We start from the raw sequence: 56,199 nt of genomic DNA on the forward strand, positions 1-56,199 counted from the left end.
TTTTGACCGAACAGGCGTGCCTTCATCACTTTGGTATTGTTAAACACCAGCACATCGCCCGGAGCGACATAATCGGGTAAATCGCCGAAATGTTTGTCTTCAATCGGCAATGTAGGCAAGGCAACCAGAAGCCTGCTACTGCCGCGCACTTCCGGAGGATGCTGAGCAATCAGTTTTTCGGGCAATTCAAAATCAAAATCGGAAATATCCATTGTCGTGCATACTTTAAAAAAACAGGCGCCATTATACGCGCAAAGTTGGTTTTCAGACGGCATGTTTTGTCGAAAAACCAATAAATTAGAATAAACGCTCTTGAAAAAATCACTTTTTAACGAAAATCAGCGTTCCTTTCTTTTTTCGCCGAAAAACGCCTTTTTTCTATCTTTTACTGGACATTTACCGACAAGTTCGGGAAAATAACCAGATTCATTTCTCAGGCTCCGCCCTGTTCCGACATTATTTAAACGCCGGATGGCAAACCTACCTTCCGACGTCTCAGGAAATCATCTAAAACCACAGCGGCGCATACCCAATATGCACTTTATGCCGCGCTAAAAAGGAAAAGCAATGGATTTGCGTAAATTAAAAAAACTGATTGATTTGGTCGAAGAATCAGGCATTGCAGAAATTGAAGTTACCGAAGGCGAAGAAAAAGTCCGCATTACGCGTACCACTGCCGCCGCAGCGCCTATTTATGCTGCTCCGGCACCTGCCGCAGCCGCTCCGGTTGCCGCCCCTGCTGCTCCGGCCGCAGCCGCTCCGGCCGCCGCCCCTGCCGCTCGCGATTTGTCCAACGCGCAAAAATCGCCTATGGTAGGTACGTTCTATCGCGCTCCCGGCCCGAACGCCGCAGCTTTCGTTGAAGTAGGTAAACAAGTAAAAGCCGGCGATACTTTGTGCATTATCGAAGCCATGAAGCTGATGAATGAAATCGAAGCCGAGAAATCCGGTGTCGTTAAAGAAATTCTGGTTGAAAACGGTACCCCAGTCGAATACGGCGAGCCGCTCTTTATCATTGAATAATCCGCTTTTTCAGACGGCCTTTATCTTCAAGGCCGTCTGAAATTCCTTTTTCTGTTCATTAAGGACAAACCATGCGTCTGATTTTGGCTATTTTCTTGCCATGGCTTCAGTTTTTCACCATCGGCCGTCCGTTTGCAGGCATCATCTGTCTGATTCTGCAGTGTACGCTGGTTGGCTGGATACCGGCAGCCATGTGGTCGGTTTACGCCTTGAGCCAATACAAAACCGACCAGAAAATCCGCAACGCATTAGGCGGCCGCTGAGGCCGTCTGAACCATCCGGAAAGATTATCATGCTGAAAAAAGTATTGATCGCCAACCGGGGCGAAATCGCCCTGCGCGTCCTGCGTGCCTGCCGTGAAATGGGCATCGCCACCGTCGCCGTCCATTCCGAAGCCGACAAAGACAGCCTGCACGTCAAACTCGCCGACGAATCCGTGTGCATCGGCCCTGCCGCATCTGCACAAAGCTACCTCAACATTCCCGCCCTCATTGCTGCCGCCGAAGTAACCGAAGCCGACGGCATCCACCCAGGTTACGGCTTCCTCGCCGAAAACGCCAATTTTGCCGAACAAGTCGAACAATCCGGCTTTGTCTTCATCGGCCCTAAAGCCGACACCATCCGTCTGATGGGCGACAAAGTATCCGCCAAACACGCCATGATCGAAGCCGGCGTGCCTTGCGTTCCCGGTTCTGACGGCGCATTGCCGGACGATGGCGAAGAAATCCTCAAAATCGCCGATAAAGTCGGTTATCCCGTCATTATCAAAGCCTCCGGCGGCGGCGGCGGTCGCGGTATGCGCGTCGTCGAGAAAAAAGAAGACCTCCTCCAGTCTGTCGAAATGACCAAAGCCGAAGCAGGCGCGGCATTCGGCAACCCGATGGTTTACATGGAACGCTATCTGCAACGTCCGCGCCACGTCGAAATCCAAGTGATTGCCGACGAACACGGCAACGCCATCTACCTCGCCGAGCGCGACTGCTCCATGCAGCGCCGCCACCAAAAAGTCATCGAAGAAGCACCGGCCCCGTTCATCACTGAAGAAGAACGCGCCAAAATCGGCAAAGCCTGTGCCGACGCTTGCAAACGCATCGGCTATCGCGGCGCAGGTACGTTTGAATTCCTGTACGAAGACGGCGAATTCTTCTTTATCGAGATGAACACACGCGTTCAGGTTGAGCATCCGGTTACCGAGCTCATTACCGGCGTTGACATCGTCCAAGAGCAATTACGCATCGCATCCGGCCTACCTTTGCAATACAAACAGGAAGACATTCAAGTCGAAGGCCACGCGTTTGAGTGCCGTATCAATGCCGAAGACCCGTACAACTTCATTCCAAGCCCGGGCCTGATTGAAAGCTGCCACCTGCCCGGCGGCTTCGGCATCCGCGTCGACAGCCACATCTACCAAGGCTACCGCATCCCTCCTTACTACGACAGCCTGATCGGCAAAATCTGCGTCGTCGGTAAAGACCGCGACCAAGCCATAGCAAAAATGCGCGTAGCCCTTGCCGAGCTGGCGATTACCGGCATCAAAACCAATACGCCGCTGCACCGCGACTTGTTCAGCGATCCGGGTTTCCAAAAAGGTGGTGTCAGCATCCACTACTTGGAACATTGGTTGGAAGAACGCAAAGCCAAACTGGATAAATAATCCCTTGTTTTGACTAAAAATAAGGCCGTCTGAAACACAAAATAAAGTTTCAGACGGCCTTTTTTCACAATCAAATTATTTATTAAAACTAATGATATTTAATAATTGATTTATTATATCTACTCTAAATCGGTTTCATAGTTCCAATAGTTAAAACCTTTCTGTATAGTTGTTTTAATAGTTAACAGCAAAAGGAAATAAAATGTCGATACAAGAAATTTATGAATGCCAAGAAACCGGCTACGAATATGCCTTCCGGCAAATCGTTTTATAAACCACTGACCATTTTGCAAAGGAAACCATCATGACTACCTCCAAATGCCCTGTTACCCACCTGACCATGAACAACGGCGCGCCTGTTGCCGACAATCAAAACAGTCTGACCGCAGGTCCACGCGGCCCACTGCTGGCGCAGGACTTATGGCTGAATGAAAAACTCGCCGACTTCGTGCGCGAAGTCATCCCCGAACGCCGTATGCACGCCAAAGGTTCAGGTGCGTTCGGTACGTTTACCGTAACACACGACATCACAAAATACACCCGCGCCAAAATCTTCAGCGAAGTCGGCAAAAAAACCGAGATGTTTGCCCGTTTCACCACCGTGGCAGGCGAACGCGGCTCAGCCGATGCGGAACGCGACATCCGCGGCTTTGCGTTGAAGTTCTATACCGAAGAAGGCAACTGGGATATGGTCGGCAACAACACGCCCGTATTCTTCCTGCGCGACCCGCGTAAATTCCCCGACCTGAACAAAGCCGTCAAACGCGACCCGCGCACCAATATGCGCTCCGCCACGAACAACTGGGATTTCTGGACGCTGCTGCCCGAAGCCCTACACCAAGTCACCATCGTCATGAGCGACCGCGGCATCCCCGCCAGCTACCGCCATATGCACGGCTTCGGTTCGCATACATACAGCTTCTGGAACGAAGCGGGCGAGCGTTTTTGGGTGAAATTCCACTTCCACAGCCAGCAAGGCATTAAAAACCTAACCAACGAAGAAGCCGCAAAAATCATCGCCGACGACCGCGAAAGCCACCAGCGCGACTTGTACGAAGCCATCGAACGCGGCGAGTTTCCGAAATGGACGATGTACATCCAAGTCATGCCTGAAGCAGATGCGGAAAAAGTGCCGTATCATCCCTTCGACCTGACCAAAGTTTGGCCGAAAAAAGACTATCCGCTGATTGAAGTGGGCGAATTTGAGTTGAACCGCAATCCCGAAAACTTCTTCGCCGATGTGGAACAATCCGCCTTTGCACCGAGCAACCTGGTACCCGGTATCGGCGCCAGCCCCGACAAAATGCTGCAAGCGCGTTTGTTCAATTACGCCGACGCGCAACGCTACCGTTTGGGCGTAAACTTCCGCCAAATCCCCGTCAACCGTCCACGTTGCCCCGTTCACAGCAACCAGCGCGACGGGCAAGGCCGCGCCGACGGCAACTACGGCAGCCTGCCGCACTACGAACCCAACAGCTTCGGCCAATGGCAGCAACAACCCGACTTTGCCGAACCTCCTTTGAAAATCAACGGCGACGCAGCGCACTGGGACTACCGCCAAGACGATGACGACTACTTCAGCCAACCGCGTGCTTTGTTCAATCTGATGAGCGACGCACAGAAACAGGCTTTGTTCGACAACACCGCCGCAGCCATGGGCGATGCACCAGACTTCATCAAATACCGCCACATCCGCAACTGCTACCGTTGCGATCCGGCATACGGTGAAGGCGTAGCCAAAGCCCTTGGACTGACTGTCGAAGATGCTCAAGCGGCACGAGCTAACGACCCGGCTTTAGGTCAACCTGGTTTACTGTAAGGAGGCATTATGTGGATAGAAATTGAAGAAATCTTGTCTCAAGCTGTCCGATACAGCCGTTCGGGCAAAAAGTAACGGTTTAAATCATTAAGCAGGCCGTCTGAAACATAAAATAAAGTTTCAGACGGCCTTTTTTGATGATGAAGTTTATTTGATTACTTCTAATTAAATTGAACTGGCTACCCTTATTTCTCTGCAAATCATGGCATACCCCCTCACCATCTCACGCTTCTACTGGCAAATAAAAAACCGCACGGCTGCTTGCCGTGCGGTTTTGCTTTTTATCTGAAGGTTTCAGACGGCCTTACATCATGCCGCCCATACCACCCATGCCGCCCATATCAGGCATAGCAGGTTTTTCTTCAGGAATTTCAGCGATCATGCAGTCTGTGGTCAGCATCAGGCCGGCGATAGACGCGGCGTGTTGCAACGCAGAACGGGTTACTTTGGCAGGGTCGAGTACGCCCATTTCGATCATATCGCCGTATTCACCGGAGCCTGCGTTGTAACCGTAGTTGCCTTTGCCTTCCAACACTTTGTTCACAACCACGCTAGGTTCGCCGCCTGCGTTGGCAACGATTTGGCGCAACGGAGACTCAACGGCGCGCAATACGATTTGTACGCCTGCGTCTTGGTCGGCATTGCCGGTGTGCAGGTTTTCCAAAGCAGCACGGGCACGCAACAGGGCTACGCCGCCGCCTGCAACCACGCCTTCTTCAACAGCTGCGCGGGTAGCGTGCAGCGCGTCTTCCACGCGGTCTTTTTTCTCTTTCATTTCGACTTCGGTAGCAGCACCGACTTTGATCACTGCCACACCGCCTGCCAGTTTGGCAACGCGCTCTTGCAGTTTTTCTTTGTCGTATTCGCTGGTTGCGGTTTCGATTTGTTGGCGGATTTCAGCAACACGCGCTTCGATTTGGGCTGCGTCGCCGAAGCCGTCGATGATGGTGGTGTTTTCTTTACCGATTTCGATGCGTTTGGCTTGACCCAAGTCGTCCAAAGTCGCTTTTTCCAGAGACAGGCCGACTTCTTCGGAAATCACCACGCCGCCGGTCAGGATGGCGATGTCTTGCAACATGGCTTTGCGGCGGTCGCCGAAGCCAGGGGCTTTAACGGCAACAGTTTTCAGGATGCCGCGGATATTGTTCACGACTAAAGTCGCTAAGGCTTCGCCTTCTACGTCTTCAGCGATAATCAAGAGCGGACGGCTGGCTTTGGCCACTTGTTCCAAAACAGGCAACAAGTCGCGGATGTTGCTGATTTTTTTGTCGAACAACAATACAAACGGATTGTCCAAAGCAGCGATTTGTTTTTCGGCGTCGTTGATGAAGTAAGGAGACAGGTAGCCGCGATCGAACTGCATACCTTCAACCACGTCCAGCTCGTTTTCCAAAGATTTGCCGTCTTCAACGGTAATCACGCCTTCTTTGCCGACTTTTTCCATCGCTTCGGCAATAATCGCGCCGACTTGTTCGTCAGAGTTGGCAGAAATAGAGCCGACTTGGGCGATTTCTTTAGAAGTGTCGCAAGGTTTGGCGATATTTTTCAGCTCGTCAACCAAAGCGGCAACGGCTTTGTCGATACCGCGTTTCAGGTCGGTCGGATTCATGCCGGCGGTCACATATTTCATGCCTTCGGCAACGATGGATTGTGCCAATACGGTGGCGGTAGTGGTACCGTCACCTGCTACGTCGTTGGTTTTAGACGCAACTTCTTTCACCATTTGCGCGCCCATGTTTTCAAATTTGTCTTTCAATTCGATTTCTTTTGCAACAGACACACCGTCTTTAGTGATGTGCGGGCCGCCGAAAGCGCGGTCGAGTACCACGTTGCGGCCTTTAGGGCCCAAAGTTACGCGTACGGCGTTTGCCAATACATTGACGCCGTTTACCATTTTTTGGCGAACTTCATTGCCGAATTGTACGTCTTTTGCTGCCATTTAAATTCTCCAAATCAATATTAAAAATCTGTTCGAGGCCGTCTGAAAACTTCATGTTTGATTCAGACGGCCTTTGGTTCTGAAACTTAATTCAACAATTATTCAACGATACCGAAGATGTCTTCTTCACGCATTACCAACAGCTCTTCGCCGTCGGCTTTAACGGTTTGACCGCTGTATTTGCCGAAAATGACTTTGTCGCCGACTTTGACATCCAGCGGACGGCGCGCGCCGTCTTTACCGATTTTGCCCGCACCCACGGCGATTACTTCGCCCATGTCGGGTTTTTCAGCAGCCGCACCCGGCAAAACGATGCCGGAGGCGGTTTTTTCTTCAGCTTCTAAGCGTTTGACGACTACGCGGTCGTGTAAAGGGCGGATGGTCATGTCTTAATGCTCCGATAAATAAATAGATTGAAAACAATTGTCTGTCGGACATGACAGACACGGTTTGCTTGGAAATAGCGACACGCTTAGTAGAAAGCCTGCCGTAATGGCGATTAGATTTGGGTTGTTTGCGACAAATTCAAGGGAAAAAGTAAAAAATTCTATGCAGTCTTTCCAAATATTTTCATACGCAAAAATGCCCGATCACTTATTTTTCAGACGGCCTGACATACAAACTGCAAAATTCATTTAAAAACAACCTACTTCCTTTACAAATTCAACACAACTCTTTACAACTATTTCTTTTTAATGCATTATTATAAATGATGATTATTCTTAATTGCATATTTTAAAGATAATTTCTCTTTATTTGCTTTTATTTTTTATTACTGTCATTTTATTAAGGACATTTCTCAATGAATACGCCCCTGTTTCGACTGAGCCTGCTGTCACTGACACTGGCAGCCGGTTTTGCACACGCAGAAAATGAAGCCAAAGACAATGTTGTGCTTGATACCGTTACCGTTAAAGGTGACCGCCAAGGTAGCAAAATCAAAACCAATATCGTCACTCTTCGTCAAAAAGACGAAAGCACGGCAACCGATTTGCGTGAATTATTAAAAGAAGAACCTGCCATCGATTTCGGCGGCGGTAACGGCACATCCCAACACATGACCTTGCGCGGCATGGGTCAGAACTCTGTCGACATCAAGGTGGACAACGCCTATTCCGACAGCCAAATACTGTATCACCAAGGCCGTTTCATCATCGACCCTGCACTGGTTAAAATCGTCTCTGTACAAAAAGGCGCAGGTTCGGCATCTGCCGGTATCGGCGCAACCAACGGTGCGATTATTACCAAAACAGTCGATGCCCAAGACTTGCTCAAAGGTTTGGACAAAAACTGGGGTGTGCGCCTCAACAGCGGCTATGCCAGCAATGACGGCGTAAGCTACGGTGCAAGCGTATTCGGCAAAGCGGGCAACTTTGATGGCTTGTTCTCTTACAGCCGCAACGATGAAAAAGATTATGAACCCGGCAAAGGCTATACACACAGCAACGGCGGCAAAACCGTACCATTCAGCGCGCTGGACAAGCGTAGCTATCTTGCCAAAATCGGCGCAAACTTCGGCGACCACCGCTTAGTGTTAAGCCACATGAATGATCAACACCGAGGCATCCGTACCGTCCGTGAAGAGTTTACCGCCACTAACAACCCGCGTCTGACCTTGGAACGCCAAGCCCCGACCTACCGTGAAACCAGCCTCTCCAACACCAACTTGGCATGGACAGCGAACAACTTGGGCTTTGTCGAAAAACTGGACGCCAACGCCTACCTCATGAAAAATGAACGCTATTCGGCCGATGACAGTAAAAACGGTTATGCAGGCAACCTGCCCGGCCCGAGTACGACCGTTATCGAAACCAAAGGCGCGAATTTCAATCTGGACAGCCGCATTGGCGAAAACACATTGATTAAATACGGCGTCAACTACCGTCATCAAGAAATCAAACCGCCGGTATTCTTCAGCTCAGCCTTGAGCAATCCGAAGAAAAGCGATGCCGGTATTTACGCTGAAGCCATCCACGACATCGGCGACTTTACCCTTACAGGCGGCTTGCGCTACGACCATTTCGATATCAAAACCCATGACGGCAAATCCGTTTCCGACGGCACAGTCAACCCGAGCTTCGGCGTGATTTGGCAGCCACATGAATACTGGAGTTTCAGTGCCAGCCACAACTACGCATCCCGCAGCCCGCGTCTTTACGATGCACTGCGTCAACATGGACGCAAAAATGCCATCACATCGATTGCAGACGGCACTAAAGCCGAACGCGCCCGCAATACTGAAATCGGCTTCAACTACAACAACGGCAGCTTTGCCGCCAACGGTAGCTACTTCTGGCAAAAAATTAAAGATGCCGTCGCAGGTCCGCAGCAACGCCATGATGCTGCTGGCAACCCGATTGCAGGCGTACGCGAAATCGTCAATGCAGGCTACATCAAAAACCAAGGCTACGAACTGGGTGCGTCCTACCGTACAGGCGGCCTGATGGCGAAAGTCGGCGTCAGCCACAGCAAACCGCGCATCTACGACACCCATCCTGAAAACCTGTTAAGTGCCAACCCTGAGTTTGCCGTACAGACCGGCCGTACTTGGACGACTTCCCTCTCCTACCGCTTCCAAAATCCGAATTTGGAAATCGGCTGGCGCGGACGCTACCTGCAAAAAGCCTCCGGCTCTGTGTTGGTACGCGACAAGGGTGAAGTCAAACGCAAAGGCTACGGCGTGAACGATGTATTCGCCAACTGGAAACCTCTGGGCAAAGACACGCTCAATGTCAACTTTGCCGTCAACAACGTGTTTAACAAGTTCTACTATCCGCACAGCCAACGCGGTGAAACCTTGCCGGGTATCGGCCGCGATGTCCGCTTGAGCGTAAACTACCGCTTCTAAGCAATCAGCTTGAAAAAGCCGTCTGAAAACAAAAGTTTTCAGACGGCATCTAGCTTTATAATCCGATACAAGTTATCATTTCGATTTACTTTATTTCCGACTACGGAGAAACCCTATGTTACGTTTGACCGCTTTAGCCGTATGCTGCGCCCTCGCTTTGGGTGCGTGTTCACCAAAAGATTCTGCTTCCAATCAGACACAAACTGCTTCCGCTTCTGCCGCCCAAACCGAAGGCGTAAGCCTGACGGTGAAAACCACGCGCGGCGATGCGAAAGTGCCGCAAAATCCGGAGCGTATCGCCGTTTACGATTTGGGCATGCTCGACACTTTAAACAAACTGGGCGTGAAAACCGGTTTGTCCGTCGATAAAAACCGGCTGCCTTATTTAGACGAATATTTCAAAACCACGAAACCTGCCGGCACGCTGTTTGAGCCTGACTACGAAGCCTTAAACGCTTACAAACCGCAGCTCATCATCATCGGCAGCCGTGCAGCCAAGGCGTTTGACAAGTTGAACGAGATTGCGCCGACCATCGAGATGACTGCGGAAACCGCCAATCTGAAAGAAAGCTCAAAAGAGCGCATCAACGCACTGGGGCAAATCTTCGGCAAACAGGCCGAAGCGGACAAGCTGAAAGCGGAAATCGATGCTTCGTTTGAAGCGGCGAAAACTGCGGCTCAAGGCAAAGGCAAGGGTTTGGTGATTTTGGTCAACGGCGGCAAGATGTCGGCTTTCGGCCCTTCTTCCCGTTTGGGCGGTTGGTTGCATAAAGACATCGGCGTTCCCGCTGTCGATGAATCGATTAAAGAAGGCAGCCACGGCCAGCCTATCAGCTTTGAATACCTGAAAGAGAAAAACCCTGATTGGCTGTTTGTTTTGGACCGCGGCGCGGCCATCGGTGAAGAAGGTCAGGCAGCGAAAGATGTTTTGGACAATCCTTTGGTTGCCGAAACAACTGCATGGAAAAAAGGCCAAGTCGTGTACCTCGTGCCGGAAACCTATCTGGCGGCCGGCGGCGCACAAGAATTGCTGAACGCTTCCAAACAGGTAAGCGATGCGTTTAATGCGGCCAAGTAATTCTTCACAGGCATAGCCGCCTGCTTCTTTCAGACGGCCTGAAGGGTTTGATAATTCACAGGGTCAAGCTGCTTGATCTGAAGTCGTTGGATTTGGGCCGTCTGAAAATACATGGTGCAAATGGACAATGTTTGCCTGTTTGCATCTGTTTTTATGATGGGCGAACCTGCCTTTTTCGCAAAATACCTTAACCCTTCTTTCAGACGGCCTTATTTTTTCCGAACCATTTTATGTTTCACAAACCTTCATTTTTAAATGCGGTCAACGGCGTGGCGCTGCTGATATTGTTTGCCGTCAGCCTGTCGGTCGGCGTGGCCGACTTCAAATGGTCCGCCCTGTTTTCGCTATCTGACAGCCAGCAGGTCATGTTCATCAGCCGCCTGCCGCGCACGTTTGCGATTGTGCTGACGGGTGCGTCGATGGCGGTGGCCGGTATGATTATGCAGATTTTGATGCGCAACCGTTTTGTCGAACCGTCGATGGTGGGCGCAAGTCAAAGCGCGGCTTTGGGTTTGCTGTTGATGACCCTGCTACTACCGGCCGCACCACTGCTGGCAAAAATGTCGGTTGCCGCCATTGCTGCACTGATCGGGATGTTGGTCTTTATGCTGCTGATCCGCCGCCTGCCGCCGACCGCGCAATTGATGGTGCCTCTGGTCGGGATTATTTTCGGCGGTGTAATTGAAGCGGTGGCCACCTTTATCGCGTATGAAAACGAAATGTTGCAAATGCTCGGCGTGTGGCAACAGGGCGATTTTTCCGGCGTGTTGCTCGGGCGGTATGAGCTGTTGTGGGCAACGGGGATTTTGGCTTTGTTTGCCTATTTGATTGCCGACCAGCTGACGATTTTGGGTTTGGGCGAAACGGTAAGCGTGAATTTGGGGCTGAACCGGACGGCGATTCTGTGGTCGGGGCTGATTATTGTGGCACTGATTACGTCTTTGGTGGTCGTGACGGTCGGCAATATTCCGTTTATCGGCTTGGTCGTGCCGAACATCATCAGCCGCCTGATGGGCGACAAACTGCGTCAAAGCCTGCCTGCGGTGGCCTTGCTGGGCGCGTCTTTGGTGTTGCTGTGCGATATTGTCGGACGCGTGATTGTGTTTCCGTTTGAAATTCCGGTCTCTACGGTTTTTGGCGTAATGGGGACGGCTTTGTTTTTGTGGCTTTTATTAAGGAAACCTGCTCATGCCGTCTGAAAAAAATATCGGTTTTATTGCAGGAAGCAGCCGTCCGTTGTGGGTCGCCTTTGCGCTGTTGCTGGTTTCCTGCGTCCTGTTTATGACACTCAACGTCAAAGGCGATTGGGACTTTGTCCTGCATCTGCGTCTGACCAAACTTGCCGCGCTGCTGATGGTCGCCTATGCGGTCGGTGTATCCACACAACTCTTCCAAACGCTGACCAACAATCCGATTCTGACCCCTTCGATTTTGGGTTTCGATTCGCTGTATGTGTTTTTGCAGACCTTGCTGGTGTTTACGCTCGGCGGCGTGGGCTATGCTTCCCTGCCGTTGACGGGAAAATTCGGCTTTGAACTGGTCGTCATGATGGGCGGCTCGCTGCTGCTGTTCTACACACTCATCAAACAGGGCGGACGCGATTTGTCGCGCATGATTTTAATCGGCGTGATTTTCGGGATTTTGTTCCGCAGCCTGTCGTCGCTGCTTTCGCGCATGATTGACCCCGAAGAATTTACCGCCGCGCAGGCGAATATGTTTGCCACCTTCAATACCGTCCACTCGGAATTGTTGGGTATCGGCGCAATCGTGTTGCTCATCAGCGCCGCCGTGATCTGGCGCGAACGCCACCGCCTCGATGTTTACCTGCTCGGCCGCAATCAAGCCATCAATTTGGGCATCAACTACACGCGCAATACCTTATGGCTGCTGTTGTGGATCGCCGCGCTGGTTGCGACTGCGACCGCCGTTGTCGGCCCGGTAAGCTTTTTCGGCCTGCTGGTTGCCGCGCTGGCCAACCATTTTTCTCCGTCGGTCAAACATTCCGTCCGCCTGCCCATGACTTTTTGTGTCGGCGGCATCCTATTGGTCGGAGGGCAAACCATCTTCGAACACTTCCTCGGCATGCAGGCCGTATTGAGCGTGGTCGTCGAGTTTGCAGGCGGATTGGTATTTTTATATTTGGTGTTGAAAAAGAAATAAATATAGATAAGCGCTCATTAAGAAACTTCAGGCCGTCTGAAACCTTCAGACGGCCTAAGCAAACCTATAAAGGACAACCCTCATGACACAAGAACGCCTCCCTTCATTCTTCGATGACGCCCCGACCATTACCGTCCAAGACGCGTTGGCCGACTTCCTCGGCGCAGCCGAAAACGGCATCCTCACCTACCGCTACGCCGATGCCGTGCGCCTGTGCGGCCACTCCTGCCCGACTGTCGCCGGTGCCTACCTGATGGTGGTCAAAGGCCTGAAAGCCCTTTACGGCGCAGAGCTGCCGCAACGCGGCGACATCGAAGCCTTTATGCAGGGCGAGCGTGACGAAGGCACGACCGGCGTGACCGCTTCCGTCGTCCAACTCCTTACCGGTGCGGCACCTGAAACCGGCTTTGGCGGCGTAGGCCCAGCCGGGCGCTTTGCCCGCCGCCACCTCTTGTCCTTTGGTGCAGGCGAAATCAACGGCACACTCGCGCTCCGCCGCCGCGATACCGGCAAAACCGTTGCCGTCAGCCTCAATGCCGCGCTCCAACCCTTTGCGCCGCAAATGCGCGACATCATGCCCAAAGCCGTCAGCGGCAGCGCAAGTGCCGACGAACTCAAACAATTCGGCGAGCTTTGGCAAGAACGCGTCCGCGCCTTCCTGATCGACCAAGCCGACAATCCCGAATTTGTTACCGTCAAAGAAATCTAAAACGTCATAATCAATAAGTTTCAGACGGCCTTAAAACTCAAGGCCGTCTGAAACCCCAATTTCCCATTTTCGGACCCGCCTATGATTACCATCCGCAACGTCAGCCACACCATCGGCAGCAACCCCATCCTCAACGACGTCAGCCTCGACATTCCCGAAGGCGGCATTACCGCGCTGATCGGCCCGAACGGCGCAGGCAAGTCCACCCTCCTCTCCTTTATGGCGCGCCTGCAGCCCTTGGTACACGGTGACATCAGCTACGCAGGCAAAGACATCAAAACCACCCCCACCGCCGAACTCGCCCGCACGCTCTCCATCCTTACCCAAGAAAACAGCATCATGAGCCGCATTACCGTGCGCGACCTGCTCATGTTCGGCCGCTATCCCTACCACCAAGGCAGGCCGTCTGAAAACGACAAAACCATCGTCGAAGAAGCGCTTGCCGAGTTCCACCTGCAAGACTTTGCCGACCGTTACCTGACCGAGCTTTCCGGCGGCCAACGCCAGCGTGCCATGATTGCCATGGTGTTCTGTCAGCGCACCGACTACGTTTTGCTGGACGAACCGCTGAACAACCTCGACATGTATCATGCCCGCTCCCTCATGCAAATCCTGCGCCGGCTGACCGACGAACACAAACGCACCACCGTCGTCGTCCTGCACGACATCAACCAGGCAGCAGCCTACGCCGATTACGTCGTCGCCATGAAAAACGGCCAAGTCGCCATGCAGGGCAAGCCCAACGATATTTTCACCGCCGAAAACATCAAAACCTTATTCGATATGGACGTCAACGTCCTCGATTACGAAGGCAAAAAACTGGTTATCCACCATATCTAAGTCCGACAAAAAGGCCGTCTGAAACCCGATTGTTTAGGTTTCAGACGGCCTTTGTCTATTCAAAGCGTTTATTTTTTATCATACAAACCGCGCACCACGCGACCGATTGCGGCAATGCCTTTTTCCAGCGTTTCCGCGTCCTGCGCAATGCTCATGCGTATGCACTCGTGCGCGTGCGGATAGTCTTGCCTATCAATACCGACAAAGAAATGCTCGCCCGGAATAATCAGCGTGCCTTCGGCCTTGAGCATTTCGTACAAGGTTTGCGACGAAACAGGCAGGTTTTCAAACCAAAGCCATAAGAAAATCGCACCTTCAGGCTTGTGGATTTTCAACGGATACGCGCCCAATTCGCGTTTGAGCAGGGAAACCGCCGTTTGCGCCTGCTGACGGTAAAACGGCTGAATCACTTGGTCGGCCAGCTGTTTCAGACGGCCGTCGTTTAACAGCGGAGCCGCAATCGCCGCGCCAAAACGGGTTGGCGACAGGTTCACAATCGCATTCAAACTGCTGACGGCTTTGACCACTTCCGGCGCAGCGACAATAATGCCGGTACGCACGCCGGGCAGGCCGATTTTAGAAAGGCTGAAGCAGAGGATGATGTTTTCGTGCCAGTTGAGCGTCACATCACTATAAATAATATTCGGGAACGGCATTCCGTAAGCGTTGTCGATAATCAGCGGAATCCCGTGTTCCTGCGCCAACGCGTCCAAACGCGCCATCTCACCGTCGGTCAACACATTACCGGTCGGGTTGGTCGGGCGCGAACAGCAAATCGCACCGATTTTGCCCTCTTTCAATTCAGTCAGGCTCTCCAGCGCGTCAAAGTCCACGCGGTATTTGAAAAAGCCCGCTTCGCCTTCGTGTTCGACATTTTCGATTTTCGGTTTTACCGAAATAAAATGCTGCCCCTCAACATGCACGTCCGCATAACCGATATATTCAGGCGCCAGCGGCAGCAAAATGGCTTTCTCAGCCGTTTGGCCGTCTGAAAGATTGAATTTGCCGCCGAACAAGTTAAACAAATAGAAAAACGCATTTTGCGAACCATTGGTCAGCGCGATATTGTCCGCCGTCAGGTTCCAGCCGTATTCGCGGTTGAGAAACTCAGTCAAAGCCGCAATCAGCGCCGCATCACCCTGCGGATTGGAATAATTGCCGATATTCTCAACAGCGTGTTCCGCCGCCAATTTAGAAAACACATCGGCGAACACCGCATTGACTTCAGCAATCTTCGCCGGATTGCCGCCGCCAAGCATATTGACGGGCTTGTCACTTTTGAGCGCATCGCCCAAATCGTCCATCAACTGCAAAATACCGCTGTGTTGTGTGAATTTTTCGCCGAATGCTGAAAACTGCATGGAAACTCCGTTGCTGAGTGTGTAAAAAAATAAACCGCTATTATAAGAACAAAGGCCGTCTGAAAACCAGTTATCCTGATTTTTCAGACGGCCTATTTGACGGAATGGTGGCTTGATACAACCTTATTGGTCTACAGGTATTATTTCTTCCTGCCAAAAATCAATGATATTACCGACAAGATCAAAAAACCGGCAAATAAAATTTTGGCTATGCCTGCCGCACTACCTGCAATACCACCGAAACCTAATACAGCCGCAATAATAGCGATTATAAAGAAAACGATCGAATAATGAAGCATGATTTTTTCCTTTCGGTTTATATAAAAACAGTCGAGTGAGACACGACCGTTTATTGGGAAATTCAACGGTCTTAGCTGTTCAACCAATCATCAATTTCTTTTTCAGCTTCATCTTTAGTGCGACCGTAACGCTCTTGGATTTTACCAGCCAACTGATCGCGCTTGCCTTCGATGATTTCTAAATCATCGTTTGTCAACTCGCCCCATTTTTCTTTGGCTTTACCTTTGAGTTGCTCCCATTTTCCTTTGATAATATCTTCATTCATGGTTATACCATCCTATCTTATTGATTAATATTTAACTCACGGATAAAACCGCTTGCATTTAACCTTACTTGATAATTTTTTAATTTGCAAGCAATGCCAATGCTGATTTTTTAATCAGCTACCCAATATTTTATTAATTTCATAAATAATCAATAAGTTATATAAAATTGTTAAATTTTGAAAATATTAAGATATTATTGATTACCGCCTTTTAAGTGTATTCTTTAAATCAATCGACCTCACTATAAAAAACAGGCCGTCTGAAAATCTTTCAGACGGCCTTTACTATCCAATCTTTCCTTTAACGGCCAAAATTCTCGCGGCGTTCGCGCCAGTCTTGGCGGATGGAGCCGCTTTTGCCGACCGGAGTATCTTGTTCGACTTCCCAAATAAAATTCGTTCCGCCACCAATCGGATGCGAACCGCGCAAGCCGATGTGGCTGCCTTGATCGGCAACGGCGGTTCGGCTATATGTTTGGCCGCCGAAACGGGTTTGCGAGGTTTCGATGCCGCTTTTGATGTTGCCGTAAAGCTGTACGTCGGCGTGTGCGGCAAGTGCGGCGGTGGAAAGTGCGGCAGTGAGGAGAAGTTTCAAGTTCATGGTTTATCCTTTTTTGGAGAGGAATTGTGTGACGATTGTATCGGCCTTGTGCGTAAACAAGTTACAATTCTTGCAAAATCTGACAGGAGTTTTGATGATGCGCTCTTTACGCGCCGCCGCTGTGCAAATGGTGTCGTCCACCGACCCAGAAACCAATATTGCCACCATGAAGCGACTTGTCCGCGAGGCGGCCGAACAAGGGGCGGATTGGGTGTTGCTGCCCGAATATTGGCCGCTGATGGGCAAAAGCGATACGGACAAGCTGGCATTTGCCGAGCCTTTGGACGATGGACGCGTTGGCGAAACCTGCCACACCCGTTTTCAGACGGCCTTAAGCGAAACGGCAAGGGAATGCGGTGTGGTGTTGCTTGGCGGTACGGTTCCGCTTCAAAGCCCAGACGCTGGCAAGGTGATGAACACAATGCTGGTGTATGACCGCGACGGCAACCGAGTCGGGCTTTACCACAAAATGCATCTTTTCGGCTTTTCCGGTTTGGGCGAACGCTACGCCGAAGCCGATACGATACTGGCAGGAAGCGATGTGCCGAAGTTAAGCGTGGACGATGTTCCGCTTGCAGTCGGCGTCTGCTACGATTTGCGCTTTCCTGAGTTTTTCCGCGCGCAGCAGCCGTTTGATGTTTTGCTGTTGCCGGCCGCGTTTACCTACACGACCGGCAAGGCGCATTGGGAATTGCTGCTGCGCGCCCGTGCGGTGGAAAACCAATGCTACGTCATTGCGTCGGCACAAGGCGGACTGCATGAAAGCGGCCGCCGCACATTCGGCCACAGTATGATTATTGACCCTTGGGGCGATGTATTGGCGACGTTGCCGGAAGGCGAAGGCGTGATTTGTGCCGATTTGGATACTGCGCGCCTGCAAAGCGTGCGCACGCGCCTGCCTGCCCTGAAACACCGATTACTTTAAACACGCACTATGTCCCAGTTCCAACCCACACGCATTCTTGGCATCGACCCTGGCAGCCGCGTGACCGGCTTCGGCGTGATTGATGTCCACGGCCGCGAGCATTATTATGTTGCTTCCGGCTGTATCAAAACGCCGACCGGCGCGTCGCTTTCCGAACGCATCGCCGTGATTGTCCACCATATCGACGAAATCATCCGCCACTATCAGCCTCATCAGGCAGCCATCGAGCAAGTATTCGTCAACGTCAATCCGGCCGCAACGTTAATGCTCGGTCAGGCGCGCGGTGCAGCGATTGCCGCTTTGGTCATGCACGATTTGCCCGTGTTTGAATACACCGCTCTTCAGGTCAAGCAGGCTGTGGTCGGCAAGGGCAAGGCCTCCAAAGAGCAAGTGCAGCATATGGTGGTCCAAATGCTTGCACTTTCAGGCACGCCGCAAGCTGATGCCGCCGACGGACTCGCCGTCGCCCTCACCCACGCCCTGCGCAATCACGGATTGGCTTCGCAACTCAACCCCGACGGACTGCAGGTCAAACGCGGCCGCTTCCAATGGTAAGCCGACATTCAGGCCGTCTGAAATAGTGTTCCAGCCCGTTTTCAGACGGCCTTTCGGTTATAATAGCCCTTTGCCCACATACAGCGAGCCTTCATGAAAGCCGCCTTCCTTTTTCTCTACCTCATCCGCCTGCTGCCTTTTTGCGTGTTGCACAAGATTGCCGACGCGATCGGTATTCTCGCCTATTACGCAGTCAAACCGCGCCGCAAAGTCGGCGAGGTCAACCTTAAAAAATGCTTTCCCGAGCTGAACGACAGCCAGCGCACTGCCCTGCTCAAACGCCACTTCCAACACATGGCAAAGCTGATGCTCGAATACGGCCTCTACTGGTACGCACCTGCGGACAAGCTGCGCTCGTTGGTACGCTATCAAGACAAACACCATCTTGACGAAGCCCTCGCCACCGGCGAAAAAGTCATCATCCTCTATCCGCACTTTACCGCATTTGAAATGGCGGTTTACACGCTCAATCAGGATGTGCCGCTGACCAGTATGTATTCGCACCAAAAAAACAAAACCCTGGACGAGCAAATCCTGAAAGGCCGCCACCGCTACAACAATGTTTTCCTGATCGGCCGCACAGAAGGCCTGCGCGCCATCATCAAACACCTGCGCAAAAGCGATGCTCCCTTTCTTTATCTGCCCGACCAAGACTTCGGCCGCAACGATTCCATTTTCGTTAATTTCTTCGGCATTCAGACGGCCACGGTTACCGGCCTCAGCCGTATCGCCGGCATGACCAAAGCCAAAATCATTCCCGCCATCCCCACGCGTGAAGCCGACAATACCGTAACCCTGCGCTTCTATCCGGCTTGGGACAATTTCCCGACCGAAAATGTCGAAGCCGACACCCAGCGCATGAACGACTTCATCGAAGAGCGGGTACGCGAGCATCCCGAACAATATTTCTGGCTGCACAAACGCTTCAAAACCCGTCCCGAAGGCGAAAGCAGCTTTTACTGACTACATAAAATTACAATTTAAGCATGAAGAAGCGGCAAAACCTTTCTTTTGCCGCTTTTTCATTTTAATTGTATCAAACCCAAGCTCAGCTTCAATTTCAAACAATCAAATCAAATTCCACTTTAAATGCTTTAAAAACAACTTTTTTCAAGGCAATTGAAACTTTCAAACAACCTTATATTTTTTCTCAAATAAAAAATGCCCCAGCCAATACCCTTTTCATTTATATGTTAAATTTAATTTCATTTAAAAACAAAATGTTATAGAATAACTTTTAAAATAAAACAAATTTTAATCATTCGAAATATGAAATTAAATTAAATTTAAAGCAAGAAACACAAAATAAACATCTAATTTTAAATTAATTATGAAATTTAATTGCAAAAATATGACAATAACCTCAATTTATCCTAAACCAAACTTCCAGAAAAAAATACTTGGCAAACTGTAAAATTTCGCGTAAATTTCACTACATCAAATTACAAGACATTCAGACGGCATCGGCTGGTTTTAAATGTTTTTGTAAGCAGTTTTCTGATATTGCGAGCAATTGCAGTATTTTTAGAGGATTTCGGTGCAATGCCCGAAATGAAAGTTTACCGGTGCAGAGTTGAGCTGCATCTGTAAAGCCGCAGGTGAAAGCCTGTATTGTTTGTGAAGCGTAAATCTCTGATTTGAGGTATTGGGGCAATCCTGTGGGGGATTGCCTCTTTTTTTATCTGCGCCGTCATGCCACAATGGCATCATTCCTTATCCAACCCGATCACGCCATGACCCCGATACTCGCCTTCGACATCGAAACCATTCCCGACGTAAACGGCATCCGCCTGCTTTACGATTTGCCTGCCGATTTGCCCGACAACGAAGTCGTCCTGTTTGCCCAACAGCAACGCCGCGCCAAGACCGGCAGCGACTTTATGCAACACCATCTGCACCAAGTCGTCGCCATCTCCTGCTGTATGCGCTGGGGTCAGGACAAAATCCGCGTCAGCACCATCGGCGATCCCGAAGACAGCGAAGAAGTCATGATTGCCAAATTCTTCGAGGTTATCGAAAACTATACGCCGCAACTCGTCAGCTGGAACGGCGGCGGTTTCGACCTGCCCGTCCTCCACTACCGCGCCCTGATACACGGCATCAGCGCCGCCCGATATTGGGACATGGGCGACGGCGATTTTGGCGACAGCCGCGACTTTAAGTGGAACAACTACATCAGCCGCTACCACACCCGCCATTGCGACCTGATGGATTTGCTCGCCCTCTACCAACCGCGCGCCAGCGTGCCTTTGGACGATATGGCCAAACTCTGCGGCTTTCCCGGCAAACTGGGCATGGACGGCAGCAAAGTTTGGGACGCTTATCATGCAGGCCGTCTGAAAGACATCCGCGACTATTGCGAAACCGATGCCGCCAATACCTACCTGATGTATATGCGCTTTCGCATGATGAGCGGCGCGCTCGATGCCGACGAATACGAAGTCGAAATCAAACGCATCAAACACTATCTGGCCGTACAAGCCGAAGAAAAACAACACTGGGCGGAGTTCGTCGCTGCTTGGCGTTAAACCAGGCCGTCTGAACAGCTAAACCGGAAAACCAAAAGGGCGTGATCGACACGCCCTCTTTTAATTCCGATAAGCCATGCCCGCTAAGCAGGCAAACGCCCCAGCGTAACCCTGTCCAATCCTGCCAAATCCTGTTCGGTTGCCACTTCGGCAAAACCGTTCTCCAGCATAATGTTCCGCACTGCTTCGCCTTGATCATAGCCGTGTTCAAACAGCAGCCAACCGTTGGCTTTCAGGTATTTGGGGGCTTCTTGGGTAATATGGCGGATATGGCTGAGGCCGTCTGAAAAGTCGGTCAGCGCGTTTTGCGGTTCGAACCTCAAATCGCCTTGCGACAAATGTTCATCGCCATCCTCGATATACGGCGGATTGGAAACAATCACATCGTATCGGCCTTCAGACGGCCTGTCGGTATCAAACCACGAGCCCTGCGCAAACTCCACTTTTGCGCCCAATTCTGCCGCATTTTGACGGGCGGTATCCAAAGCACCGACGCTGATGTCGGATGCGCGAACATCGGCATCAACGCGTTCAAGCGCGACGGTTACGGCAATGGCGCCGCTGCCCGTTCCCAAATCCCACACGCGGCCTTGCGGCGGCAAGCGTTTGAGCACGGCTTCCACCAAATGCTCGGTTTCAGGGCGTGGAATCAGCACATGGGGATTGACGGCAAAACGTCGTCCGTAAAACTCGCGTTCGCCCAACAGATAGGCCATCGGCTCGCCTTTCAGACGGCGTTGCGCCAAAGTCTCCAAGGTTTGCAGGGCAGATTCCGCCAAATCGTCCGTACCGCGTGTAACCAGCTGCGCGCGCGTGTAACCCAGCGCATATTGCAACAACATCCGCGCTTCATTTTTGGGCAGTGCCGATTGGCGCAACCATTCATCAAGCGTCATTTTTCGTCCCATCTGCCAGCGTTGCGGCTTTTCTTTCCTTATTCTTTCCGGTAAACGTGCCGATGGTGGCAACAGCAAATGCGGCATACCACAAATAAAATCCTGCACCGTAACGCACGATATCCGCCGTATTTCCTGCTTCATCGACGTGTACGGCTTTCACACTGAAAGCCACCAGCGCCAAGCCCCAAAGCGCCGCATGGACAGGCACGACCTTCTTCCGCAACGCCAGCAACACAATGGCCACCAACCAAACATAATTCGCATAGGCCGCACAATACCTGATATCCAAAGAAGCAAATATCGACCCCAAAATCAAAACGGTTACACCCTTCATGCTTTCATGATTGCCCAAATAAAATGCAACATTGGACAAAGACGCTATCCACAATGCAACCGACACCAGCAACATCACTATGGGAAAACTTGATTTCCGATTCTCTTCCTGCATGGTTTTACCCTAATGTAAAAGGCCGTCTGAAAACCTTTCAGACGGCCTGCCGTTTAAATTTCGCTACCGCCGACGGTCAGTCCGGCATCAATCCTCAGGGTCGGTTGTCCGACGCCGACAGGAACGCTTTGCCCTTCTTTGCCGCAGACGCCGATGCCGCTATCGAGCGCGGAGTCGTTGCCTATCATGGAAACGTGTTTCAGCACTTCAGGGCCGTTGCCGATGATGGTTGCACCTTTGACAGGGTATTGCAGCTTGCCGCCTTCCACCCACCACGCTTCGGATGCGCTGAACACAAACTTGCCGCTGGTAATGTCCACTTGTCCGCCGCCGAAGTTGACCGCGTAAATGCCCTTGTCGATGGACGCAATGATTTCTTCCGGCTCATAGCCGCCGTTTTCCATAAAGGTATTGGTCATGCGCGGCATAGGCGCAGAAGCGTAACTTTCGCGGCGGCCGTTGCCGGTCGATTGCGTGCCCATCAGGCGGGCATTGGTTTCATCCTGCATATAGCCGACCAAAATCCCGTCTTCAATCAATACCGTGCGGCGGGTTTCGTTGCCTTCATCATCGATATTGAGCGAACCGCGTCTGTCGGCAATATCGCCTTGATCCACAACGGTCACGCCTTTGGCGGCCACGCGCTCGCCGATACGGCCGGAGAAAACGCTGGTTTCTTTACGGTTGAAATCGCCTTCCAAACCGTGTCCGACCGCCTCGTGCAACAACACGCCCGGCCAGCCGTTGCCCAAAACGACGGTCATCTCGCCGGCAGGCGCAGGACGGGATTCGAGATTGGTCAGCACTTGTTTGACGGCGGAATCGACAAACCGATGCACCAAGTTTTCATCGAAATACGCCAAATCATAACGTCCGCCGCCGCCCGCGCTGCCCTGCTCGCGACGCTCGCCCTGCTTGGCGATGACGGTAACGTTCATGCGCACCATCGGGCGGATATCCGCAGCGTGTTTACCGTCCAGACGGGCGATGTACACCATGTCGTATTCGCAGGTCAAACCGGCCATCACTTGCACGATACGCGGATCGGCAGCTTTGGCCAGCGTTTCGACTTTGTTCAACAGCGCGACTTTGGCAGCGGAATCGAGACTGGCAATAGGGTCAATCGCCATATGGACAGGCTTGCCGTAGGCAGGTGTCGGCACTTTGACGCTGGCCTCGCCACCGGCCGCACCAATCACGCGCACAGCTTTGGCAGAGCGGTTGATCGAATCGATACACAGGCTGTCGGCGTAGGCAAAAGCAGTTTTATCGCCCGAAACGGCACGCACGCCCACGCCCTGATCGATTTGGAAACTGCCCGATTTGACGATGCCTTCTTCCAAATGCCAGCTTTCATAGGCAGTACGCTGACAATAGATGTCGGCATAATCGACATGGTTGGCGCCGATAATGCTCAGGCTTTGGGCGAGCAAATCGGGGGAAAGATGGTTGGCTTCGAGCAAATCTCGCTGTACGGCGGCATAGGTTTGTTGCATAATTTTTCAGACGGCCCGACGAGCAGGCAAAGTTAATTTGGCCTTGATTATACGGTATTTTATATGGCTTTGGATATGTTGATTGCTTGGGTTTATGAGCGATTGAAACAAATCAAAAGGCCGTCTGAAATATAGGAATATAGGGTTGAAACGTTTGCTTTGCCCTATTTCAACTGGCCTGTTTGTTTGACGTTCAGACAGCCTTTTCAATCATGGCAAAACCAACACCAAAACTTAATTCCCATACAAAACAATCTACTGCAAAAAAATTCCTTATTTTTTTAGTTTTGCTATTGATAATAGTTATTATTAGCGTATAATCAAACCCACTCGGAAGACGTCCTAATCCGAGCCATTAAACGACAGATTTTATCCCCCTCTTCCCCATTATCTCTTGATACTCGGAGTGCGCATATACGAAACATACCTGTTCCCCTTTATATCAGATACTCAAAACCGAAAAACATGAAACCCACTGCCGATACAGTGGGTTTCGTGTTTTACGGCGTTCGGTTTATCAGGCTTGGCCGACTGCTGATCAGGCCGTCTGAAACCGAACGGCCTGATTATCGACAGGTTTTCATGTTCAATTTGCCATAACGGCCGACAATGTTTCTGATGTCTTGGGCATCGCGCTCGTCAACCGCCATAAAGACCACGGTCATGCGCGCTACGCTCAAACCGGTATCGGGCGCGCTTCTGTCTTCCTGCTCGACAATGCGCGCGCCGCCGAAACCTGCGCTGGACAAGCGTGAAATCAAAACTTGGGCGGAAGAGCGGCTGCGTGTTACGTCAATGCTGATTTCGCCGTTGTGAATGCTGCCGCTAAAGCCGCGGCTGCCTAAGGCGTCAAGCTGGGCAGAAGTGTCGCCGTCGGCAGGCAAGACCACGCGGAAGGTTTTGGAAGAAGTTTCGCCACCGGATGCGCCGTTGCGTTTTTCGATACTGCGGCTGGCCGCATGGGGCCATTTGCCCAACAGGCCTTTGATGCGGTGGTAATCGTCTTCGTCCATTACCACGGTGGCGCTGCTGGTACACAAGCGTTCCACGCCGGCCGCGTCCATCTCTTCTTCGGCGGCGCGGCGTTCTTGCGCTTCTTTCTCGCGGCGCATTTTTTCTTTTTTCTCTTTCAACTGCTGCGCTTCTTGTTTTTTACGCAAGGCTTCCGCTTCTTCGGATTCGGGTTCGGCCATGATCAGGCCGTCTGATTCATCCGCCACCCAATCGGGCTGCGATGCCTGCTGCGGCTCGGCTTTGGGCGCGTCCAAAGAAGATGGGCGCAATAATTCGTGCGTGCCGCCTTCCAAGGCAGATTCGGGTTTGGCAGTTTTATGCTGTGTCCGATAGGCAACCATGCTGCCAAAAACAATGATGTTGAGTGCGACCAAGACCGCAAACAGCCATTTCATGATGCGTTTTCCTTTTTATTGTCCGTTGCGATGGGCAATCCAATGCAAGAGCCCGTGAATCACGAGATTATCGACGATTTTCACTTGATTGTCATGAACAAATGCCTCGGGCAAGGCTTGCACGACTCTGGCCGCACCGCCGCCCGTGATAATAATATCGACCGGTTTGCCCCCGCACGTTTTGTCTTTCAGACGGCCATGCATCATCATCAACGCGCCGCAAACGGCATCCATCATGCCGCTGGCAATGGCGTTCGGCGTTGTGGTTGGGAAAGGATATACTTTGCCGATGGGGCGGTTGAGGTTGGCGGTTTTGAGTGCCATCGCCTCTTTCATCAAGTGGAAGCCGGGCATGATGGTGCCGCCGAGATAATGATTGTCTTCCGTCAGCGCGTCGGTGGTTACGGCGGTGCCGCAGCTGACGACGACGCAGGCGTTTTGCGTGAAGCGGCGGCTGCCCAGCGCATTAAACCAGCGGTCGGAACCATGTTCTTCAGGGCGGCGGTAATGGTTGCGGATGCCCAAAGCCTGCGGCATGGAAGACAGCCATTCGACCGGACGGGTTAATTGTTCTTCCACCATCGCTTTTTTGACCGAACCGCACACGGCGCAACCGACAATCTTCACATCATCATCGGAAAATTGCAGCCATTCTTCGCCCAGCTGTGTCAAATCACGATACGGCGCGCGGCCGACTTCGGAAAATGTGCCGTTCTCCACCCACGCCCATTTCAACTGGCTGTTGCCGCCGTCCAGCAGCAAAAAGCGTTCCGGCTTGGCGGCGGCTGGTTGTGCCGGACGATTATCCGGACGCAAACTGATTTCGCCGCTAACAATGGTTTTCTCGCCCTTGTTCGTCTGCAAACGCAACGCGCCTTGCGCATCCACGCCTTTGACCACGCCTTCATGTACAACGCGTCCTTCCTGAAGCAGCAACACCGGCCTGTCCGTATCACGGTTGGCGGCATTGTATTCGCCGACACATGACGCAAATCCGTCTTGCGCGTATTCGTTCAACAGCGCATCGAGTTGCGCCAATACCGCATTCAATAAGGTTTTGACGCTTACGCCCTGCTTAGAGGCCGTCTGAAACAAAGCCTGCACGGAAGTGGCGTTTTCAACTTCTTTCGGCAATACAAAATTGATGCCGATGCCGATGATGGCGACAGTCTTATTCTCTACCCTCGCCGTTTCAATCAAAATACCGGCCAATTTATCGTTGGCCACGACTAAATCGTTCGGCCACTTGATATTTACGTCCAAACCAATATCGGCAAGCGCACGGCGGCAAGCCAATGCCACCACCAACGCCAGCGAACCCAGCTCATATTGCGGCTTGTCAAACGTCCAGCCCAAGCTGAACATCAGACATTCGCCCTGTCGGTTGACCCAACTCCGCCCTTGCCGTCCGCGGCCTTTGGTTTGGAAATGCGCTACACACAAGGCCTTATGCGCCAAATCTGCCGACTGGCGCGCCAATGCCATGATTTCATCGTTGCTGGACGAACATTCGTGTTTCAACTGCGCACGAAAACCCTGTTTTCCGGCCATTTGTTGCAAAGATTCTTCTGAAAACACAGCCAAAGGGCGCACCAAGCGCCATTGCCCGTCATGCTGGCGTAGCAAACCGCGGATATGGCCCGGCATCTGCTGCCAGAATCCGTTTAATTGTTGCGGCTTCATCCCGACCACTCGCGCCAACTGAGAAACGTGTTGCGGCAGGCCGTCTGAAAGCGCGGCGAGCAATGCCCAATGGCGGCTGTTCAAATCCGTCATTCGCCTCCTCCGGCTTCGCGGATTTTCGCCAAAGTTTTGGTGGTCGAAGTCTGGTGTAAAAACGGAATCGAAAATACTTTGCCGCCACGCGCAAACGTCTCGGCCGCACCGACAATCTTATCCACAGGCCAATCTCCGCCTTTAATCAATACATCGGGTTTGACCATTTCAATCAACGCGGCCGGCGTGTCGTCATCAAACCAAGTAACCAAATCCACGCTCGCCAATGCCGCTGCCACTGCCGCGCGGTTTTCCAAAGGATTAATCGGGCGGTCGTCACCTTTGCCCTGACGGCGCACCGAAGCATCGGTATTCAACGCCAATACCAAAGCCGCACCGGCCGATCGCGCCTGCGCCAGATAGGTTACATGGCCCCTATGGAGAATATCGAAACAGCCGTTGGTAAACACCAGCGGACGGGGCAATGCCGCCAAACGCTCCGCCAGCTTTTCGGGCGGACAGATTTTGGATTCAAATTCTGGAGCTGGCCATTCGGACATGATGCGGTTCCTTTGGGAATGAAACAGAAAATAATCGGGGTATTATAAAGGATAACGGCAAAACGCCATAAAAAGATACCGAACGGTACAATATTCGGGCTTGACTGCGTATTCATTGACATTTGATAACACGGCAAATGCCATTTTTGCCGATGCCATGATGAAACGGTTTGATAAATACTTTTTTGAAACCCAATTAAATCTGAAGTAAAATTCGGGTATAAACGGAAAAAAGCCTGCATACAATATGCAGGCTTTCATCTGGGGTGGCTGATGGGGCTCGAACCCACGACAACTGGAATCACAATCCAGGGCTTCTACCAACTGAGCTACAGCCACCGTAAAAACTGGCACGCCCGACAGGAATCGAACCTGTAACCCCCGACTTAGAAGGTCGGTGCTCTATCCGGTTGAGCTACGGGCGCTCATGCCGATTCGTGCTAAGAATTTTGTGGTCGGGGCGGTGGGATTCGAACTCACGACCCTCTGCTCCCAAAGCAGATGCGCTAACCGGGCTGCGCTACGCCCCGACTGAAGACCTGAACTATACAGACCCTTTTCAGTCCGGTCAACACTTACTTTGCTTTATTTTTTCATTTTTTGGTTATCTTATTATTTTTAATCGTTATTTATTTTTATGCTTCACAATCAGGGCTACTCTTTTGTGTCAGGCCGTCTGAAAAATGCGATAATTTGAACGCAATATTTGTCCCTATTTAGAAGGAAAATCATGACTGCTCAACTTATAGACGGAAAAAAAATCTCCCAGCAACGCATCGAGGCGGTCGCGCAGGCGGTAAAGGCGCGTCAGGAAAAAGGTTTGCACACACCTTGTTTGGCGGTGGTATTGGTCGGCGACGACCCTGCCAGCGCGGTTTATGTACGCAATAAAAAACTGGCCTGCCAAAAAAGCGGCATCGAATCGCGCTCTTACGAGCTGCCGTCTGAAACCACGCAGGACGATTTGTTGAAACTGGTGGACGAATTGAACGGCGACCCTGCCGTTGACGGTATTTTGGTGCAACTGCCGCTGCCGGCACACATCGACAGCCAAGCGGTTTTGGAGCGTATCGAGCCGCATAAGGATGTGGACGGCTTCCACCCTTACAACGTCGGCCGCCTGGTCGTCAAAATGCCGCTGATGCGCCCTTGCACACCCAAAGGCGTGATGACTTTGTTGGAAGCCTACGGCGTCGACCCGAAAGGCAAAAAAGCAGTCGTCGTCGGCGCGTCCAATATTGTCGGCCGCCCGCAGGCGTTGGAATTGCTGCTGTCCCGCGCGACGGTAACCATTTGCCACAGCGCCACGCAAAACCTTGCCGATGAAGTTGCTGCCGCAGATATTTTGGTGGTCGGCGTAGGCATTCCGAATTTTGTTAAAGGCGAATGGGTTAAACCCGGCGCAGTCGTTATCGATGTGGGCATCAACCGCTTGGACGATGGCAGCCTGTGCGGCGACGTGGAGTTTGATGTCGCTAAAGAACGTGCGTCCATGATTACGCCCGTTCCCGGCGGCGTCGGCCCGATGACGATTGCCACTTTGTTGGAAAACACGGTACACGCGGCCTCATTGCACGATTAATCGCTGTCATTAAGTTAGGCCGTCGGAACATGGTTTTTCAGACGGCCTGACCTGTTTTTTGCTTTTTACCTTATTGGCTTCACATGTCCTTACTCTCTTCCCACACCGATAACCCGACTTTCCGCAACGCCTCCTATATCCTAATGGGTTTGGCCTTGCTGATTGTCTTGCACTACCATTTTCTGCCGCTGCTGCTGTCGGTTATCCTGACCTATATCTTTATTACGCGCACCAACGGCGTGATCCTCAAACTCCGCCGCCGTGTTTTGCCGCGCAACACGCGGCTGCATAAATCGCTCAACGCGCACAATATCAACCTGATTTCCACCACGCTGACGCTGGCCATCGTGTTCAGCATCATCACGATGATGTCTTTGGGTATTTACCACCTGATACACGGCGGCCATGTCGGCTTTATGCTGGCGAAGCTGGCGGCAATTTTGGAAGACACCAAAAACAGCCAAGACTTGCCTGCGGCCATTCTCAATATGCTGCCTAACAATATGGCCGAAATCAAAGCCTCGGCGATCAAGCTGATTGAAGAATACCGCGCTGCGCTGACCCGTATCAGTAAAAACAGCATCACATCCTTCGTGTACATCCTCATCGGCATCATCATCGGCGCCATGCTCAGTTTCCACCGCCTGAAAATGCGCAAAAACCGCCACAAAATGCCGCTGTTTAAAGCCGAATTGATGCAGCGCATCGTCAATTTTGAAACCAGCTTTGAACGCGTGTTCCTCGCCCAAGTCAAAATCTCGCTGATCGACACCTTCCTAACCGGCCTGTACCTCTACCTGGTTTTGCCGCTGTTCGGCGTTGACCTGCCGTTTAAAATGACCGTCCTGATTGTCGCCTTTATCGTCGGCCTGATTCCGGTGGCGGGTAACCTGATTTCCAACACCATCATCATTATTTTGAGCCTCGGCGCATCGCTGTACGTCGCACTCTCCTCGCTGGTTTTCCTTGTTGTCATCCATAAGCTCGAATATTTCCTCAACGCCAAAATCATCGGCTCGGAAATCGAATCCAGCGCGTGGGAATTGCTGGTGGCGATGGTCGTCTTTGAACGCATTTTCGGCATCGGCGGCATCATCGTCGCGCCGGTTTATTACGCCTACCTGAAAAACGAATTGAAACTGCGAAAATTGATTTGAGTGTTGACACGGTAATACAGAAAGGCCGTCTGAGAAATTTTCAGACGGCCTTTTTATATTATGAGTTTGTCTTAAATTCGCGTCCCATTTTAAAAGTATAAGCAAAAGGACTATTTTCTACTGATTGTACAATCGGAGGGCTTTTTAGCCATTTAGAACTAAAACAAAGCATTGCTCCTGCTGCTAATTGAACACCGATATCAGGAATATATGGAGCTAATAGCGGTATTTCTTTAGCAATGCTTGCAATAGTGGGAGGTGTAAAAAAAAGGCTATATTTATCTGTTGGTAATATATTTTGAAAATGTGCTTTCATCGAATCTAGTCGAGTACGTATTTTATTTTCATTAAATAATCTATTTAAATCATATAAATCTTTTTGAATCTCCTGTATTTTTTTATGATAAGTTTTTTGTATTTCTTCAGATTGAATGATAGAATTATAAATAGTATCTAAATGTTCACGAAGTCTAATTAACTCATCTCTTCTTCGATATTTAAAGTCAAGAATTTCATAAATTGGTGTACTATCAATAGGAACAGGTAGTGAATTTATTAAATTAAACTCTATAATTTGCTTTTTATTATCTTCATTTATCAAAGGAAAGTATAAATCATCTGTCTCAAAAATATCTTGAGCAAGTGTCCATTGTCCTTTAGATGATTTTATATGTTGCTCCAGAGCCCATAATTGTGATTTTAAAAATAAATCAGGATTAATTCCATTACTACCAAACGGGTACATGGTTCTAGTAAGAATACCTTGTTCTTCTAACATTATTAAGTCTGGATCAGCCAATCCTATAAAACATTGTGAATTTACGGGATAATCAATTTTATCCCAATAAACTAAATATTTAATAATATCTGAAGCTCGTAAATTCTCTTTAAACGATAAACCATTAATTTCCTTTAATTCAAAAAAAGTCTCTCTCGGCGGAATCAGCAGTTTATTCCTGTAAGATATAAGACCTTCTACATGATTAGAGGGTTCTTTGGTTGAAGTTACTTTATATATTGGTTCGAATATATCAGAAATAACAACTCCACGTTCTACACACATTTTTGTTACCTTTCAAAGCAGGGAAGTAGTTTAATTATATTGGGAAGTAATGATACATTTACAAGGGCTTTGAGAAATAACAACAGAATCTTCTAACTTGAACTTGAATTTTTTTGGTCATTTAGAATATTTTTTATGAGATGAAATAGGTATTTTCAATTTTAATCTGATATAAAAAGGCCGTCTGAAAACGACAATCGGGTTTTCAGACGGCCTTTGCTTTACCTTTTCTTACACTTTACGGCATAATGGCAGCCACGCATTTCTAGAAGAAAGATAAACAATGTCAACCAAAACCCCTTCCCTATTCGGCGGAGCGATGATTATCGCCGGTACGGTTATCGGCGCAGGCATGCTTGCCAACCCGACCGCCACCTCCGGCGTATGGTTTACCGGCTCGCTGGCCGTGTTGCTGTACACCTGGTTTTCCATGCTCTCCAGCGGCCTGATGATTTTGGAAGTCAACACCCATTATCCGCACGGCGCCAGCTTCGACACCATGGTTAAAGACCTGCTCGGCCCGGTTTGGAACGTCATCAACGGCGTTGCCGTCGCTTTCGTTTTATATCTGCTCACCTACGCCTACATCTTCGTCGGCGGCGATCTGACCGCCAAAGGCATCGGCAGCGCGGTAGGCGGCGAAATTTCGCTCACCGTCGGCCAACTCGTCTTCTTCGGCATTCTCGCCTTTTGCGTTTGGGCATCCGCACGCTTGGTTGACCGTTTCACCAGCATCCTCATCGGCGGCATGGTATTGACCTTTATTTGGGCAACCGGCGGCCTGATTGCCGATGCCAAAATGCCTGTCTTGTTCGACACCCAAGCCCCTGCCGGCACCAGCTACTGGATTTATGTCGCCACCGCCCTGCCCGTCTGCCTTGCCTCATTCGGCTTCCACGGCAACGTTTCCAGCCTGCTCAAATACTTTAAAGGCGATGCGCCCAAAGTAGCCAAATCCCTGTGGGCGGGTACGCTGATTGCCTTAGTGATTTACGTCCTCTGGCAAATCGCCATCCAAGGCAACCTGCCGCGCAGCGAGTTCGCACCGGTTATTGCCGCCGAAGGCCAAGTTTCCGTCCTGATCGAAACGCTGTCCAAGTTCGCCCAAACCGGCAATATGGACAAAGTGTTGACCCTGTTCTCCTACATGGCGATCGCAACGTCCTTCCTCGGCGTAACGCTCGGCCTGTTCGACTACATCGCCGACATCTTCAAATGGAACGACAGCATCTCCGGCCGTACCAAAACCGCCGCGCTGACCTTCCTGCCGCCTTTGATTTCCTGCCTGCTCTTCCCTACCGGCTTCGTTACCGCCATCGGCTACGTCGGTCTGGCGGCAACCATCTGGACAGGCATCATCCCCGCCATGCTGCTCTACCGCTCGCGCCATAAATTCGGCGTCGGCAAAAACTACAAAGTTTACGGCGGATTCTGGCTGATGGTTTGGGTCTTCCTCTTCGGCATCATCAACATTGCCGCCCAAATATTGAGCCAAATGGAGCTTGTTCCCGTATTTAAAGGTTAAATTCCCTTAAGGCCGTCTGAAACACCCTCTTTCAGACGGCCTAATTCATTATTTTCCGCTACAATACCCCCTTTCCCCCAACGAACACCGTCCATGTACGACAATATCCGCTTCCATCTCGACGAAGACTACCCCGACCAGCTCCCACCCGAAAACGCCGCCACCCACATCGGCATGTACTGGCAGTGGGCCGCGCAGGCAGGCCTCGTCAACCCCGTCTGGCAAACCGCCCCCGAAACCGCAGCCGACTTCGCCGCCATGACCTCGGGCAAAATCAGCGGACGGCACTTCCTGCTCAAACACATGGACGGCGCATTGACGGCGGACGACTTTACCGAACTCGGCCAACGGTTTACCGAGTTCTACTACACCGACGAAGAAGACGGCTACGGCGCATTTATGGAAGACTACATCCTCGCCCTCGACACACCCTCGCTCGGCGGCTTCTACCACGTCAAAAATACCCCGGAAACCTTCGCCAAACTGACACCCGTTTTTCAGACGGCCTTTGAAAAATGGAAAAGCAGTTTGAAAGCAGAAAAATAAGAGCCCACACCATGAAACTCATCATCCTCGACCGCGACGGCGTCATCAATCAAGACCGTGACGATTTCGTCAAATCCGTTGACGAATGGATTCCCATCGAAGGCAGCATGGATGCCATCGCCTTTTTAACGCAGGCAGGCTACACCATCGCCGTGGCCACCAACCAATCCGGTATCGGCCGCAAATACTTTGCCGTGCAAGACCTGACCGAAATGCACGCGAAAATGCACCGCCTTGCCGTTCAAGCAGGCGGTACCATCGACGGCATTTGGTTTTGCCCGCACACCGCCGCCGACAACTGCGAATGTCGCAAACCCAAGCCCGGCATGATTATCGACATCATCGAACGCTTCAAGGCCAATGCCGCCGAAACCTGGCTGGTTGGCGACAGCCTGCGTGACCTGCAAGCCATTGATGCCGCAGGCGGCAAATCCGCGCTCGTCCTGACCGGAAAAGGCAAAAAAACGCTGGCCAAACACGAGCAAGACCTGCCCGAACACACCCAAGTCTTCGACAACCTGCTGGCTTTCTCGCAATACATCATGCGTGAAAACACACAAATCGAAGAAGCCGCGCAAGCCATCCTATAAATGACAAGGCCGTCTGAAAACTGCCGACAACGGCGTTCAGACGGCTTTCAAACGACAGACTTTTCCCCGATATGCTGATTATCCGCAACCTGATTTACTGGTTCATCCTTTCCTCTAGCATTATTTTGCTGTTCCCCTTTATGCTGCTTGCCCTGCCCTTTCAAGGCGGCGCGCACAAAATGGCGCAAGTTTGGGTGCGTATCCTCAACTGGTCGCTCAAGCACATCATCGGCTTAAACTACACCTTAAGCGGCGCGGAAAACATTCCCGACCACCCCGCCATCATTTGCGCCAAACACCAAAGCGGCTGGGAAACCCTCGCCCTGCAAGAGATTTTTCCGCCGCAAGTCTATGTTGCCAAACGCGAACTTTTCAAAATCCCTTTCTTCGGCTGGGGCTTGAAGCTGGTCAAAACCATCGGCATCGACCGCAGCAACAGCCGCGAAGCCAACAAACAACTCTTAGAACAAGGCCTTGCGCGTAAAAACGAAGGCTATTGGATTACCATTTTTCCTGAAGGCACACGCCTGCCGCCCGGTGAAAAAGGCCGCTACAAGCTCGGCGGCGCGCGCATGGCAAAAATGTTTGAGATGGACATCGTCCCCGTCGCGCTCAACAGCGGCGAATTTTGGCCGCGCAACTCCTTCCTCAAATACCCCGGCACGGTCAGCGTCATCATCGGCAAACCCATTGCCCACAACAACGGCAATGAAGCCGAACTCATGGCCCAATGCGAGCAATGGATCGAAAGCCAACAGCCCCTGATTACCGGACAAGGCCCGTTCGCGCCCAAAACCAAATAAATCATTCCATCGGGTGGGCCGCTATACCCGCCCTTACCATGCCGTCCAATATTTTTCTCAATATCATGCCCCACCTCCATACCCACACCCTTTCAGACGGCCTCACCATTCATATCCAGCTCAAACACAGTGCCAAGAAAAACCTCATCTTGCGCCCCGTTTCCGCCGATACCGTCAGCATCAATATCCCTCCGTTTGTTACCCAGCGCACCTTTACCCAATGGCTGAACGACAACGAAGCCATCCTGCGCCGTACCCTAAACAAAACACCGGCCCGACAAACACCTACAGACACGCTTCCCGAATGGATTTGGTATCAAGGCGTTCAGACGGCCTTGTCCGTCCACACGGCAAACCACATCCAAATCAGGCCGTCTGAAATCCTGTTGCCCGAAAAAGAAACCGCTATCCAACTCACCCATTTGCGCCGCCTTCTGCACGAGCGTGCGCGCGAGTATCTGCTGCCGCGCCTCGAAGGCCATATCCGAACCACCCGCCTAACCCCGAGCGCCATTTCCCTTTCCAACGCCAAAACTTTCTGGGGTGTATGCCGCCACACTACCGGCATCCGCCTCAACTGGCGGCTCATCGGCGCGCCCGAATATGTCGCCGACTACGTCTGCCTGCACGAACTCGCCCACCTGCGCCATCCCGACCACAGCCCTGCGTTTTGGGCTCTGACCCACTCGATCACGCCGCATGTTGACCAAGCCGAACAATGGCTGAAGGCGCACGGCAGCGAATTGTTCCGCCTCGGCTAAGTCTTATCCGGCAGCATTTTTCCGCAGGCAAACACCAGCCCAAAGCAAAGAATCAATGCCCTCCAAACAAATCATGTAGCCGCGCGTAAAATCAGGTTTATCCGCTTGCCGCCACTCATACCTACCGATAAGATGATGCCATTCTCAAAACCCTTTTCAGAAAGGAAAACCGATGACCAAAGCAAAATCGTTACTGGCCACCGGCATTTTGGCTCTTTTCTCCGCCACGGCATTCGCCTCCCCGCTGCCTTCCGAAATCTACCGTCCGGCAGGCGCGCACACCATCAAAGCCGATCATCAAGGCGACGGCGAATTTGAATACGAAGCCGAACTTTCCGGCCAACGCAATTCCATTCCTTCCTTGGCCAAAAAAGTGATTGCCCACGCGCGCAGCAAAGGTTTCCATGTGGTTGAGTCTGAAATCAAACACGACGATGCCGATCTGAAATTCAAACGCGGCAAACAAGAGCTGGACGTTTCCATCGAAGACAAAGGCCAAGGCCGTATCGAATACAAAGCCGATTTGGATTTGGACTTGGACCAAAACTAAATCCGACTCGCAAATAAAGGCCGTCTGAAATCCCATCGGGTTTCAGATGGCCTTTTGTCGTCTTTATCAGATATAATGGCACTCGGTTTGTAAAATTTCTGACTCAAAACATTGTACAATCTGCCCACTTATACCGATAACATCCCAAACATTGCCATGAAAAAACGTCTGCTCCTCCTCGCCATCCTTCCCCTTTCCCTTCACGCCGCCGATGTGCCGCCTGATGTGAAACCCGAGCTTCAAGTCAACACAGCCGAACCCCAACAACCCGAAACGCACAACATCACTGCCGAGCAGACAAACAGGCCGTCTGAAAAAATCATCAACGTCGATGCCGATACCCTGCTTGCCAACACCGAATTACTGGCACGCGCCATGTATTCCGCCGTCGTCGCCCACAACATCCCCGGCATCAAAGCCGTTTTGCCCATTTACGAACAATGGCCAGAACACGACCGCGCCATGGCACGCTATGCCAAAGGTTTGCTTGCCCAATCCGAAGGACGCGCCGCCGAAGCCATCGGCCATTACCGCCGCTTTATCGCCGAGCAACCCGATGCCTCCGCCGTCCGCTGGCAGCTTGCGACCGCCTTGTTTGAAGACAAACAAAACGAAGCCGCAGCCGACCAGTTCGACAAACTACAAACCGAATCCCTCCCGCCTGCCTTGCAAGAACGCATCGAAACCTACCGCAAAGCCCTGCGCGAACGCGACTCATGGCAATTCAATGCCGGCTTGAACATCACGCGCGAACAAAACATCAACCAAGCCCCCGGCCAACGCCGTCTGGGCAACCACCTGAGCGATGAACAATGCCGCGCCGTGCGCCTAGCCTATCCCGACGACGACTGCTTCCGAGGCTGGACATTCCCCGAGCCCATCGATGCCACCGCCGTCCACTACCAAATCGGCGCAGAAAAAAAATGGTCGCTGCCCCGCGGCTTCTATGCCACGGCAGGCGCAGACCATTACGGCAAAATCTATCCCAAACACACCAACTACAACGACCTCACCACACGCTTTTCGGCAGGCATCGGCTATGCCGACCAGCGCAACGATATCGGCATGACCCCGTTCCATGAACGCCGCTTCTACGGCAACGACCCCTACACCTACACCAACGGCGCACGCCTCCACTACAACCATTGGTGGCAACCCAAGCTGCAAACCCTCAGCGCATTTGAAGCAGGCCGTCTGAAAAACGGCCGCCGCGAGCATTCCAACAACACCAGCCAACTGCTCAGCAACTCCATCGTGTACTACCGCAACGCGCGCCAATACTGGGTAGCCGGTATCGACCTCTACCGCGAACGCAACCGCGACGACAAAAGCGACAGCTTCAACCGCTACGCCCTGCGCACCACATGGGGACAAGAATGGCCCAAAGGCCTCTCCACCGTCCTACGCCTCAGCGCCGCCCAACGCCATTACCAAGCCCCCAGCTTCTTCAGCAACGAACAAAACCGCCGCGACAAAGAAGCCTCCGCCTCCCTAAGCGTATGGCACCGCGCCCTCCATTTCAAAGGTATCACCCCGCGCCTGACCATTGCCCACAACAAAACATGGAGCAACGACAAGTTCTACGAATACGGCAAAACCAAAATGTTTGTCGAATTGAGCAAAACGTTCTGACAAATAGAACTAATCTGGGGATCAAGCAAAAATATCGGTCCTGCATACTGATTTACAAGGCAGATTCAAACTTTTACAGATACCGGATAAATAGGATTTTCAAGGCATAATTCCTCATTAAATTTATATTTATCAAATAGATAAATCCAAGCCAATATTACTTCACAGCGCAACGCACAACACTACATAACGTTACAAAAAATCAGGCCGTCTGAAACCCAACTTGGCGTTTCAGACGGCCTTAGTATTGGTTATCGTATCCGTTTACCTCTTCAACACAACACCGCTGCCAACGCCGAAATCGCGGACGAAGAAACCATCAAAATCATGAACCCGCTCAACTACATCGGCAAACCGGGCGTAAACCTGCCGCAAAACTGGCGCATCCGCGCCGGCACCAATGACCGCGACACCTCACTGGCAGTCTCCGCCGTCTTAGCCGCCAAACTGCAAAACAACGGCCAAACCGTCGACTACGCCCTGCCTTGGGATATCGGCCACAGCGGCGATTATGACTTGGACGAACTGTTTGCCTGGATGAAACAAGTTAGCAATTCTGCAAAATAATTGTTCGCAATATAGATTGAGATGAGATTGGGTATCCTGTTTTAATTAAAGAAAGGCCGTCTGAACTTTTTCAGACGGCCTGTATTTTGATAAAAACTCAAAGCCCTTTATTATATAAATGAAATTTTTAATAGCATTAAATTCTAATTTAAATAAATAAACTGATTTTAAATTCCATAAAATAATTTAAATAAAGAAATTTTAGAATAAAATTGCTAAAACAAAAAATCAAGCCTTGTTTAATTCTGCTAAAACCTGTAACCTGTATCAAAAATAAACAAGAGAGTCCATCATGTCCCAACACTACCCTACCGACGATATTAAGATCAAAGAAGTCAAAGAGTTACTCCCTCCAATCGCACATTTGTATGAGCTGCCTGTTACACCTCAGGTTGCCAATTTGGTTTATAAAACACGTCATGAGATTGCGGATTTGGTTCACGGCCGTGACAACCGTTTGCTGGTCATCATCGGCCCATGCTCGATTCACGATACTAAGGCGGCGGTAGAATATGCGCAAAAATTGCTGCCCTTGCGCAAAAAATATGAGAAAGAGCTGCTGATTGTAATGCGCGTGTATTTTGAAAAACCGCGTACAACCGTTGGCTGGAAAGGTCTGATTAACGATCCGCACTTGGACGGTACGTTTGACATCAACTACGGCCTGCGCCAAGCGCGTCAGTTGTTGCTTACTTTGAACGAAATGGGCATGCCTGCTTCGACTGAATTCTTGGACATGATTACGCCGCAATACTACGCCGACCTGATTTCTTGGGGCGCGATTGGGGCGCGTACGACTGAAAGCCAGGTACACCGCGAATTGGCCAGCGGCCTCTCCTGCCCTGTCGGTTTTAAAAACGGTACGGACGGCAATCTGAAAATCGCCATCGACGCCATCGGTGCCGCCAATCATCCGCACCACTTCCTGTCTGTAACCAAAGCCGGTCATTCCGCGATTGTCCACACCAGCGGCAATCCTGACTGCCATGCGATTTTGCGTGGCGGTAAAGAGCCTAATTACAGCGCGGAGCACGTTAAAGACGCGGTTGCGCAGCTTCAAAAAGCCGGCGTGAGCAGCAAACTGATGGTGGACTGCAGCCATGCCAACAGCCGTAAAGACTTCCGCAAACAAATGGATGTAGCTCGCGATGTTGCGGCGCAGCTGAAAGCCGGTGAAGAAAACATCATGGGCGTGATGGTGGAAAGCCACTTGGTTGAAGGCCGTCAAGACAAGCCTGAAGTTTACGGTCAAAGTATTACGGATGCCTGCATCGGTTGGGATACGACTGAAGAATTGCTGGCCCTGCTTGCCGAAGCGAAAGGTTACCAAGCGTAAATGCGAAACCATTAATAAAGACCGGATATGTTCCGGTCTTTATTATGCCTGTTATTTTGATTTCTTTGCTAAAGTTTATAATAAAAACAGTATGTTAAAAAATCAGGCCGTCTGAAACAATTAAAAGACAGTTTCAGACGGCCTACTCAATCCGTTTATGCCGCACCAACGCTATACGTTTCGTCCTTGCTGTCCGCTTGGCCGACAATGGCAGCAACGGCAGCGGCCAAGCCGTTGCGCGTCATGTATTTTTGCGGAATTTCTTGGGTATTTTGTGTCAAGGTATAGGCATTATCTTCGCCATCGGCAAGGCCGCAGGGGCGCAAGATAGTCCAATTCAAACCGCTTTGTTTGAGATAGATTTCGGCTTCCGTTTTGGCACGGACGGCTTCGCCGAGTGCCTGTTTGAACGGCTCGCTCATCATGTCCCATTGTTCACCGCAGCCCATGCTGGTAATCAGTACAAAGCGGGCTTGCGGATTAGCGGCTTTCGTAGCGGCAATGATGTTGATATTGCCCAGCGCATCGCTGCGGATACCCTCTTCGTTTTTGCCTCCGACAAAACTGATCACGGTATCGGGACGGTATTGTGCCAACGCTTTATCGAGTGCGTCGGCATCAAGCGCATCGGCGACGACGGTTTGAATATTGTGTTCGGCAAAAAAGCTGTCTTCAGACGGCCTTCTCAATACGGCGACGGTATCGGCTGAGTCAGTCAATGTGCGGATATAGGCGCGGCCGGACGGGCCGTTGGCTCCGAAGATGAGTTGCATGTTTGAGATTCCTTTGTATGGTAGATGTTTGTTGTTAGAAAATCCGCTCCTCTATGCAACAAGGAACGGATTTTCAGACCGTCTGAAACCGTTTAAGCGGCATCAAACAGTTTGCGCATGGCTTCGATTTGGTGTTGTTTCAACTCGCCTGCTTCATCACGGCCGACGAAAATTTTAAACATGGCGCCACCGTTGCGGTTGATAAAGTTGAGCGAGCAAGTGGCTTTACCCATGAACGGGCGTTCCAAAAGGTAGATGGAGGCGCAGTTTTCATAGTAGATGTGGCCGTGTACGCCGCCGTCGGTTTCGGGATGGTCAAAGTTGTAGAAACCGCGGCCGACTTTGCCGTTCGGCAGTTTGCCGCTGACTTCGACGATGGCATCGGGGGTATGGGCGATGAAGGTAACGGATTCATCCCATGCGGCGATGGCTTGGAGAATTTCGACAATGCGGCTGCCTTCGGTTTGGCGCACATTCTCTTCAGGCAGGCAGCGGATAACGTCTTCAAAACTGCATTGGTTTTGCGCGGCCAGCATTTCCAGCACTTGGCCGGGATTTTTTTCCAATGATTGGCGCAACATGGTTTGTTGTTCGGCTGAAAGTTTTTGCATGGTTTGATCCTTTTCTTGAGTCGGAAGAGTGAGCATGAGTTTGCGGATAAGGGTGGGCGACCAATAACGGCCGCTGGTATTCAAACGGATAATGCCGTCTGAATCGGGTTCTTTAAAAAGCTGCATTTCCTGCCATTGGGCAATCAGCTTTTGCGCTGCTTTGTTGCCGTCGAACAATAATGGATTCAGACGGCCTGTTTCAATATCGTGCTGGACTTTGCTGAGAAGTGCTTTATTTGGACTATGACCGCTCATAAATGCGATGTTTTTCTCGCCTTTCGGCGTGGCGAGATAACTCTCCAAATCGCCCTGCACCTGATAGCTGAAACCGCCGAAGTTACCCCCTGCGCCGGAGCCGAACGCCAAACAGGGAATGTCGGATTTGATCAGGGTATTGTAGCGGTTACGTTCGCCGCGACCGGGATAGGCGAAGTGGCTGTTGCTGACCTGTTCCCAGCCTTTTTCCAGCAGTGTTTCAACCGTGTAGGCATATTGATCTGCCTGAATATCAAAGCCCGGCGGTGTCGGAAATGCGCCTTTTTCAATCATGCGGTTGATGGGCAGCATGGGATAAAGGTTGAATGCATACGTATCCAAACCTGACAGAGGCAGCTCGGCGGCGCGGGCAATATCGTTTTGCCAAACTTCATCGGTTTGATTGGGCAGGCCAAACATCAAATCGGCCACAATCACGGCATCGAGTTCGCACAATTTTGCCAAATATTCAAACGCCTCGTCGCCGCTGTGTTTGCGGCCGAGACGGCGGCGGATGGCGGTATTGAAGGTTTGCACGCCGATGGAAATACGGTTGGCCCCTGCTTCGAGACAAGCCTGTGCTTTTTCCAAATCAAAATGGCTCATGCGCCCTTCTATGGTGAACTCGCAGTCTTCGGCAAGCGGCAGATATTGGTAGCAGGCACGAATCAGGCGGACGAGGTCTTCCGTAAGCAACGCGGTCGGCGTACCGCCCCCGAAATAAACGGCTCGGATTTTTCCCTTGCCTGTACGGACTTCGGCTTCAGCGGCCATTTCTTCAATAATTTTGTCGGTGTACACGCTGCTTTGGCTGTCCTTCCACGCATTACGGTAGAAGCCGCAAAAAACGCAATGGTTGGCGCAAAATGGAATATGCAGATAAGCAAGCGCGTCCATATCCGTGGCATGGGGAAGCTTTTTCTTCCAAATGTTCTGCCACTGGGGACGCGGCATTGGAACGCCGCCCCAAACGGGCATTAATGCCTGACGTTCGGGAAATGCCTTGGGCGCGGATTGTTTCGGAGTCCAAACAAGCTGCTGTACCATGATAATGATTAATAAAAGTTATTAATAAGATTTATATATTAAATAACCATCATCATTTTCTTGTCAATATTTTTACGTAATTAAAAATCAGTATTATTTTAAAATATTGTATTCTATAAATAATAAAATGTATTTATATTTGATGGAAATCGGCATTTTACTTGTGAAATGTGCAAAATCTGCTTCTTCAAGTCGGGGACATCCTCCCATCTCGTTTTATTTTTGAACGATAAAATAAATTTTCTTTATCGTTTTTCAGACGGCCTTTTGGTGCTCAGCTTCTGAAATAAAACCCTGCCTCATCTTCGCAACGGCGTATCTGCCAACCGTAAACCGATTCAAGCAAGTCGGAGTGCATCACTTCGCCCACCTTGCCTGCTGCAACGACTTTTCCCTTATTTATCAAGATAATATGTTCCGCATAACGCGCGGCGAGGTTCAAATCGTGTAATACCAGTATTGATGAGGCACGGCTTGAATGCCCGACCAAATACTGCATCAGGCGGTGTTGATGGCGGATATCGAGATGGTTGCACGGTTCGTCCAAAAGCAAGACCGGCGCGTTTTGCAACAGGGCGCGGATGATGTTGGCGCGTTGCTGTTCGCCGCCTGAGAGCTTGCCGATGCGCTTATCCGCCAATGCCGTCAAATCAAAATAATCGAGCAACTCGTCCGCCCATTCATGGTTCAGACGGCCTTTTTGTACGAATGACGCCAACGCAATGTATTCGCGTACGGTCATCGGCATATTGTAACGGCCATGCTGCCCGACCCATGCCACCCTGCCCGTGCGGATTTGCGGCGCAACGGCCTCACCGAAAAGCATGATTCCCCCCTGCCCTGTTTGCCCGATTAAGGCCCGCAGCAAAGTAGATTTGCCTGCACCATTCGGGCCGATAATGACGGTCATGCCCGAAGGTATATCCAGTTGATCGATTTCAAGCAGGGTTTTGTCTTGGACGCGGACGGAAAGATTACAGATTTGAAATAAGGTGTGCATAGAAAAGATATGGGGCAATAAAGTTTCAGACGGCCTGTTTAAGCATCAACGGCTTTTCAAAGGCTTGATAAACAAATACATAAAAAACGGTCCGCCCAATAAGGCAATCACGATACCGACCGGCAGATCGACAGGGTATGTCAGCCAGCGCGCCGCGCCGTCCACCACCATCAAAAACACTGCGCCCAACCAAGCCGACAGCGTAATCAGTTTGCGGCGGCTGCCGCCGACGGTTTGCGCCAGCACATTGGGGATCATCATGCCGAGAAAACCGATGATGCCCGAAAGCGATACCGCTGCCCCTGTCATCAATGCCGCGCCGATTACGGTTTGCACACGCAATGCCCCGACCGACACCCCCATACTGGCAGCCGTGTCTTCGCCCGTCATCAAAACGTCCAACCGCCTGCCTGCGGATAACAAAATCAGAAAACCTGGCAACATGACTGCGATTGCCGCAACAGGCGATGAGAAACCGGCTTCGGCAAGGCTGCCCGACAGCCATGTGGTCGCGCTGCGCAATACCAAATCGTCCGATAAAAACAAAATCATACTGACTACCGCGCCCGAAAACGCGCTCAACACAAAACCCAACACCAGCAATCCTAAAGTACCGCCGCCGAGCAGTTTGTGCACTGCCAAAATCAGCAGGCACACACCCAATGCACCAAGAAAAGCCGCCGCCGGTACACCCATCGCGCCGCCACCCAAAGCCAATAACACAATCACGCCCAAGGCCGCCCCGCCCGACGTCCCGATCAAACTCGGATCGGCCAGCGGGTTCTCGAATAAAGCCTGCAATGCCGCACCCGAAGCGGACAAACCGGCCCCGACCAAAAGCGCGGTATAGATGCGCGGTAAACGGATTTGGCGGACGGTTTCATCCATCGCCAGCGGCGACTCCCACGCGCCAAAACCGATGCCGCAGCACAAATAAACGGCGGTGGCAGTAAGCAGCAGGCAAAGGGTAAGGGTATGCGGTTTCATGACATCATGCGGTTTAAACGGATTGAGGAACGGTTTCAGACGGCATTTTTAAGACAACCGTTTTGCTTCCTCCTCAATAAGAAGGAACAAATCAAGGCCGTCTGAAAACAAAAATCGGGCAGGCTTTTCAAAACAGGTGCGTTTATTTCGCTAAACCGTGCAAACGCTGAATCACTTGCGGCGTATCCAGTCCGTAACGGAACATATCGTTGGCCTTCCACAAATAAATCTTGCCGTTTTTCGCGGCAGGCGAGCCAGCGATTTCGGGGCGTGCGGCAAAGGTTTTGACGTTGCCTATCATGGCGGTGTTGTGGTCGGCAATAATGATGATGTCAGGTTTGGCCGCAATCCATGCCTCACGCGTCATCGGTTTGAGGCCGTCAATGGCGGCTGCGGCATTGATACCGCCGGCACGGCGGATGATTTCGTCGGCGGCAGTATTTTTGCCCGATACGATGCGCCCGTCGTAGCTGAAGAGGTAGCGTTTGCCGCTGGAAGGCTGCTGTTTCATATCCGCCTGCCACTTACTGGCCAACTTGTCCGCCTGTGCGCTTTTACCGATAAGCTGACCGATGTTGCGGATACTTTGCGGATAGGCGGCGATGCTGTCATCGGGCGCAACATTGACGGCTTTAATGCCTGCTTTTTGCAGGTGGGCAAAAATATCGGCAGGCTGCGCCATCCATGAACCGATGGCGATGTCGGGTTTAGCGGCCACAATCGGTTCAACCGTCAGACGGCGATGAATGCCGATACTGGGCTTGTTTTTCAACGCCGGATTTTGAACGGTCTGATCGCGGCCGACGATTTCGTCCAATGCGCCGAGCGCGGCAACGATGTCTGCCGTATCGGGGGTCAACACGACGATGCGTTGCGCGTGTGCAGTGCCGGCCAACGAAATAAACGCGGAAAGCAGGAGGAGTTTGAGTTTCATTGTTTTTCCTTGTCGAATGCTTTCAGACGGCCTGCTCGTTTTCTCAGGCCGTCTGAAAACGGTTGAATCACATTAGAACTTCAGTTGTACGGTTGCGGCGAAATTGCGGCCGGTTTCGGTGTACAAGTCCATCACACTGGTACGGCTCATGCCGGCAACGTCTGCGTGCTGCCAGTATTTTTTGTTGCCGACGTTGTAGATGTTTGCGCCGATTTCGAGGTTTTTAAACGGCTTGTACCACGCGCCGATATCCCATACGCCATAACCCGGCGCTTGGAAAACAGTGTCGCTGCTGACGCGGCTGTGTTTTTTCGACCAGCGCAGCTTGGTGCCGACACCCCATTTTTCCTGCGTGTAGTCCAAACCCAAAACACCGTTGAGCGGATAAGCGGAATCCAACGGTTTGCCGTCCTGCTGCTCACCGCGCATCCAAGCGATGCTGCCGGAGACTTGCCAGCCCGGCAGGAATTTGTAGGCGGCAGAAGCTTCGGCACCGTAGGTTTTGACGTGATCAAGGTTTTGATATTGGTACTGGATAATCGGGCGTCTGCCAACGGTGGAGGTACCGATTTCAGTGCGGTTGATGAAGTTACGGTAACGGTTGTAGAACGCGGTGACTTGCGCACGGGCGCGTTCGTTTTTGAATTTCATCCCCAATTCAAAGCTATTGGAGCGTTCGGATTTGAGGTTGGCATTGGGAATGACCGCATAGCCGTAGGTCGTATTGGCAAACGCCATGGTCGCGCTGTCAAACGGCGGCGTGCGGAAGCCTTGGGAATAAGTGGCAAAACCGGTGAACTGCTCACCCATCGGCACACTCAGGCGCAGGCTGGGCGTAAACGCGGAATCGCTGAAGCGCGTCGCCGTTCCGCCGGGATTGGCATTGAGATAGGCTTGGTCGGTCGACGTGTTCAGCTTGTCTTTTTCGTAACGTAAGGCCGGAGTTAGGACGATGCCGTTGCCGAAGGTTAGGCTGTCTTGTGCGTAAACGCTGAACGTTTTGCGCTTGCTGTCAGGGAAAGTTTTATTCGGATAGGTGCTGCCTGCATAAACTTTGCTGACGGCGCCGGTCAGATTGTCCACTGTCAGGCTGTCGCGCGGACGGGCGGTCTCGGTGTGTTTGTATTCGGCGCCGGCAACGACGGTTTGTTTGACCGTGCCGTCAAATTCCCACACGCCGCGCCCGTTCAGCCCGCGTATGGTCTGATTGAAACCGTAGTCGGAATAACGGGTCGAATTACCTAATTGGCGCGCGCCCATACGCGTAATGCTCGCATCGACGGCATCGTCTTCCGTACGCAGTTTTTGCTGATAGGCAGTCAGGTTCGCTTCTTTCAGATGGCCTTCGCCAGTGTAGCGGTAGCCCGCTTCGATACGTTGACGGCGGATACGGTCGCGGGCATTGCTCTCAGATGTTGCGATGGTTACCGGTCCGCGCGATTGCGAACCCAAGCCGTTTGCCAATACGGTATCGTTGGCGTGGTAATACTGTTCGTACAAAGTTTCCAAGCGGTGGTGTTCGTTGCCGATATTGCCTTTCGCCAAGATATTGTAGGCATTGTTTTTCTGTGGATTGGTGGCAGTACGCGCAGTCGAGTAGCTGGTATCGCTGCCCATGTTTTCGGTTTCATGACCTTGACGGCGCGTCAGCATCAGCAGACCTTCGGCGTTTTCATGGAAACCTGCCACAGTCGCCGTCACGCCATGGCTGCGGTCGCGACTGCGGTAGCCGTGTTTCAAACCGAAATGACCGCGTTTGCCCGCATCGACGAAATCACTCGGAGAAAGCGTCACCATGTTCACCACGCCGCCGAGCGCGTCGCTGCCGTACAGCGCGGAATAAGGGCCTTTGACAATATCGACCTGCTTAAGCGTGTCACTTTCGACCATATCGCGTCCCGAAATCGCGCCGTTGGAGCCACCGCCTGCATAAGATTCGGGAATGCGCACGCCATCTACCATCATCAGAATGCGGTTGCCGTCTATGCCTCGGATATTGATACCGGCATGACCGCGGCGGTTGTTGTCTGACGGCACGCTGACGCCGGATTCATACATCACGATATCGTCCAAATTCTGCGCCGAGGCTTGATTCAAGGTTTTACGTCCGATAACCGACACATTCGGCGCGGCTTTATCCAAGGTTTGCGCATTGCGGTCAGCCGTGACCACCACAGGCTCTATTTCTGCCTGAGCCACCGGCATCTGAGCCGCATATAACTGTCCGGAAAAAACCGCCCCTATTACACAGGCAATCGCTTTCTTTTTCATTACATAACCTTACTATTTGAATAATAATGGTTTGCATTTATAAAACAAACAGACGGTTTTTGCAAGTTTAAGATATAAACAAAAGGCCGTCTGAAAACCCGATAATTTAGGTTTTCAGACGGCCTGTCCTACTTCTGCTATTCAATTAAAACGTATGTTTAACCGTTGCAGTCACACTACGCGGCGTGCCGTAAACGTGAATATCCGGCATGGTGCGATAGCGTTTGTTAAAGACGTTTTCAAAGTCCAAACTGATGCGGGTGGATTTGCCGATTTTGTAATGACCGGTCAAGTCCAGCGTTGCGTACGGACGTTGGGTCAATGCAGCGGCGGCGGCTGGATTGATGTCTGCAGGGTATTCATCCAGCGTGTGGCTGCGGCTTTGCCAGTTGACGTTGGCACCCACGTTCAAACGGTCGGTCACATCATACGCGGTAAAGAGTTTGAACAGATGAACCGGATAAGACGGATGCAGTTGAACCCCTTCGCTGTCTTTAATTTTGGAACGTGCATAAGATGCATTCAGCAGCCATTTTTCGCTCAGACGGCCGCCGACAGAGAGTTCCACGCCTTTTGTTGTGGTGTTGTCGGCTGCGCGGTAGTATTCCTCGCCATTTGCGAATTTGCCTGCAACAACGCCCAAATGGTCGCGTTTGTTCATAAAGACGGAGGCGGAAGCATTCAGACGGCCTTCAAACCATGATGCTTTCAAACCGGTCTCGTAGGTTTTGCCGCGTTGTGGTTTGAGCGCCGCGCCGTCTTTGGTCAGGTAACGCACTTGCGGACGGAAAATGGTGGTGTAAGATGCATAGGCGGTCAGATTGTCGCCGATGTCGTAGGTTACGCCCAAATAAGGAATGAAAACATTTTGTTTGTGGCTGCTGTGTGCGAATTTGTTACGGCTGGTGCTGTAACGGTAACGCCAATCCACAAAACGGCTGCCGCCGATAAAGGCGAGTTTATCGGTCAGTTTGAAACGGGTCGAGCCGTAAACCGACAGGTTTTTCATGCGTGAAAAACCATCGCGCAGATACGGCATATCGGGTTTGGCGATATTGCCGTTAAAGAGGCGCAAATCAGGAATCGTCGATTCGCCTTCGTCATAGAAAGACAGGTTTTCTTTGTTGTCCTGATGGCTGATGCCAACATTGAACTCGTGCGAGCGACCCAACGCCGGATAATAGCCGTCTAAGGCCAGCGCAAAATTCTGATCGCGGTATTTGCTGCGGTCGCGGTCGGATGTAAAGAGCGCGGAGTAATCCGAATTAATGACAAAAGTACCGGCAATGCCTGAAACGATGTCGTTTTTACCCGAAACATGGCTGTAATCGCCTGTCAGTTTCCAGCCGTTATCAAACTCATGGCTGAGGGAAGTGAATACTTCGGCACTGGTGTCTTTGCCGTATGCCCAGCGTGCGGAAGAATTGCTGCGTGGCGAAGACTCAAATGGTATGAATCCAGTACGGCGCGAACCTGCTGCCGTCAGGTAGCTGAAACGCGAGCTGCCGGTATTGCGGAAACGGTGTATTTCCGTACCGAGGCGCCATTGGGTTTGCGGCGTGATATCGTAAGACAAAGTACCGTAGAAAGTATGATTGTGGCGCGAAGTGTTCGGCAGGTAATCGCCGCCGTGGTCGCTGACCAAAATAGCGCGGCCGCGCAAGGTATTGTCTGCATTCAAAGGCTGATTGGCATCAAGGACGAAGCGGTAATGGTTCCACGAACCGACACCGGCTTCCACGCTGACGACAGGCTTGGCAGTCGGTTTTTTGCGTTCCAAAGCAACCGTACCGCCCGGCTCGCCCATACCGCCATTGGACAAACCGCTTGCGCCGCGCACGATGACGACTTGTTCGTACAATGTGCTGTCCAGATTGTTGGTGCCGCGGCGGATGGCTTTGCCGTCGTAAAGGAATTTAGGCGCGCCGTCCACGGAAATGCTGTCAACAGCCTGACTGCGCGAAATAAATTGGCTGTGGCCGGATACGTTGTTGCCCATTTTGCTGTGGAATACGCCCGGTGTTTGTTTCAATACGTCCTGCAGGCTGTCCAAGCCTTGGTCTTCGATTTGTTTTGCCGTTACGACAGACAGGGACTGCGGCGTTTCGCGCTGGGTCAGGCGGATGCCTGTCGCGGCGGAGGAAGCGGGAATGGTGTAGTTGGAAGTAGTCTGTTTACCGACACCTTGGACGGTAACTGTCGGTAAATCGACACGTTCTTGCGGCTGGGTATTTTCTACTTCGGTTGCGAAAGAATACGCCGAACACAGCGCCAGACTGACGGCAAAGCTTAATTTGCCATAGGGGAATACAGGTAGTGACATAGCTTCTCCAGTTAGCTGATGTTTTAATTTGGTGGCAGATTCTATCAAAAAGATGTAGTCCGATGAAACTATGTTCTAATCACTATTTTCTAAGTAGTTCGTTTAATTCAAAATATTTATTTTTAATCTAGCCCTAATTAACTAAAAAGGCCGTCTGAAAACCCGCATCATCAGGTTTTCAGACGGCCTCAATCTTTTTATCACAAAAAATCAGTCTGCCAATTTTCTTGCCAATTCTGCCAAACGTTTACCTTGTGCAAAGGCAATATCGTTTTCTTCGGAGGTCAATGCCGGCTTGCTGTCGTAGCCGGAAACATGGCTTGCGCCGTAAGGCGTGCCGCCGCTTTGGGTATTGCTGAGCGCGGACTCGGTATATGGAATGCCGCTGATGACCATGCCGTGATGCAACAGGGGCAGCATCATGGTCAGCAGGGTGCTTTCTTGGCCGCCGTGCAGTGAAGATGTGCTGGTGAAAACGGTGGCGGGTTTGCCGACGAGTTCTGCACCGAGCCAAAGGGGAATGGTGCCGTCGATAAAGTATTTCATCGCGGCGGCCATATTGCCGAAACGCGTCGGGCTGCCGAGCGCAAGGCCGGCGCAATTTTTGAGGTCGTCGGCAGTCGCGTATGGCGCACCTTCGTCGGGAATGGCTTTTTCAACGGCTTCGCAAACGGTGGAAACTTTGGGAACGGTACGCAATACGGCTTCGCAACCGTCCACGCTTTCGATACCGCGTGCGATTTGGCGGGCAAGGTTGCGCGTGCTGCCATTTTGGGAATAAAAGAGAACGAGGATTTTCAGAGGATTTGGGTTCATTTGGGGTTTCCGTTACAATGCTGTCAGGTGTCAGACGGCCTTTTAAATACTCAGGTCATCTGAAAAGAAGAAATTTCAATTTAAAAGTGGGAAAAGGTTATGCCGTTTTCGCAATGGTGGCAAGGTTTTTTAAAGAGTAAAGGCGTGGCGTTCGCTTGGTTTGTCGTGCGCCGTTTTGATGAGGAGCGCGTGCCGCAGGTGGCGGCAAGCATGACATTTACGACGCTTTTGGCTTTGGTGCCCGTGTTGACGGTGATGGTCGTCATCGCTTCTGCCTTCCCTGTTTTCGACCAATGGTCGGGGGAATTTATCTCTTTTATCAACCGCACCATCGTTCCGCAGGGCGCGGACATGGTGTTTGACTACATCAATGCGTTCCGCGATAAGGCCACCAATCTGACGGCGATCGGCAGTGTGATGTTGGTCGTAACCTCGCTGATGTTGATTCGGACGATAGACAATGCGTTCAACCGGATTTGGCGTGTCAATTCGCAACGGCCTTGGATGATGCAGTTTTTGGTGTATTGGGCGTTACTGACGTTTGGGCCTTTGTCTTTGGGCGTGGGCTTGTCGGTCGTAATCGGTCAGGTGCAAGTGGTGGGCGGCTCGGAATGGCTGAGGGGCATAACCACGGTTTCATTTATTACGCTACTGCTGTGGGGTTTATACCGCTTTGTGCCCAACCGTTTCGTGCCTGCCAGCCATGCTTTGGTCGGCGCGGCCGTAACGGCGTTTTGCTTGGAAACGGCACGCTTTTTGTTCGCGTGGTACATGGGCAACTTTGACGGCTACAAATCGATTTACGGCGCATTTGCCGCTGTACCGTTTTTCCTGTTGTGGCTCAACCTGTTGTGGACGCTGGTATTGGGCGGCGCGGTTTTGACCTCGTCCCTGTCCTACTGGCGCGGCGAAGCGTTCCGCCGCAGTTTGGATGCGCGCGGCCGCTTTGACGATGTATTGAAAATCCTGCTGCTGCTCGATTCTGCCCAACAAAACGGCAAGGCATTGCCGGTGCAGGAGTTCAGACGGCATATCAATATGGGCTTTGACGAATTGGGCGAGCTTTTAGAAAAGCTGGCACAACACGGTTATGTCTATTCCGGCCGTCAGGGCTGGGTCTTGAAAATGGGAGCGGAGTCCATCGACTTGGCTGAGCTGTTCAAACTCTTTGTCTACCGTCCGCAAACGCTTAATAAAGACAAGGTTAATCAAACGGTTGACCACATCATGCAGCCCTGCTTGGAAACCTTGAACATGACGCTGGCCGAGTTCAGTGCCCATACGAAAAAACAATCCTCTTAAACCTGACGCCGTCTGAAAGCAAAAATATCAAGTTTCAGACGGCCTTTGCTATAATCAGCACACTACTGAATACTACATTCAACCTACAAGGAAAAATAGATGAAAACACCAGCCCTACTCTCGCTGCTCGGTCTGATTCCATCTGCCGCTTTTGCCGCCCACGGCGTAAGCCTTGGCCAACCACCGAAATATCCGGCCAACTTCACCGCCTTCGAATACGTCAATCCCAACGCTCCCAAAGGCGGCTCGTTTACCACGCCTTTCCTCGGTGCTTTTGACACGCTCAATCCCTTTACCCTCAAAGGCAACCACGAATACGGCATCAGCATGCTGACGCTCGACACCCTGACCGAGCAAAGCATGGACGAACCTTACGCCGTTTACGGCCTGATTGCCGAAGACATCGCCCTGGCGCCGGACGGCCTTTCCGTTACCTTCAAAATCAACCCTAAAGCCAAATTCCACAACGGCGACCCCGTTTTGGCCAAAGACGTTGCCGCTTCATTTAACATCCTGACCAAAGACAAAGCTGCCGCCCCCATGTACCACTTCTACTGGAGCGACGTGGCCAAAGTGGAAACGCCCAGCGATCGCACCGTCGTGTTCCGCTTCAAACAGCGCAACTCAGAATTGCACATGATTCTCGGCAGCCTGCCCGTCTTCTCGCATAAAAGCTATCCCAAAGGCCTGGCCGCCGCACCCAACAGCCTGCCGATCGGCTCCGGCCCCTACCGTTTTGCCAAAGCCGAAAACGGCCGCATCAGCGAGTTTGTCCGCGACAAAAACTACTGGGCGCAAAATCTGCCCGTACGCAAAGGCCGCTACAACTACGACCACATCCGCATCAAATACGTCAAAGACGAAGTTGTCCGCATCGAAGGACTGAAAGGCGGCCAATATGACTTCGTACAAGAAAACGTCGCCCGCAACTGGGCACGCGCCTACTCCGACGAAGTCCTCAAAAAACGCAATCTGTCCAAACACGAATGGATACAAAACAGCACGGCCGGCATGCAAGGCTTCGTCATCAATATGCGCCACAAGCCCTTGGACAATATTTACGTCCGCCGCGCCTTGATTGAAAGCTTCGACTACGAAAGCGTCAACCGCCGCATCTTCTACGGCGCATACCGCCGCACCGACAGCTTCTTCACCAACAGCACCATGGCCGCAACCGGCAAGCCGGACAGCGCGGAAACCGCATTGCTCAAATCATTGGGCACCAAGCTGCCCGACGGCGTATTGGATCAAGACGTCCCTATGCCGCCGGTTACCGACCCCAAACTGGGCGTGCGCCCGAACCTGCTCAAAGCACGCGCCCTGCTTGAAAAAGGCGGCTATCAATACAAAAACGGCAAAGCAGTCGACAAACAAGGCAAACCGCTGACCTTTGAATTCCTCGCACCAAGCAAAAACTACGAACGCATTACCTCCAAATGGCAGAGCGACCTCGCCAAAATCGGCATTACCATGAACGTGCGCACCGCCGACTCCGCCGTGTACCAAAAACGCATGAACGACTTCGATTTTGACGTGACCACCGGCTACTACGGCAACAGCGAAAGCCCCGGCAACGAGCAATACGACTACTTCAGCTGCGCCGCCGCCAAAACCGAAGGCAGCCGCAACCTATCCGGCGTCTGTCATCCTGCGGTCGAAAAACTGCTGACCCATTTCAACAGCTTTACCAACCGCCAAGAGCTGCAAACCACCTCGCGCGCGCTCGACCGACTGATTCGCCACCAATACACCATCGTTCCAAACTGGTTCGCCGACCGCTACCGCGTCGTGTACCGTAACGATGTCGGCATTCCGTCCAAGCTGCCGAAATACTACGACCCCATCACCTTCGCCATGACCGCAGGCTGGAAGAAAAAGTAGTCGCATTTCGACAACACGTCCAAGCGTCTGACAAGCCCTTGGCGTGTAGTCCTAAGCATAGAATCATAAAACCTAGTTGTTTGTTTAAAAACAATCAATCGGCTGATTCAACACAAACATAAAAGAAAAAACAACTTAAAGCCAAATCAAAGGCCGTCTGAAACATCCGTCAGCAAAATCATCTGCAACGGAACATTTCAGACGGCCTTTTCGTCTTTTTTCAATCCAGTTTCACAACCGAAGTAAAATCTCGAAAATGAACAAAAAATTGCAAAACAATGTCCTCAAATTTTACAAAACCGTGTACACTGCAAGGTAAGAGTTTGAATTATAAGGTTAATCTTAATAAAAACTACAATCATCCAAATTTAACCTAAATCAAGCGTTCATATAACAGACAAAAGGAACAATAATATGGAAATCAAGCGTCTCTCTACCATTCTCAAACTGATTGCCAACCCCGAACGTATGGCCATTCTTTTTCTGCTGCTTGACGGCGACCGCAGCATTACCGAACTGGCGCAAGCGCTCGACTCCTCCCCGACCGGCATCGCCAACCACCTCGCACGCCTGCGCACCGAAGGCATCATCGATTTCACGCGCTACCACCGCATCATCGAATACCGCCTCATCTCCGAAGAAGCCACCACCATCCTCAATACCCTGCGCACGCTCAAAGACCAAGCCGAATAAACAAATTATTCCACATCACAACATCAAGGCCGTCTGAAACATCAGCTTTCAGACGGCCTGCCCCTTTCAGCCCATATCGAAAAATAAACCAATCCGCTATACAATACCGCCCATGCACACAGGCACAATCTGCCGCCTTCCCACCCAACAGCACACACGGAAACATCATGAAAATCGCCACTTGGAACGTCAATTCCCTCAACGTCCGCCTGCCCCAAGTACAAAACTGGCTGGCCGACCACCAAGCCGACATACTCGCCTTACAAGAACTCAAACTCGACCAAGACAAATTCCCGGCCGCCGCCCTACAAATGATGGGCTGGCACTGCGTCTGGAGCGGCCAAAAAACCTACAACGGCGTCGCCATCATCAGCTGCCACGAGCCGCAAGACGTACATTGCGGCCTTCCCGCCCTTCCCGACGACCCGCAACGCCGCGTCATCGCCGCCACCATCAACGGCGTACGCGTCATCAACGTCTATTGCGTCAACGGCGAAGCCCTGGACAGCCCCAAATTCCAATACAAAGAACAATGGTTTGCCGCATTGACCGAGTTCGTCCGCGCCGAAATGGCCGCCCACCCCAAACTCGTCCTGCTCGGCGACTTCAACATCGCCCCTGCCGATGCCGACTGCTACGACCTCGAAAAATGGCACGAAAAAATCCATTGCTCCTCCATCGAAAGACAATGGTTTAAAAACCTGCTCGACCTCGGCCTGACTGACAGCCTGCGCAAAGTCCACCCCGAAGGCGCGTTCTACACCTGGTTCGACTACCGCGGCGCCATGTTCCAACGCAAACTCGGCCTGCGCATCGACCATATCCTCACCAGCCCCGAACTCGCCGCCACCCTTACCAACGTCACCGTCGACCTAGAAACCCGCGCCCAAGAACGCCCCAGCGACCATGCACCGGTTATTGCAGAATTTGACTGTTAGATTTTGAAGCAATATAAACAATAAGGCCGTCTGAAAATTGAATTTCAGACGGCCTTTATTCTAAAAGTTTTCAGACCACGTTTGAAATTGTCTGAAAGTTTGAAACAATGGTTTGAACACCCAAAAACGCGTGCGTGCGTACCGCACACACGCGGTTGGAGGGGGTGTAGGCTACGGCTTGCTTTCTTAATGCCAAATCTACATAGGAGAAAATAAAATGGCTCAAAAAACTTTTACAGATAACGATACAAAAATTGTCATTAGCGGTATTATTGATGCAATTTGGGGAAAAGGTGTTGTTGCGAGCAATAAACCAGAAAACATCAACGATGATGTCATTGAAGTTGTGAATGATGTCGTAGAGAACATCAAACGCAGTACAAGACCAATGCTTGCTATAGATATCACATACAATATCTTATATTCAGCACCTGGTTCGCTTAAAGAAGTTTTATTCGGATTGACAGCCGATATGTTTGCGAATGGGGTTGAAGACCCAAATCACAATATCATTGCAACTTATGTGGGTTGGTTTAATGCACTATACAATAAACGTCAATACAGAACAGCTATTGTTACTGCTGCGCTATACAACCGTTCACGTTTAGAAATGGCTTTTTTGAGATTATAAACTTCAATCATACATAATGGATTAGTACATGTGGGACATAATAAAAGAAATCTATAAAAAATACAAAACCCCGACTTGTATATTATTAATAGATTTTATAATTGGAGTTATATTTGTCAAAAAAAATAAAGAACCATGTATTGGCAGATGTTTATCTCCTATATCAGAATCACCAGATATTGCTTTCACTATTACAATGACTGTTGCATTCATTTGTTTCATATGGATACTAATCTTATCCATGAGTGATTATTAGGCTTATCTCAACACCGTACAATTTTGTGCGGTGTTTTTTCATCTTTGTAAATTCTGAGACCTTTGCAAAAAAGTCCTTCCCCAGACAGCCGAAATCCAAGCACAGGTTTTCGGCTGGATCACTCCTGATTTTACCCAAATCCCCCCTTAATTCCCCTCTGATACTTGATAATCAGGTATCTGGCCGCCTTTTAGGCAGCAGCAGGTACACTTAGCCTGTTGGCGGCTTTCAACAGG

51 protein-coding genes, 3 tRNA genes and 1 pseudogene (1 of these 55 only partly in view) are annotated in these 56,199 nt (G+C 51.3%); 30 read left to right on the forward strand and 25 right to left on the reverse strand.

What is annotated here, in order from left to right; genetic code table 11:
* Positions 1–212: the start of a tRNA preQ1(34) S-adenosylmethionine ribosyltransferase-isomerase QueA gene (gene queA, locus HMPREF3047_RS09710; RefSeq protein WP_070713778.1), read on the reverse strand. Its footprint begins 817 nt before the window's first position; only the first 212 of its 1,029 coding nucleotides appear in the window; it begins with the start codon at positions 210–212; its stop codon lies beyond the left edge, outside the window.
* Between the two features lie 355 nt (positions 213–567).
* On the opposite strand from queA, the gene accB reads away from it, so the two are divergent.
* The 4 genes from accB to katA all read left to right on the forward strand — a co-directional run bounded on the left by accB (position 568) and on the right by katA (position 4,496).
* Complete coding sequence (gene accB, locus HMPREF3047_RS09715; protein ID WP_070584624.1) at positions 568–1,023, forward strand: acetyl-CoA carboxylase biotin carboxyl carrier protein; 456 nt, start codon at positions 568–570, stop codon at positions 1,021–1,023.
* A gap of 71 nt (positions 1,024–1,094) precedes the next feature.
* Positions 1,095–1,286: a YqaE/Pmp3 family membrane protein gene (locus tag HMPREF3047_RS09720; RefSeq protein ID WP_003680299.1), complete on the forward strand. Its 192-nt coding sequence runs from the start codon at positions 1,095–1,097 to the stop codon at positions 1,284–1,286.
* Positions 1,287–1,315: 29 nt separating this feature from the next.
* Positions 1,316–2,677 carry an acetyl-CoA carboxylase biotin carboxylase subunit gene (gene accC / locus HMPREF3047_RS09725; protein ID WP_070713782.1) on the forward strand — a complete coding sequence of 454 codons (1,362 nt, stop codon included), beginning with the start codon at positions 1,316–1,318 and terminating at the stop codon, positions 2,675–2,677.
* Between the two features lie 304 nt (positions 2,678–2,981).
* On the forward strand, positions 2,982–4,496 hold the full coding sequence (katA, locus tag HMPREF3047_RS09730) for a catalase KatA (protein WP_070713785.1): 1,515 nt from the start codon (positions 2,982–2,984) through the stop codon (positions 4,494–4,496).
* Positions 4,497–4,800: 304 nt separating this feature from the next.
* On the opposite strand, the gene groL is transcribed toward katA, so the two are convergent.
* Positions 4,801–6,435: a chaperonin GroEL gene (gene groL, locus HMPREF3047_RS09735; RefSeq protein WP_049322649.1), complete on the reverse strand. Its 1,635-nt coding sequence runs from the start codon at positions 6,433–6,435 to the stop codon at positions 4,801–4,803.
* 98 nt (positions 6,436–6,533) lie between these two features.
* A complete protein-coding gene (gene groES / locus HMPREF3047_RS09740; protein ID WP_003744509.1) occupies positions 6,534–6,821 on the reverse strand; it encodes a co-chaperone GroES in 288 nt (95 codons plus the stop codon).
* Positions 6,822–7,237: 416 nt separating this feature from the next.
* Here groES and HMPREF3047_RS09745 point away from each other — a divergent pair, with 416 nt between their 5' ends.
* The 6 genes from HMPREF3047_RS09745 (at position 7,238) to HMPREF3047_RS09770 (ending at position 14,070) form a co-directional block, all read left to right on the forward strand.
* Entirely contained in the window at positions 7,238–9,283 is a 2,046-nt protein-coding gene (locus HMPREF3047_RS09745) for a TonB-dependent siderophore receptor (protein ID WP_070713789.1), read from the forward strand.
* A gap of 115 nt (positions 9,284–9,398) precedes the next feature.
* Positions 9,399–10,361, forward strand: a complete 963-nt coding sequence (locus tag HMPREF3047_RS09750; protein ID WP_070713791.1) for a siderophore ABC transporter substrate-binding protein — start codon at positions 9,399–9,401, stop codon at positions 10,359–10,361.
* A 230-nt stretch (positions 10,362–10,591) separates the two neighbouring features.
* Complete coding sequence (locus HMPREF3047_RS09755; protein WP_070713794.1) at positions 10,592–11,560, forward strand: ABC transporter permease; 969 nt, start codon at positions 10,592–10,594, stop codon at positions 11,558–11,560.
* On the forward strand, positions 11,550–12,521 hold the full coding sequence (locus tag HMPREF3047_RS09760; protein WP_070713796.1) for an iron chelate uptake ABC transporter family permease subunit: 972 nt from the start codon (positions 11,550–11,552) through the stop codon (positions 12,519–12,521). Before HMPREF3047_RS09755 ends, HMPREF3047_RS09760 begins: the two co-directional genes overlap by 11 nt.
* Positions 12,522–12,603: 82 nt before the next feature.
* Positions 12,604–13,230 (forward strand): FmdE family protein, encoded by a 627-nt coding sequence (locus tag HMPREF3047_RS09765; RefSeq protein ID WP_070713798.1) that lies wholly within the window; start codon positions 12,604–12,606, stop codon positions 13,228–13,230.
* Between the two features lie 81 nt (positions 13,231–13,311).
* The gene (locus HMPREF3047_RS09770) at positions 13,312–14,070 is read left to right on the forward strand and encodes an iron ABC transporter ATP-binding protein (RefSeq protein ID WP_003684210.1); all 759 of its coding nucleotides are present in this window, start codon (positions 13,312–13,314) and stop codon (positions 14,068–14,070) included.
* Positions 14,071–14,138: 68 nt separating this feature from the next.
* Here the strand turns inward: HMPREF3047_RS09770 and HMPREF3047_RS09775 are convergent, their stop codons facing one another.
* The 4 genes from HMPREF3047_RS09775 to HMPREF3047_RS09790 all read right to left on the reverse strand — a co-directional run bounded on the left by HMPREF3047_RS09775 (position 14,139) and on the right by HMPREF3047_RS09790 (position 16,597).
* Positions 14,139–15,431 carry a valine--pyruvate transaminase gene (locus HMPREF3047_RS09775; RefSeq protein WP_070713799.1) on the reverse strand — a complete coding sequence of 431 codons (1,293 nt, stop codon included), beginning with the start codon at positions 15,429–15,431 and terminating at the stop codon, positions 14,139–14,141.
* A 140-nt stretch (positions 15,432–15,571) separates the two neighbouring features.
* The gene (locus HMPREF3047_RS09780; protein ID WP_039862543.1) at positions 15,572–15,730 is read right to left on the reverse strand and encodes a DUF1328 domain-containing protein; all 159 of its coding nucleotides are present in this window, start codon (positions 15,728–15,730) and stop codon (positions 15,572–15,574) included.
* A gap of 71 nt (positions 15,731–15,801) precedes the next feature.
* Positions 15,802–15,996, reverse strand: coding sequence for a CsbD family protein (locus HMPREF3047_RS09785; protein ID WP_070460560.1), 195 nt, complete (start codon positions 15,994–15,996; stop codon positions 15,802–15,804).
* 301 nt (positions 15,997–16,297) lie between these two features.
* A complete protein-coding gene (locus HMPREF3047_RS09790; RefSeq protein ID WP_070460562.1) occupies positions 16,298–16,597 on the reverse strand; it encodes a porin in 300 nt (99 codons plus the stop codon).
* A 94-nt stretch (positions 16,598–16,691) separates the two neighbouring features.
* Here HMPREF3047_RS09790 and HMPREF3047_RS09795 point away from each other — a divergent pair, with 94 nt between their 5' ends.
* The 4 genes from HMPREF3047_RS09795 to HMPREF3047_RS09810 all read left to right on the forward strand — a co-directional run bounded on the left by HMPREF3047_RS09795 (position 16,692) and on the right by HMPREF3047_RS09810 (position 20,605).
* A complete protein-coding gene (locus HMPREF3047_RS09795; protein WP_070713802.1) occupies positions 16,692–17,522 on the forward strand; it encodes a carbon-nitrogen hydrolase family protein in 831 nt (276 codons plus the stop codon).
* A gap of 9 nt (positions 17,523–17,531) precedes the next feature.
* On the forward strand, positions 17,532–18,077 hold the full coding sequence (gene ruvC, locus HMPREF3047_RS09800) for a crossover junction endodeoxyribonuclease RuvC (protein ID WP_070713805.1): 546 nt from the start codon (positions 17,532–17,534) through the stop codon (positions 18,075–18,077).
* A 78-nt stretch (positions 18,078–18,155) separates the two neighbouring features.
* The gene (locus HMPREF3047_RS09805; protein WP_283122361.1) at positions 18,156–19,040 is read left to right on the forward strand and encodes a lipid A biosynthesis lauroyl acyltransferase; all 885 of its coding nucleotides are present in this window, start codon (positions 18,156–18,158) and stop codon (positions 19,038–19,040) included.
* A 770-nt stretch (positions 19,041–19,810) separates the two neighbouring features.
* A complete protein-coding gene (locus HMPREF3047_RS09810) occupies positions 19,811–20,605 on the forward strand; it encodes a 3'-5' exonuclease (protein ID WP_070713811.1) in 795 nt (264 codons plus the stop codon).
* An 83-nt stretch (positions 20,606–20,688) separates the two neighbouring features.
* Here the strand turns inward: HMPREF3047_RS09810 and prmC are convergent, their stop codons facing one another.
* From prmC to HMPREF3047_RS09855, 9 genes are all read right to left on the reverse strand, one after another.
* On the reverse strand, positions 20,689–21,501 hold the full coding sequence (gene prmC / locus HMPREF3047_RS09815; protein WP_070713813.1) for a peptide chain release factor N(5)-glutamine methyltransferase: 813 nt from the start codon (positions 21,499–21,501) through the stop codon (positions 20,689–20,691).
* Positions 21,491–21,952, reverse strand: coding sequence for a hypothetical protein (locus HMPREF3047_RS09820; RefSeq protein WP_070713816.1), 462 nt, complete (start codon positions 21,950–21,952; stop codon positions 21,491–21,493). The genes prmC and HMPREF3047_RS09820 overlap by 11 nt, the downstream gene beginning before the upstream one ends.
* A gap of 53 nt (positions 21,953–22,005) precedes the next feature.
* The gene (tldD, locus tag HMPREF3047_RS09825; RefSeq protein WP_070713819.1) at positions 22,006–23,448 is read right to left on the reverse strand and encodes a metalloprotease TldD; all 1,443 of its coding nucleotides are present in this window, start codon (positions 23,446–23,448) and stop codon (positions 22,006–22,008) included.
* 566 nt (positions 23,449–24,014) lie between these two features.
* Complete coding sequence (locus HMPREF3047_RS09830) at positions 24,015–24,857, reverse strand: hypothetical protein (RefSeq protein WP_004520957.1); 843 nt, start codon at positions 24,855–24,857, stop codon at positions 24,015–24,017.
* Positions 24,858–24,872: 15 nt separating this feature from the next.
* On the reverse strand, positions 24,873–26,633 hold the full coding sequence (locus tag HMPREF3047_RS09835) for a bifunctional biotin--[acetyl-CoA-carboxylase] ligase/type III pantothenate kinase (RefSeq protein ID WP_070713822.1): 1,761 nt from the start codon (positions 26,631–26,633) through the stop codon (positions 24,873–24,875).
* On the reverse strand, positions 26,630–27,136 hold the full coding sequence (locus HMPREF3047_RS09840; protein ID WP_188212340.1) for an adenylyltransferase/cytidyltransferase family protein: 507 nt from the start codon (positions 27,134–27,136) through the stop codon (positions 26,630–26,632). Before HMPREF3047_RS09840 ends, HMPREF3047_RS09835 begins: the two co-directional genes overlap by 4 nt.
* A 259-nt stretch (positions 27,137–27,395) precedes the next feature.
* A tRNA-His gene (locus HMPREF3047_RS09845) sits at positions 27,396–27,472 on the reverse strand.
* A gap of 9 nt (positions 27,473–27,481) precedes the next feature.
* A tRNA-Arg gene (locus tag HMPREF3047_RS09850) sits at positions 27,482–27,558 on the reverse strand.
* A gap of 27 nt (positions 27,559–27,585) precedes the next feature.
* Positions 27,586–27,663, reverse strand: a tRNA-Pro gene (locus tag HMPREF3047_RS09855).
* 200 nt (positions 27,664–27,863) lie between these two features.
* On the opposite strand from HMPREF3047_RS09855, the gene folD reads away from it, so the two are divergent.
* Positions 27,864–28,715 carry a bifunctional methylenetetrahydrofolate dehydrogenase/methenyltetrahydrofolate cyclohydrolase FolD gene (gene folD / locus HMPREF3047_RS09860; protein ID WP_070713826.1) on the forward strand — a complete coding sequence of 284 codons (852 nt, stop codon included), beginning with the start codon at positions 27,864–27,866 and terminating at the stop codon, positions 28,713–28,715.
* A gap of 83 nt (positions 28,716–28,798) precedes the next feature.
* Positions 28,799–29,872, forward strand: coding sequence for an AI-2E family transporter (locus tag HMPREF3047_RS09865; RefSeq protein ID WP_070713828.1), 1,074 nt, complete (start codon positions 28,799–28,801; stop codon positions 29,870–29,872).
* 58 nt (positions 29,873–29,930) lie between these two features.
* Here HMPREF3047_RS09865 and HMPREF3047_RS09870 read toward each other — a convergent pair whose 3' ends face one another.
* Positions 29,931–30,935, reverse strand: a complete 1,005-nt coding sequence (locus HMPREF3047_RS09870) for a DUF6236 family protein (protein WP_070713831.1) — start codon at positions 30,933–30,935, stop codon at positions 29,931–29,933.
* Positions 30,936–31,218: 283 nt separating this feature from the next.
* Here HMPREF3047_RS09870 and HMPREF3047_RS09875 point away from each other — a divergent pair, with 283 nt between their 5' ends.
* The 9 genes and pseudogenes from HMPREF3047_RS09875 (at position 31,219) to aroG (ending at position 39,245) form a co-directional block, all read left to right on the forward strand.
* A complete protein-coding gene (locus tag HMPREF3047_RS09875) occupies positions 31,219–32,460 on the forward strand; it encodes an aromatic amino acid transporter (RefSeq protein WP_049344338.1) in 1,242 nt (413 codons plus the stop codon).
* Positions 32,461–32,553: 93 nt separating this feature from the next.
* A complete protein-coding gene (locus tag HMPREF3047_RS09880; protein ID WP_070713836.1) occupies positions 32,554–33,006 on the forward strand; it encodes a DUF7832 domain-containing protein in 453 nt (150 codons plus the stop codon).
* Positions 33,007–33,017: 11 nt separating this feature from the next.
* Positions 33,018–33,596, forward strand: a complete 579-nt coding sequence (gene gmhB, locus HMPREF3047_RS09885; protein ID WP_070713839.1) for a D-glycero-beta-D-manno-heptose 1,7-bisphosphate 7-phosphatase — start codon at positions 33,018–33,020, stop codon at positions 33,594–33,596.
* A 71-nt stretch (positions 33,597–33,667) separates the two neighbouring features.
* Entirely contained in the window at positions 33,668–34,399 is a 732-nt protein-coding gene (locus tag HMPREF3047_RS09890; protein ID WP_004520947.1) for a lysophospholipid acyltransferase family protein, read from the forward strand.
* A gap of 65 nt (positions 34,400–34,464) precedes the next feature.
* Positions 34,465–35,160, forward strand: a complete 696-nt coding sequence (locus HMPREF3047_RS09895; RefSeq protein WP_070584834.1) for a M48 family metallopeptidase — start codon at positions 34,465–34,467, stop codon at positions 35,158–35,160.
* Positions 35,161–35,332: 172 nt separating this feature from the next.
* Positions 35,333–35,710 (forward strand): hypothetical protein, encoded by a 378-nt coding sequence (locus HMPREF3047_RS09900; RefSeq protein WP_070584584.1) that lies wholly within the window; start codon positions 35,333–35,335, stop codon positions 35,708–35,710.
* Between the two features lie 156 nt (positions 35,711–35,866).
* Complete coding sequence (locus HMPREF3047_RS09905) at positions 35,867–37,342, forward strand: surface lipoprotein assembly modifier (protein WP_070584582.1); 1,476 nt, start codon at positions 35,867–35,869, stop codon at positions 37,340–37,342.
* A gap of 270 nt (positions 37,343–37,612) precedes the next feature.
* Positions 37,613–37,909 (forward strand): annotated as a pseudogene (locus tag HMPREF3047_RS09910) (alpha/beta hydrolase); the annotation flags it as partial.
* A 292-nt stretch (positions 37,910–38,201) separates the two neighbouring features.
* Positions 38,202–39,245 carry a 3-deoxy-7-phosphoheptulonate synthase AroG gene (gene aroG, locus HMPREF3047_RS09915; RefSeq protein ID WP_070713844.1) on the forward strand — a complete coding sequence of 348 codons (1,044 nt, stop codon included), beginning with the start codon at positions 38,202–38,204 and terminating at the stop codon, positions 39,243–39,245.
* Positions 39,246–39,400: 155 nt separating this feature from the next.
* Here aroG and HMPREF3047_RS09920 read toward each other — a convergent pair whose 3' ends face one another.
* The 8 genes from HMPREF3047_RS09920 to wrbA form a co-directional block, all read right to left on the reverse strand.
* A complete protein-coding gene (locus HMPREF3047_RS09920) occupies positions 39,401–40,018 on the reverse strand; it encodes an NAD(P)H-binding protein (protein WP_070713847.1) in 618 nt (205 codons plus the stop codon).
* Between the two features lie 92 nt (positions 40,019–40,110).
* A complete protein-coding gene (hutW, locus tag HMPREF3047_RS09925; RefSeq protein WP_070713849.1) occupies positions 40,111–41,931 on the reverse strand; it encodes a heme anaerobic degradation radical SAM methyltransferase ChuW/HutW in 1,821 nt (606 codons plus the stop codon).
* Positions 41,932–42,205: 274 nt separating this feature from the next.
* Positions 42,206–42,931, reverse strand: coding sequence for an ABC transporter ATP-binding protein (locus tag HMPREF3047_RS09930; RefSeq protein WP_070713852.1), 726 nt, complete (start codon positions 42,929–42,931; stop codon positions 42,206–42,208).
* A gap of 45 nt (positions 42,932–42,976) precedes the next feature.
* Positions 42,977–43,918, reverse strand: a complete 942-nt coding sequence (locus HMPREF3047_RS09935; protein ID WP_070713854.1) for a FecCD family ABC transporter permease — start codon at positions 43,916–43,918, stop codon at positions 42,977–42,979.
* Positions 43,919–44,060: 142 nt separating this feature from the next.
* Positions 44,061–44,852, reverse strand: a complete 792-nt coding sequence (locus HMPREF3047_RS09940) for a heme/hemin ABC transporter substrate-binding protein (protein ID WP_049249087.1) — start codon at positions 44,850–44,852, stop codon at positions 44,061–44,063.
* 72 nt (positions 44,853–44,924) lie between these two features.
* On the reverse strand, positions 44,925–47,123 hold the full coding sequence (locus tag HMPREF3047_RS09945; protein WP_070713857.1) for a TonB-dependent hemoglobin/transferrin/lactoferrin family receptor: 2,199 nt from the start codon (positions 47,121–47,123) through the stop codon (positions 44,925–44,927).
* A gap of 145 nt (positions 47,124–47,268) precedes the next feature.
* Positions 47,269–49,446, reverse strand: a complete 2,178-nt coding sequence (locus tag HMPREF3047_RS09950) for a TonB-dependent siderophore receptor (protein ID WP_070713861.1) — start codon at positions 49,444–49,446, stop codon at positions 47,269–47,271.
* Positions 49,447–49,656: 210 nt separating this feature from the next.
* Positions 49,657–50,262 carry an NAD(P)H:quinone oxidoreductase gene (gene wrbA / locus HMPREF3047_RS09955; RefSeq protein WP_070713863.1) on the reverse strand — a complete coding sequence of 202 codons (606 nt, stop codon included), beginning with the start codon at positions 50,260–50,262 and terminating at the stop codon, positions 49,657–49,659.
* A gap of 99 nt (positions 50,263–50,361) precedes the next feature.
* Between wrbA and HMPREF3047_RS09960 the strand changes: the two genes are divergently transcribed.
* From HMPREF3047_RS09960 to HMPREF3047_RS09980, 5 genes are all read left to right on the forward strand, one after another.
* Positions 50,362–51,564, forward strand: coding sequence for a YihY family inner membrane protein (locus tag HMPREF3047_RS09960; protein WP_070713866.1), 1,203 nt, complete (start codon positions 50,362–50,364; stop codon positions 51,562–51,564).
* Between the two features lie 99 nt (positions 51,565–51,663).
* Positions 51,664–53,445 (forward strand): extracellular solute-binding protein, encoded by a 1,782-nt coding sequence (locus tag HMPREF3047_RS09965; protein ID WP_070647224.1) that lies wholly within the window; start codon positions 51,664–51,666, stop codon positions 53,443–53,445.
* A 414-nt stretch (positions 53,446–53,859) separates the two neighbouring features.
* Positions 53,860–54,138 carry an ArsR/SmtB family transcription factor gene (locus HMPREF3047_RS09970; RefSeq protein WP_003683896.1) on the forward strand — a complete coding sequence of 93 codons (279 nt, stop codon included), beginning with the start codon at positions 53,860–53,862 and terminating at the stop codon, positions 54,136–54,138.
* A gap of 167 nt (positions 54,139–54,305) precedes the next feature.
* Positions 54,306–55,076, forward strand: a complete 771-nt coding sequence (gene xth, locus HMPREF3047_RS09975) for an exodeoxyribonuclease III (RefSeq protein WP_070713869.1) — start codon at positions 54,306–54,308, stop codon at positions 55,074–55,076.
* 217 nt (positions 55,077–55,293) lie between these two features.
* Complete coding sequence (locus tag HMPREF3047_RS09980) at positions 55,294–55,707, forward strand: hypothetical protein (RefSeq protein WP_070713872.1); 414 nt, start codon at positions 55,294–55,296, stop codon at positions 55,705–55,707.
* Positions 55,708–56,199 lie beyond the last annotated feature (492 nt).

It is taken from the genome of Neisseria sp. HMSC075C10, from assembly GCF_001815615.1.
In the GTDB taxonomy this organism is placed as follows: Bacteria; Pseudomonadota; Gammaproteobacteria; order Burkholderiales; family Neisseriaceae; genus Neisseria; species Neisseria subflava_A.

Coding starts and splice junctions, on each gene's coding strand:
- accB (WP_070584624.1), top strand. CDS start 568: ATGGATTTGCGTAAATTAAAAAAACTGATTGATTTGGTCGAAGAATCA.
- HMPREF3047_RS09720 (WP_003680299.1), top strand. CDS start 1,095: ATGCGTCTGATTTTGGCTATTTTCTTGCCATGGCTTCAGTTTTTCACC.
- accC (WP_070713782.1), top strand. CDS start 1,316: ATGCTGAAAAAAGTATTGATCGCCAACCGGGGCGAAATCGCCCTGCGC.
- katA (WP_070713785.1), top strand. CDS start 2,982: ATGACTACCTCCAAATGCCCTGTTACCCACCTGACCATGAACAACGGC.
- groL (WP_049322649.1), bottom strand. CDS start 6,435: ATGGCAGCAAAAGACGTACAATTCGGCAATGAAGTTCGCCAAAAAATG.
- groES (WP_003744509.1), bottom strand. CDS start 6,821: ATGACCATCCGCCCTTTACACGACCGCGTAGTCGTCAAACGCTTAGAA.
- HMPREF3047_RS09745 (WP_070713789.1), top strand. CDS start 7,238: ATGAATACGCCCCTGTTTCGACTGAGCCTGCTGTCACTGACACTGGCA.
- HMPREF3047_RS09750 (WP_070713791.1), top strand. CDS start 9,399: ATGTTACGTTTGACCGCTTTAGCCGTATGCTGCGCCCTCGCTTTGGGT.
- HMPREF3047_RS09755 (WP_070713794.1), top strand. CDS start 10,592: ATGTTTCACAAACCTTCATTTTTAAATGCGGTCAACGGCGTGGCGCTG.
- HMPREF3047_RS09760 (WP_070713796.1), top strand. CDS start 11,550: ATGCCGTCTGAAAAAAATATCGGTTTTATTGCAGGAAGCAGCCGTCCG.
- HMPREF3047_RS09765 (WP_070713798.1), top strand. CDS start 12,604: ATGACACAAGAACGCCTCCCTTCATTCTTCGATGACGCCCCGACCATT.
- HMPREF3047_RS09770 (WP_003684210.1), top strand. CDS start 13,312: ATGATTACCATCCGCAACGTCAGCCACACCATCGGCAGCAACCCCATC.
- HMPREF3047_RS09775 (WP_070713799.1), bottom strand. CDS start 15,431: ATGCAGTTTTCAGCATTCGGCGAAAAATTCACACAACACAGCGGTATT.
- HMPREF3047_RS09780 (WP_039862543.1), bottom strand. CDS start 15,730: ATGCTTCATTATTCGATCGTTTTCTTTATAATCGCTATTATTGCGGCT.
- HMPREF3047_RS09785 (WP_070460560.1), bottom strand. CDS start 15,996: ATGAATGAAGATATTATCAAAGGAAAATGGGAGCAACTCAAAGGTAAA.
- HMPREF3047_RS09790 (WP_070460562.1), bottom strand. CDS start 16,597: ATGAACTTGAAACTTCTCCTCACTGCCGCACTTTCCACCGCCGCACTT.
- HMPREF3047_RS09795 (WP_070713802.1), top strand. CDS start 16,692: ATGATGCGCTCTTTACGCGCCGCCGCTGTGCAAATGGTGTCGTCCACC.
- ruvC (WP_070713805.1), top strand. CDS start 17,532: ATGTCCCAGTTCCAACCCACACGCATTCTTGGCATCGACCCTGGCAGC.
- HMPREF3047_RS09810 (WP_070713811.1), top strand. CDS start 19,811: ATGACCCCGATACTCGCCTTCGACATCGAAACCATTCCCGACGTAAAC.
- prmC (WP_070713813.1), bottom strand. CDS start 21,501: ATGACGCTTGATGAATGGTTGCGCCAATCGGCACTGCCCAAAAATGAA.
- HMPREF3047_RS09820 (WP_070713816.1), bottom strand. CDS start 21,952: ATGCAGGAAGAGAATCGGAAATCAAGTTTTCCCATAGTGATGTTGCTG.
- tldD (WP_070713819.1), bottom strand. CDS start 23,448: ATGCAACAAACCTATGCCGCCGTACAGCGAGATTTGCTCGAAGCCAAC.
- HMPREF3047_RS09830 (WP_004520957.1), bottom strand. CDS start 24,857: ATGAAATGGCTGTTTGCGGTCTTGGTCGCACTCAACATCATTGTTTTT.
- HMPREF3047_RS09835 (WP_070713822.1), bottom strand. CDS start 26,633: ATGACGGATTTGAACAGCCGCCATTGGGCATTGCTCGCCGCGCTTTCA.
- folD (WP_070713826.1), top strand. CDS start 27,864: ATGACTGCTCAACTTATAGACGGAAAAAAAATCTCCCAGCAACGCATC.
- HMPREF3047_RS09865 (WP_070713828.1), top strand. CDS start 28,799: ATGTCCTTACTCTCTTCCCACACCGATAACCCGACTTTCCGCAACGCC.
- HMPREF3047_RS09870 (WP_070713831.1), bottom strand. CDS start 30,935: ATGTGTGTAGAACGTGGAGTTGTTATTTCTGATATATTCGAACCAATA.
- HMPREF3047_RS09875 (WP_049344338.1), top strand. CDS start 31,219: ATGTCAACCAAAACCCCTTCCCTATTCGGCGGAGCGATGATTATCGCC.
- HMPREF3047_RS09880 (WP_070713836.1), top strand. CDS start 32,554: ATGTACGACAATATCCGCTTCCATCTCGACGAAGACTACCCCGACCAG.
- gmhB (WP_070713839.1), top strand. CDS start 33,018: ATGAAACTCATCATCCTCGACCGCGACGGCGTCATCAATCAAGACCGT.
- HMPREF3047_RS09890 (WP_004520947.1), top strand. CDS start 33,668: ATGCTGATTATCCGCAACCTGATTTACTGGTTCATCCTTTCCTCTAGC.
- HMPREF3047_RS09895 (WP_070584834.1), top strand. CDS start 34,465: ATGCCCCACCTCCATACCCACACCCTTTCAGACGGCCTCACCATTCAT.
- HMPREF3047_RS09900 (WP_070584584.1), top strand. CDS start 35,333: ATGACCAAAGCAAAATCGTTACTGGCCACCGGCATTTTGGCTCTTTTC.
- HMPREF3047_RS09905 (WP_070584582.1), top strand. CDS start 35,867: ATGAAAAAACGTCTGCTCCTCCTCGCCATCCTTCCCCTTTCCCTTCAC.
- aroG (WP_070713844.1), top strand. CDS start 38,202: ATGTCCCAACACTACCCTACCGACGATATTAAGATCAAAGAAGTCAAA.
- HMPREF3047_RS09920 (WP_070713847.1), bottom strand. CDS start 40,018: ATGCAACTCATCTTCGGAGCCAACGGCCCGTCCGGCCGCGCCTATATC.
- hutW (WP_070713849.1), bottom strand. CDS start 41,931: ATGGTACAGCAGCTTGTTTGGACTCCGAAACAATCCGCGCCCAAGGCA.
- HMPREF3047_RS09930 (WP_070713852.1), bottom strand. CDS start 42,931: ATGCACACCTTATTTCAAATCTGTAATCTTTCCGTCCGCGTCCAAGAC.
- HMPREF3047_RS09935 (WP_070713854.1), bottom strand. CDS start 43,918: ATGAAACCGCATACCCTTACCCTTTGCCTGCTGCTTACTGCCACCGCC.
- HMPREF3047_RS09940 (WP_049249087.1), bottom strand. CDS start 44,852: ATGAAACTCAAACTCCTCCTGCTTTCCGCGTTTATTTCGTTGGCCGGC.
- HMPREF3047_RS09945 (WP_070713857.1), bottom strand. CDS start 47,123: ATGAAAAAGAAAGCGATTGCCTGTGTAATAGGGGCGGTTTTTTCCGGA.
- HMPREF3047_RS09950 (WP_070713861.1), bottom strand. CDS start 49,446: ATGTCACTACCTGTATTCCCCTATGGCAAATTAAGCTTTGCCGTCAGT.
- wrbA (WP_070713863.1), bottom strand. CDS start 50,262: ATGAACCCAAATCCTCTGAAAATCCTCGTTCTCTTTTATTCCCAAAAT.
- HMPREF3047_RS09960 (WP_070713866.1), top strand. CDS start 50,362: ATGCCGTTTTCGCAATGGTGGCAAGGTTTTTTAAAGAGTAAAGGCGTG.
- HMPREF3047_RS09965 (WP_070647224.1), top strand. CDS start 51,664: ATGAAAACACCAGCCCTACTCTCGCTGCTCGGTCTGATTCCATCTGCC.
- HMPREF3047_RS09970 (WP_003683896.1), top strand. CDS start 53,860: ATGGAAATCAAGCGTCTCTCTACCATTCTCAAACTGATTGCCAACCCC.
- xth (WP_070713869.1), top strand. CDS start 54,306: ATGAAAATCGCCACTTGGAACGTCAATTCCCTCAACGTCCGCCTGCCC.
- HMPREF3047_RS09980 (WP_070713872.1), top strand. CDS start 55,294: ATGGCTCAAAAAACTTTTACAGATAACGATACAAAAATTGTCATTAGC.